Below are 55,675 nucleotides of genomic sequence, written 5' to 3'. Positions count from 1 at the left end.
GGATCATTTATCATTGATCATTGATGAGGCCCGGACATGATCATAACAGCTTCCCTGTTATTTGCCTGGTCCTGCTGCTACTTCCGTTGTTCACTACCGATGGCTGACCGATAGTGGCTGATACTGGCGGCTGAGGGATAATACCCGATGGTGAATTGATAAATGATCAATGATAAATGACCAAGTAGTGGGGCGGCTGGCGCCCACGCCCAGCGGCTATCTGCACCGGGGCAACGCGGTGAACTTCGTGCTGACCTGGCTGCTGGTGCGCCGGGCCGGGGGCTCGCTGCACCTGCGCATCGACGACCTCGACCGCGCCCGCCTGCGCCCGGCCTACCTCGAGAGCATCTTCCGCACCATCGACTGGCTGGGCCTCGACTACGACCACGGTCCCAATGGTCCCGACGACTTTCTGCGCCACCACTCCCAGCTGCTGCACCTGCCCCGGTACAACCAGCTGCTGCGCCGCCTGCGCCTCGTGCCCGGTTTGCTGCACGCCAGTTTGCGCAGCCGCAGCCAGAACCAGGAAATTCCGGCCGACCTCGACCAGCCCGGCGCGGCCTGGCGGGCCCGGGTGCCGGCCGAAACCACCGTGGCGTTTGCCGATGCCTGGCAGGGCGCTACTGCGGTGGCGCTGGGCCGGGAAATGCCCGATTTCGTGCTGCGCAAAAAAGACGGCGTGGTGGCCTACCAGCTGGCTTCGGTGGCCGATGACCTACGGCTGGGCACCACGCTGGTGGTGCGCGGGCTGGACTTGCGAGCCAGTACGGCCGCGCAGCTGTGGCTGGCCCGGCAGCTGCCCGAAACCGCCGCGTTCAACGCCCGGCGCATCCGGTTTCTGCACCATCCGCTGCTCACCGATGCCCGCGGGCAGAAGCTGTCGAAGTCGCAGCAGGCGCCGCTGGAGAGGGGGGTGCTGGGCAGCGAAGCCGGGCCGCGGGCGGTGTACGCGGCCGTAGCGCAGCTGCTGAGCCTGCCGGGCGAAGCCGCCGATTCGCTGGGGGCGCTGCAACAGGCGGCCGGACCGGCGCTGGAGGCGCTGCTGACGCAACCGCACTCAGCCGGCGGCAGCTAGGCACTGCAGGGAATGCGCAGGTCGACCAGCACCAGGCGCCAGCCCTGCGCGGTGCGCGCCCAGTGAAAGCGGAAGCCGGAGCGGGTTTGCAGCACGGTGTGGCTGATGCGGGCCAGCGCGGCCTGGCCCTGCGCCACGGTGCCGCCGCGCAGGGTGGCGTGGGGCCAGATGCCGTTGAGGCCCGCGTCGCGGTGGGGGGCCAGCAGGCAGCCCAGACGGGCGAAGCCGGCTTCGTTGCCGGGGCGGCCGTCGCAGGTGGCGCGGGGCAGGGTATCCACCGGCTCGGGGCGCAGGCAGGGCATCAGCTCGGCGGCGAGGCTGAAAAACGGGCGCTGCTGGTTTTCGCGGCGAAACCCACGGATGTCGCCGACGCGGGTGAGCAGGGGTAGGGCGCCGGGCTGCTCGAGTATCCACAGGCCGTGCGCGGGCTCGATGAGGCCGTTTAGGGCGGTGGTATCGGCCTGGCGCAGGGCGTCGGTGAAGCGGGTGAAAGCGGCAGGAAGGGACGTGTCGGGCTGGCTGGTGGCGGGCAGCGGCTGCTCCTTGATGACTTCGCCCGGGGCTCGCAGATCGGCTGGCGAGCGGCTGCCGGGGGCGTCATTGGACTGGCAGCTGCTGAGGCTGGCTAAGCCGGCCAGCAGCACTTGGGCGAGGGGCAGGCGCCGGCTCATCGGACTTCGGCTTTAAAGTTGGCGGCCCACTTATCGGCCAGGCGCGTGGGCTCGGGCAGCTTATAGCCGCGGGTGCAGGCCCAGGCCAGGGCGGTGGCCGTGGGCTGATCCATGCGGTGGCCGGGACTCACGAACACCGGCAGCACGCGGTCTTTGGTGCGCAGCACTTCGCCAATCAGCTCGCCGGTTTTCTTGTCGGTGAGCGGGGCGGTGCTGCCGGCTTCGGGGACGGGCTCGGGGTGCTGGCCGGTGAGCACCTGCTTGGCCACGCCCAGGCTAGGCATGTCGAGCAGCACGCCGATGTGGGCGGCAATGCCCATGCGGCGGGGGTGGGCGTAGCCGTGGCCGTCGACCATGAGCACGTCGGGGCGGTGCTGCAGCTTTTGGTAGGCCAGCAGCAGGTTGGGCGCCTCGCGGAAGCTCAGAAAGCCCGGTACGTAGGGCATGTCGACGGGGCCGTGGTGGTAGACCTTCTCTACCAGCTCCAACTCGGGGTATTTCAGCACCACGATAACCGAGAGGATGGTGTCTTCGGTGGGAAACGAGGAATCGAGGCCGGCAATGAGGCGGGGCGGCTGGGCCAGGGGCTCGAGGCGCTGCTGCTGGCGCATGTCGGTTTGCTGCTGGCTGAGGCGGCGCACCAGCTCGGGGTCGGCGGGCGGGTGGTAGGGGCGGTAGTAGGCCATGCTGACGAGGGGTTGGGGAGGAAGTAGCTCCCTGATACGATACGGCCGGGCCGGGCAGCCGACTTACCGGTATACGTACCGGTGCGTGGTCAGGGGCTGGCCCTGCCCGTTGCGGGCCACCGCCCGGATCAGCCGCTGCTGCGAATCGTACGCGTAGGTGATGACGCTCTTGGTTTGCCCTTGCTCGTTGGTGCAAATCTGCCGCACCGGGCGGTTGGGGTGGCCGGCCACGGCAAAAGTGTATTGGGGCCAGTAGTCTGCTGAGGTGGCAGCCCGGTGCTGGGGCCGGCCGGCTGCATCGAACCAGGTGCGGGTGTAGGAATAGCCGTCGGGCGTATAGATATACTGCTCGGTCCAGCTGAGCTGTTGGGCGCTGTAGAAGCTCTGGCGGGTTACCCGATTGCCGGCGTCGTACGCCCAGGTGGTACGATCCGGCGGGGCGGACGGCGGCTGAAACTCCTGCTCGACCTTGTTGCCGCGTTCATCGTAGGCAAAGGTGGAAACGCCCCGGCGGGCCCAGGTGCGGTGGGGCTCGTAATCCTCCGGAGCAACAATGCAGCCCCCGGAGCGGCCCATACCCTTGTCGACGCCTGCTTTGAGGCGCCGCTCAAAGGTCAGGTGCTCCTGCCGGATAAGCTGGCCCTGCGGGCTGTAAGTGTGGATGACCTTGCTGCGGTCCTGGTTGGGGTAAACAGCTACCTGTTGCCGAAGTAAGGTGTCCTCATAAAAGGAGTAAGTGGAGCCATCAACCCAGGTATCCTCAAAGGTGGGTGAGAATCCGCGGTACGTTTCGCTGATCAAGCGGTGCCGGGCGTCATACAAGCGTCGGCAGGCTACCGTCGACCGGACGCTGTCGGAACCGCTGTACTGCCAGATCGTGCATTCCGAACGCTGCTGCCGTAGCAGCCGCGCAATGGCCTCGTCCTCGGAAGCGACCTGCGCGGCCGCCGGCAAATCCGGCGTAGCCTGGTCGCGGCAGGCCGGCGCTGCCAGCAACAGAACGAACAGCAACGACTTGTGCATGAGCAGGGCAGTTGGGCGCTGAAATATAAAAAGCCCGGCGCCGAATGCTGATTCGGCGCCGGGCTTCCGCAGTGGCTGGTTGTGCAGGCGGGGCTAGCCCTTGCTGAACACGTAAGGGTCCTGCTCGATACCGTCGTTGACGCGCAGCTCAAGGGTTTTGACCTGGCCGTTTTCCAGGGTGAAGATGGCTGGGTAGATGCCGTAAGTGAGGTTGGAGTACACGGTGCGGAACTCCTGGCCGTCCATGTAGTCGAGGGTGGCGGTCAGCTCGGGGTGGCGGCCGAAGCGCACCAGCAGCTGCTTGCCCTTGCGCTCGACCTGGATGGGGCCGTAGAGCGGGTGGGTGTACTGGCCGGCGTAGGCGTCGAGCTGCTGGGCGGGCTTGTTTTTCTTGGCCACGCGGGCCGCGAGGGCGGCCACGTCCTTGAGGGTGCCCTCGCGGCCGGGGCGGCTGCGGGCCAGCAGCTGCTGGCTGCGGTCGAGGTAGGGCATGCCCAAGTAGGCGTCGAGCAGCTGGTAGCGCAGGGCCTCGAAGAAGCTCTGGTTGTCCTGGTTGGTGAGGATGGCAATGCCCAGGCGCTCTTCGGGCACGAAGCAGGTGTTGCTCACGTAGCCGGTGGCCCCGCCGGTGTGCCAGTACACTTGGCGGCCGTTGTAGTCGGCGGCAAACACGCCCAGGCCGTAGGTGCGGAAGTGCTCGGGCAGCAGCGCCGACTTACGCGCCGACACGGCCGTGACCACGTCGCGGGTGCGGCGCACAACGGGCCAGCTCAGCACGCGCCGGCCCTGGTACTTACCGCTGTCGATCTGGCACTGCAGCCACTTGCCCAGGTCGTTGACGTTGGATACCATGCTGGCTGCCGGCCCCAGGTTATCGACGTGGTCGAAGGGCAGCTGGGCCAGCGGGCCGTAGGCGTTGGAGTAGGGCAGGGCAATGTTGGGGCGCTGGCCAAAGCCAGCGGTGCTCATGCTGGTGCTGCTCATGCCCAGGGGTCGGAGCATGGTTTGCTGCACGTAGTCTTCCCACTGGGTGCCGCCGGTGACCACCGGGATAATCTGGCCCGCGGCCAGGAAGCCGGCGTTGCAGTAGCCGTATTCCTGGCGGAACTGGAAGGGCGGCTGGAGCAGGCGCATGGAGCGCACAATATCCGCGCGGCTGAGGTTAGACGACCAGAAGGTGAAGTCGCCCTGGAAGGTTTTGGTGCCCAGGTGGTGGCCCAGCAGGTCGCGCACGGTGGTGAGCTGCGTCGATGTGGGGTCGTAGAGCTGGAAGTCGGGCAGGTACTTGGTGACCTTGTCGTTGAGGGAGAGTTTCTTTTCCTCGTCGAGCTTGGCCAGGGCCGTGCCGGTGAACAGCTTGGTGTTGGAGGCAATCAGAAACAGGGTGTTGGCGTCGACCGGCTCGGGTTTGCCCACGGCGCGCACGCCGTAGCCCTTGCTGGCCACCACCTGCCCGTCTTTGACCACCACCACGGCCAGGCCGGGAATGTTCCACTGGCGCAGGCCGCGCTGCACGTAGGCGTCGAGCGAGTCGGCCACGAAGCGGTTGCCGGCGGCGGTACTGGGAGCCGGCGCCTGGGCGGCGGCGGGAACGGTGGCGAGCAGCAGCAGGCCAGCCAGGGGAGAAAGAAGGCGGGAAAGCATAGGAGGCGAGAGTTCGGAGTCAGCAAAGATGCGGCCGGGGCCGGGGAGTTGCCTCACCCCCGGCCCCCTCTCCGGCGGAGAGGGGGAGCCACGGCGGCGCGGGGCGTTTTTGGTTGTTCGTTGTTGGTTTTTGGCTTTTCGTTGGGGCGAATAGCCTCAGGCGGGTTGGGCAGTGGGCTCGGCGGGCAACCCGGCGTCGGCGTCGGCCCGGGCGAGGCGGCTGCGCCAGCGGGGGTAGAAGAGCAGCTGGGCCATGATGACCGCCCAGGCCAGCAGCATGGGCACGGCCTTGATCTTGTAGGGCACGAACAGCTCGTTGCGCACGGCGCGCGGAAACAAATCGGAGGGCGAGAGGGAGGTGAATACCAGCGTCAGGACCAGCAGCACCAGGGCCAGGCGGGGCAGGCTGCGGCCGTAGCCCAGAAACCAGAGCGCGAAGCCCGCCACGGCAATGACGAAGGTGGGCGACTCGGCCATTTGGTTGAAGATGACCACGAAAATGAGGATGGCCGCCACGTAGAGCCGGCGGTAGGCCGCCTCGGCCCGGAAGCGCAGGTGCAGCAGGGGCACGAGCAGCAGCCCCAGCCCCGCGCCCTGAATCCAGCCCTTGGGCGGGGCCCAGCCCAGCCAGGTTTGCAGCACGCCCATCACCGAGAGCTGCACGTCGGTGGTCGACACGCGCACAATGTCGTACCAGCCCCGGTACAGGCGCTCGAACTCGGCCGGCGAGGCCACCAGCAGCGGGGCCAGCGCCAGCAGCACGCCAAACAGCACGGCCCAGGCCGCGGCCCGCCACCAGCCGGGGTAAAACAGGAAAATCAGCCCGATGCCGATGCCGTAGATCTTGATGAAAAACGCCAGCGCGATGCACAGCCCGGCCCACAGATGCCGCCGGTTTTCCAGGTGCAGGTAGGTCCACAGCATCAAACCCAGCAGCAGGCCGTTGCTCTGGCTGTTTTGCAGGGAGGTAAGCGTATCGATGGCCAGGATGAGCAAGAGCAGCAGGCTGCGGCGCTGGTCGGGAAACAGCCGCCGGGCGGCCGTGTACATCACCACCGTGTTGAGCACGTTCCAGAGCAGCAGCCCCAGCCAGTCGGGCAGCACGGCCGCCCCGCCCATGAACAGGGCGAAGGTGGGGCTGTACTTGTAGGGCACGCTGTAGAGCTCGGGGTAGGCCGCGTACAAGTCGCGCCCCGCCAGCAGGTGCCAGAAGGGCAGGGTGAAGATCTTGTAGTTGTCGATGGTGTGCTTGAGGTACTGCTGCAGGGTGGCAAACAGCGTGAGGGCGGCGTAGAGGCCCAGCAGCACCCGCGGCTGCCCCAGGGCAGCCTGAACTCGGGAACGAAACACGGCAGAAGGAAATAAAGAAACTCCGCAAAGGTACCTGCCGCGGCCGCTCCGCAACCAGGGCCGTAACCGGGTAAACCGCGCCGGATGCTACCTTTTGCCCGGGGCTGCGTAACATAGACTTGCCGCTTCCCCCAATCCACTTCGTTCGATGGAACCTGTTACCGCTCCCAAGCCCATCCGGCTGGAGCTGCCCCATGCCACGCTGGCCGCCGATTTCACGCTGCCGCTGCACGCACCGGGCATCGTGATTTTCGCCCACGGCAGCGGCAGCAGCCGGCTTAGTCCCCGCAACCAGTACGTGGCCCAGCGCCTGCAGCAGGCCGGCTTCGGCACCCTGCTGTTCGACTTTCTGACTCCCGCCGAAGACCAGCTCGTGGAGTCGCGGTTCGACCAGGAGCTGCTCACCCGCCGTCTGATCGGGGCCACCAGCTGGGTGTGCCGCGAGCTGCGCCTGTTCGATTTGAACCTGGGCTTTTTCGGGGCCAGCACCGGCTCGGCCATTGCCCTGCGCGCCGCCGCCGAACTGGGCGACCGGGTGAAGGCCATGGTGCTGCGCGGCGGCCGCCCCGACCTGGCCGCGGATACGCTGGACCAGGTGAAGGCCGCCACCCTACTCATCGTGGGCGGGCAGGACTGGCCCACCCTCGACCCCAACGAGCAGGCCCTGCAGCGGCTTTCGGGCCCCAAGCGCCTGCACGTGGTGCCCGGCGCGGGGCATTTGTTCGAGGAGTCGGGCAGCCTGGAAGAAGTGGGCGACCTGACCGCCGAGTGGTGCCGCACCCACCTGCGCTGAAGCGGGCCGCCAACCCGCCGCCGCCCGGCTGCGTTTGCCAAGCCATAAACCCGCCGCTTTCCCCGCCGGGCTTCCTTCCCCATGGCCGACCACAAAACTCCCCAGCCCGCCGACACCGGCGCCGGTCCGCTCTTCGAGCGCCGCTACTACATCGACGTAGAAGGCGCCCAGAAGCTACCGGCCGAGCTCATGCACCACATTCAGTGCAACGTCGAGCAGTTCTCCCCCGATCTGCTGGCCAACTTCGAGAAAAAGCAGGGTGAGCCGCACCGGCTGCAAACCGGCGACGAGTTCCACATCAAGATTCTGGGGCCCTGGAACGGCTCGGTGCGCGTAACCGAGGTGGCCGACCAGCACTTCGAGCTCCTGACCCTCGACGGGCACCCCGAGGCGGGTCGCATCCGGTTTGCGGTGCGCCAGCTGCCGGGCGAGGAAAAGCTGCTGCGCTTCGAAATTCACTCCTGGGCCCGCTCGCGCGACGGGCTGGTGGCCTTTGCCTACAGCACCATTGGAGTGGGCAAGCAGGTGCAGGAGCAAACCTGGGTGACGTTCTGCCAGCGCGTGGCCGAGGCCAGCGGCGGCCGGGCCCGCGGGCCGGTGCAGGTGGAGACGGTAGAGCAGGACGGGGCCGACAAAACCACCGAACGCCATGAGCACTAGCCAAGCCGGCGGGCCGCCCCTGTGGGAGCAGTACCGCGCCCGCCTCGACGCCTACGCCAAAGCCAAAGTCAACTACGACCTTGACCGCGTGCACGAGTACACGGCCCAGTCGGGCTGGCGCCTCGACGACTACGGCACCGAGCTGCCCGCCGAACCGCCCGGTCCGCCCCAGCCCGACGGCAGCTGGGCTGCCGCCCGGCAGGTGCTGCTCAACTACTCGTTTCCGCCGCCCGACCTCATCACCGGTATCTTCGTGCCCGACCAGCCCCTGGCCGAGCGCGTAATGCTGCTGCGTGGCCGCTTTCTGGGCTTCACCTTCTGGTTTGGCGTGCGCATCGGCGGCGTCACCGACGAGCAGCGCGCCACGCCCGATGGGCCCGAGCAGGTGTGGGGCTACAACTACCGCACGCTCGAGGGGCACTTCGAAAAGGGCGAAATCACCTTCACGGTGCACAAAAACCTGCGCACGGGCAAGGTCAGCTTCAAGGTGAAAGCCTATTCCCAGCCCGACCGCATCCAGAACATTTTCTACCGGGTGGGCTTCAAGCTGTTCGGCCGCAGCCTGCAGCGCAAGTTTGCCCGCGAGTCGCTCAAGCGCCTGCGCACCCTGGTGGTGGAGCAGCTGCGCCAGGGCGCCACCCTGCCCGCTGCCGACGCCGCCGGCATGCCGCCCCGGCATTTACCGGCCGATGCCGGCATAGGGCAGTCGTCGGCAACTGCTCGGTAAGCCGCCGGGGCTTAGGCCTCGCGGAACAGCTTTTTGTCGGCCCAGAACGTGCCGAAGGGTACCAGGGAAGCCAAGAACGCCAGGGCTGCCTTGCGCAGCGACCAGCTGAACTCGATGGTGACCATGATGACCAGCAGCACGTAGAGCACGAACAGCAGGCCGTGGGCCATGCCCACGGCGCGCACGGCCTCGGGCATGCCCAGCACGTACTTCAGCGGCATGGCAATGCCCAGCAGCACCAGAAACGAGAGGCCTTCGAGGAAGCCGACCACGCGCAGGCGGCCGAGAGAGGAAGAGAGCAGGGGAGCAGGCATAGGTGGGTGGACCGCAATGAGTAGCGGAAAACAAAGGTACCGCCGCCGGGCCACAGTTCCCGTATGCCAACCTTTGCCGGCCGCGCCGGTTTCATCGGTCCTACTCTTCCCTTTTTTACCTGCTCATCATGCTACCAACCCAAGCCTACGCCGCCCCGGCTGCCAACGTCCCCCTTGCCCCGTTCCAGTTCGAGCGCCGCGACGTGGGCCCCCACGACGTGCTCATCGACATTCAGTTCTGCGGCGTGTGCCACTCCGACCTGCACCAGGTGCGCGACGAGTGGGGCGGCTCGATTTTCCCGATGGTACCCGGCCACGAAATCGTGGGTCGCATCACGCAAGTGGGTGCCCACGTCAAGAATTTCCAAGTAGGCGATTTGGCCGGCGTGGGCTGCATGGTCGACTCGTGCCGCACCTGTCCCAGCTGCCAGGAGGGCCTCGAGCAGTACTGCGAGGTGGGCATGGTGGGCACCTACAACAGCCGCGAGCTGAGCAACGGCGCGCCCACCTACGGCGGCTACTCCAAGCAGATTGTGGTCGACGAGCAGTACACGCTGAAAGTGTCCGACAAGCTCGATCTGGCCCGCGTGGCTCCGCTACTGTGCGCCGGCATCACCACCTACTCGCCGCTGCGCCAGTGGAAGGTGGGCCCCGGCCACCGCGTGGGCGTGATGGGCCTGGGCGGCCTGGGCCACATGGCCGTGAAGCTGGCCGCCGCCATGGGCGCCGAAGTCACGGTGCTAAGCACCTCGCCCAATAAAGCCGCCGATGCCCAGGAGCTGGGCGCCCACAAGTTCGTGGTGACCAAGGACGCGGCCCAGCTCAAGAGCGTGAGCAACTACTTCGACTTCATCATCAACACCGTGTCGGCCCCGCTCGATTTGGGCCAGTACGTGAGCTTGCTGCGCCGCGACGGCACCATGATTCTGCTGGGCGTGCCGCCCGAAGCCCCGCAGCTGCACGCTTTCCAGCTCATTGGCAAGCGCCGCCGCATTGCCGGCTCACTCATCGGCGGCATTGCCGAAACCCAGGAAATGCTGGATTTCTGTGCCGAGCACAACATCATGTCCGACATCGAGCTGATTGACATCAAGGACATCAACGAGGCCTACGAGCGCATGCTCAAGGGCGACGTAAAGTACCGCTTCGTCATCGACCTGGCCACGCTGTAGCGCCAGATTGGTTGCCACAAGCAAGAAAGGCAGCTCCCGCCGGGGGCTGCCTTTCTTGCTTATAAGCGGGGCTGCCCTGGCTCAGCGCAGCTCGTAGGGGTACTGGAAGCTGCCCTCGAACACCAGCCGCTGCCCGCGGGGTGCGCCGCTGGTGGCGCAGAGCACCACCCGAAACGTGCCCGTGAGCTGGCGGCGGGCGGCATCGACGGCCGTTACGCGCACCTCGCCCTCGCTGCTGCCGCAGGCCAGCGACTCGGCGGCACGCTCCTGGGCGCGGTAGCTGGCCTGGCGCACGTGGCCGCTGAGCACGTCCTTGAAGCGGTATACCGCCGGCACGGGCTTGAACTCGTCGAGCAAGATGGTGAGGCCGGGCTCGTCGGGGGCGTCGCGGCGCACGAGGGCCAGGGTGAGCACGCGCCCGGTGCCGGCCACCTCGAAGCGCGACTCCACGGTGTCGGCCGCCACGGGCGTATCGTTCAGGCGCAACGTCAGCCGCCGGGCCGGAACCGGGGCCGGCCCGGCGGCCAGCAGCGTCAGGGCCGAGCCCAGCAGCAGCGTGGCGGCCAGCATGACCGGAATGCGGGAGTGGTTCATTCCCGAAGATACGCCGCGGCGGGCGGCCCCACCAAGCACTAGCGGAACGGAGCCTAGCGGCCGAGCACCAGCGGGCGGGTCAGGCTCTGGCCGTCGGTGCTGAGGCGGTACTGGTAGAGGCCGCCCGGCAGCCCGGCGGGGGCGAAGGGCACCGCGTAGCGGCCCGCGGCGCGGTAGCCCTCGGCCAGCACGGCCACCTGGCGGCCGGTGAGGTCGTACACGGCCAAATGCACCGGGCCGGCCTTCTGCAGCTGGAAGCCAATGCTGGCTTGGGTGCGCACGGGGTTGGGATAGACCGCGTCGAGGGTGAAGCTGGCCGCCACCTGCCCCGTGCGGGCCGACTGCACCAGCTCCTGCTGCCACACCGGGTCGGTTACTTCCGCGGCCGTGGTGGCACCCAGCACGCCGTCGGGGGCTCCCACCACCAGGTTGTCGACGGTCTGGCCGCCGTTTTCATTGAAGGGGAAATAAGCCACCATGCCCGCCTGGGCCGTGGCGTAGCCCGCCATGTCGGTCGCCAGTTGGGCGGGCGTGCGGGCCCCGTTCCAGATCATCACCTCGTCGATGTGGCCCATCCAGCCGTAGCTGTCGGCCTGCTCGGCCCCGATGGCCAGCCCCACGCCGCCCAGGCCAGGCTGGTCAGTGTTGGCCGCTACCTGGGTAGCGTTGACGTAGAGGCGCGCGGTGGTGCCGTCCCAGGTGAAGGCCACGTGGGTCCACACGTTGCGCGGCACCGTGCCACCCGAAATCGTGGGGTAGACCTCGAGCTGGCCGTTGCCGTCGATGCCGAACCAGGGTTTGTCGTCGCCCATTTCCAGGATGGTGGCGAAGGTATTGGCGCTGGAGCCGGTGCTTTTCACCCAGGCCTCCACGGTGTAGGGGCCGATGGGCGCAGTCAGCGGCGCGGTCACCTTGTCGGGCTGGTTGTCGTCGAAGCGCAGGAAGGTGCGCAGCTGAGCCTGGGTGGGATTGGCGGCCGCCACGCCCAGGGTCAGGGCCAGGCCGGTAAGCAGGGAGCGGTAGAAACGTTTCATAGCAGGAGAGGGGAAAGGAGTAGAAGCAGGGGCCGATGAAGCGGAATGCAGGCCCGAAAAGCCCGTTTACCACGTCTGACGCTACAAAACTACCCCGCCCCGAAGCCGGCAGACAATCACACGTAGATGTGAGAAGCCAGCGGGCAACCCGGCGGCGCGTCTAACCGAGTTAGGGCCGCCCGGCCGAAAACGGGGGGCAGTGGCGGCCGGTCCGTAAAGCAGCAAAGCCCTTCGTTGAAGGGCTTTGGCCGGTGTGGCAAAAGGCTGCCGGCAGCTTACGCGCCGGCGGCTGCGGTGCGGCCGGGATACTGCCGGAGACCCTCGGCCAGGCAGATCATGGCCGCGTCGATGGCGGGCTGGTTGATGACGTAGGCCAGGCGCACCTCGTTGTGGCCGGCGCCGGGGGTGGCGTAGAAGCCGGCGGCGGGCGAAATCATCACGGTGTGGCCCTGGTGCTGAAACTCCTCGAGCAGCCACTGGGCAAACCGCTCGGCGTTGTCGACGGGCAGGCGGGCCATGATGTAGAAGGCGCCGCCGGGTACGGGGCACTGCACGCCCGGCATGGCCTGCAAGCGGGCCACCATCCGGTCGCGGCGGGCCTGGTACTCGGCTTTGGCGTGGTCGAAGTAGGAATCGGGCAGCTCGGCGGCGGCTTCGGCCAGCAGCTGGGCCAGGCCGGGCGGGCTCACCCGCATCTGGGCAAACCGAAACGCGGCCGCCTGCAGGGCCGGGTTCTGGGTGACCAGCGCGCCGATGCGGGCGCCGCAGGCGCTGTAGCGCTTGGAGATGGTGTCGAGCAGCACCACGTGCTCGGCCGCCCCCGGCAGGTGCAGGGCGCTGACGTACTCGCCGGCGTAGCAGAATTCGCGGTAGGCCTCGTCGGACAGCAGGTAGAGGTGGTGGTGGCGGCAGAGGTCGAGCAGGGCCTGCAGCTCGGCGCGGGTGTACACGTAACCGGTGGGGTTGTTGGGGTTGCACACCAGCAGGGCGCGGGTGCGCGGGCCGATCTTTTCCTCGAAAGCCGCGATGGGCGGCAGGGCGTAGCCGTTGTCGATGGTGGCGGCCACGGGCACGATGCGCACGCCGGTGGCCACGGCAAAGGCGGTGTAGGCGCCGTAGAACGGCTCGGGCACAATCAGCTCGTCGCCGGGATTCAGGCAGCACAGCAGGGCAAACAGAATGGCCTCGGATCCGCCGGCGGTGACCAGGATGTCGTCGGGCTGCACGGCAATGCCGGCGCGCTGGTAGTAGGCGGCCAGCTTGCGACGGTAGCTGGGGCGGCCGGCGGTGGGGCTGTACTCGAGCACGCCGATGTGGGCCTGCTGCACCGCCGCCACCGCCGCGGGCGGCGTTTCGATGTCGGGCTGGCCGATGTTGAGGTGATACACCTGCACGCCGCGCTGCTTGGCCGCGTCGGCGTAGGGCGTGAGCTTGCGGTAGGGCGACAGGGGCATGGCCCGGCCGCGCTCGGAGACTTGCAGCATGGGAAAAATGTGGCGGCGCCACGAAAAAAGAACCAGGGGCCGGCAAGGTAGGGCGGCGGGTGAATTGGGCCGCGGAAAAAAGGACCAAGCCGGCGGATGGCAGGACGAGCGGGCCGCTGGCCCGGGAGAACCAGGCCGCGGGGCCGCGCAAAAGGAGCGGCCAAACAAGGTCGGAGCCGGGCGGTTGTGGGGGCATGACTGCTACTGCCAACCACCTGTCGCCCGACTCAACTGCTCCGCAACCGGCCGCCCAGGCGGCGAAATTGCCCGAAGTATGGCTACGCGGACCCCTGCCCGATCTGAACCCGCTGGTGCAGCCGGTTGCCCACGCGCTGCTGCAGGCCCGCGAGGAGCTGGCCGAGGCCCTGCGCGACTTTCCCCGGGAGCTGCTGTGGGCGCGGCCGGCGGGGGTGGCGTCGGTGGGCTTTCACTTGCTGCACCTCACGGGCGTGCTGAACCGGCTGCTGACTTACGCCCGCGGCGAAGCGCTCAGTGCCGAACAGCTGGCCTACCTGGCCGCCGAAGGGCAAAGCGGAGCCGCTGGGCCCGATGTAGCCGGGCTACTGCAGGCGTTCGATGCGCAGGTGGAGCGGGCGCTGGCGCAGCTGCGGGCCACCGATGAGCCGACGCTGCGCGAGACCCGGGCCGTGGGCCGGGCCGGCTTGCCCTCCACCATGCTGGGCTTGCTGGTGCACGCTGCCGAGCACACCATGCGCCACCTGGGCCAGCTGCTGGTAACGGCGCGGGTGCTGCGCGGCTGAAAGCGAAGGCGGGCGAAAACAGTAGCGGGCCGAGGCCGCCTGGTAGTTGATGCTCCACCCAGGGCACCCTGCCCGTCAGCCGCTGACGGAAAACGACCGGCCCCGGTGAGCGGCAGCCAGCGGCTGACGGGCGGCGGAGCTAGGGCGTGGGTGAGGGGGCGGGCAGCACGTAGTGGCCGCGGTTCAGGGAGCCATCCTGAGGTTTGTAAACGCGGATGTACTCGATTTCGAACTGCGAGGGTGGCTCCTGCTCGGGTGGCGTGGGCGAAAGCGCGGGGCTGTAGCCAAGCATGGCCTGGTTGGCAATGATGTCGACCGGAGCGGGCAGGGTGGGCAGACGGCGGGCGGGAATACTGCGCAGGCGGCGGCCATCGAAGTAGAAGGTCACGGCGGTGGGCGTCCACACCACACTGTAGGTGTGGAACTCCTGGTCGAGGCTGGGGCCGAAGGCTTTGCGGTGCGAGGCCTGGGCGGTGCGGCTGCGGGCCGGGGGCGCGGGGTTGTGGTGCACGTTGGTGGAGAACAGCCGCGGCCGGCCCAGGGCGTTGCTGCCGCCCTCAAACACGTCGATTTCGGTGGTGCCGTTGAACAGCCAGAACGCGGGCCAGGCGCGCGAAGACGAGCCGAACCGGCAGCGGATTTCAAAGAGGCCGTACTCGAAGCCGCGGTTGAGCGGCCAGCGGGGCGCGTCGCCCAGGCCCAGGCCGGTATAAAAGTCGGGGCGGGTGCTGATCCAACCCGACTGGTAGTGGAGCAGCTTGCTGGTATCGGTGCCCGCGGCCGTGCGGAAGGGGTACACAATGGGCTCGGGCAGGCGGGTGGCGGTGAGCACCAGGCGGCCGTCTTGCAGGCTGAGGGCCGCCGGCTCGTAGTACTGATCTTCGACAGCGTTGTTGGTGAGGGTGCGGGCGCCGCCGTCGGGGTGGAACTGCCAGGGGGAGCGGGCCTGAAAGTCAGCCAGGGAGGAGTAGGTGTCGAACTCGTCGGCAAAGGCCAGGCCCCAGCCCTGGTAGCTGAGGCGGCGGGGAGCAGGCTCGGTAGCCGGCGGCTGGGCGGCCCCGGGGCTTGCAACGAGCAGCAAAATCAACAGCAGCAGGCGGAAAAACATAGGCAGCAGAAAGGAATCAGCGAAGCCGGCCGGGCGCAGAGTGGGCCGTCCGGGGCAGCAAACGCAAATCGGCCCCGCAATCATACGCCGGCCCGGGCCGAGAAGCTGCCGCTGCTGGGGGCTGCCGGAGTAGGCGGGCGGGCTGGTGGATGCGGCTTTCGGTATAAACCGAAAAATGAGTTGACTTATTTCCATAGGGCATGACTAGGCTTCTATATTTGCCGCTGCTCTTTTTTCTGCTGATTATGCAAAAAGCTTTACAGCTCGGAAGTCTGGCCCTGGTGGGCTTGCTGACTACCACCCAGGTAGTTGCTCAAATTTCGGATCCTACGCTGCCGCGCCGCGGGGCGGTGGCCGGGCCGCTGCTGGCCCCGCACCTGGGGCAGGACGTAGCCGCCCGCTCCACCGGGCCCTGGCTGAGCCTGTCCTCCATGACCACGGCCCGCGCCCAGCAGGGTGCGGTAGCCCACCCCAACGGCAACATCTACGTGTTTGGGGGCTACAACGGCGTAGCAACCTTTAGCTCGACGGAGGCCTACAACATTGCTACCGGCACCTGGTCGAGCCGGGCGTCCATGCCGGTGGCCATGCAGGGGCCGGCTACGGCGCTGGGGCTCGATGGCAAGATCTACTCGTTTGCGGGCCGGGATATGTCGATCTACCGCACCGAGTGCTTCGCCTACGACCCCGCTACCGATACCTGGGCGGCTATTGCGCCCATGCCGGCGGCGCGCTGGCAGGCCCGGGCCCTGACGGCGCCCAGCGGCCTGATTTACGTGTTTGGGGGCTGGAACTTCGACCTGGGCGTGACGCCGGGCAACGAGGTGCAGATCTACAACCCCGCCACCAACTCCTGGACGCTGGGAGCACCGATTCCGGTGGCCCTGATGGGCATGGGCGCGGCCATCGACGCGGCCGGGCTGATGCACCTGTACGGGGGCATCGGCGAGAATCCTTACGCGCCGCGAACCAGCCACTACATCTACAACCCCGCTACCAACAGCTGGACCACCGGCGCCTCCCTGCCGGCCCCGGCGCGGGGCTATACCTCGGGGGTAGCTGGCTCCGATGGCAACCTGTACGTGGCCGGCGGCGACTCGGACATTGGCATGAACGCGGGCACGCTTTACAACGACGTGGACTACTACAACCCGGCCACCAACAGCTGGAGCGCGGCTACTTCGCTGCCGCTGGCCCTGACGGAGCTGGGCCTGGTAGCAATGGGTAACTCCCTGTACGTACTGGGTGGACTGCTTGGCCCCAATACGCCCAGCTCGACCATGTACCGGATGGATCTGACCCCGGTGGCGCCCGTGACGAGCACCACCTGGACCGGGGCAGTTTCCTCGGCCTGGAACACAGCCGGCAACTGGACCGCGGGCGTGCCCACCACCACGGTGGATGCCAACATTCCCGACAGCGTGGCCACCATGCCGGTAATTAGCAGCGGCACGGCCGAAGCCAAGGCGCTGCGCATTGCCGGCAGCGCGAGCCTGGCGCTGAGCGGGGGCGAGCTGGAGCTGACGGGCGACCTGGACAACGCCGGCAGCCTGATGGCCAGCGGCGGCAAAGTGCGCCTCACGGGCAACGCCGCCCAAACGCTGGCCGGCACGGGCAGCAGCACGTTCTACGACCTCGAAGTGGGGGGCGCCGGTGCTTCGCTGGGCGGGCCGGTGCAGGTGCGGCGGGTGCTGCAGCTCAACGGCAACCTGGCTTCGGCCGGGCGCCTGACGCTGCTCTCGACGCCGGCCCTCAGCGGCATGGTGGTGCACAACGGCGGGGTGGTGCAGGGGCAGCTGGCGGTGCAGCGGGCCGTAACTGGCGCCGCGGCGGGCTACCGCCACTTCGGCTCGCCGGTGCAGGGGGCCACGGTGGCCCAGTTGGGCAGCGGCGGCTCGCCCATGACGGTGAACCCGGCCTACAACACCGCTCCCAACCCCGGTTTGGTGACGCCCTTCCCCACGGTGTTTGGCTACGACCAGACGCGCCTGAGCGCGGCCTCGGCCACCACCAGCAGCTTCGACTACGGCTGGAAGTCGCCGGGCAGTATGGCGGAGATGCTGTCGCCGGGCCTGGGCTGGACGGCCCAGCTGGGCGGCAGCCAGGTGGTCACGTTTACCGGGGTGACCGGCAGCCCGGTGGTGGGGGTAACGACCCTGCGCAACTCGGGCACGGCCAACTCGGGCTGGCACCTGCTGGCCAACCCCTTCCTGGCGCCGCTCAACCTGAGCACCCTGCGCCCGGCCCTGCAAAGCGGGGGCCTGGCCGACGCGGTGTATGTGTTCCGCCCCAGCGGCCCCTACACCGGCAGCTACGACCAGTACGTGAACGGCGTGGGCACCGGCGACTTGAGCACGGGGCAGCTGGCCGTGGCCCAGGGCTTCTTCGCGCGCAACCTGGCGCCCGGCAGCACGGCCTCGGTGAACTTCAACCTGGGCATGTGCGCTACCACGTACGCCAACCCGGTGTTTGAGCGCCAGGCCCGGCGCGACCTGCGCCCGCGCCTCGACCTGCGCCTGCGCCAGGGCGCGGCCGACGACGTGGTGGTGTTCTACGCCGAAAACGGGGCCACCACGGGCAGCGACGCACGCTTCGACGCCTGGAAGGTGCCCACGGCGCAGCTGCTGAGCGTGGCCACGGTGGCGGGCACCGAGCGCCTGAGCATTCAGGGGCTGCCCGAGCTGAGCGGCGAGCTGGTGCTGCCGCTGGAAGTGCTGGCCACGCAGGCCGGCCCGGCCACCTTCGAGGCGGCGCGGCTCGACTACTTCCCCGCCGCGGTGCGGGTGCTGCTGGAAGACCGCGCCACGGGCCGCCTGCACGACTTGCGCGGCGGCGCCTACACGGCCCCGCTGACGGCGGGCCGCCACAACGGCCGCTTCTTCGTGCGCCTGGATGCCGGGCGGGTGCTGGCCACGGGCAGCGAGCGGCTGGCGAAGGAATTGCAGCTGTACCCCAACCCGGCCGCCGAGCGGGCTTACCTGAGCCTGCCGGCCACGGGCACGGCGCGCATCGAGGTGCTGAACGCGGTGGGCCAGCGGGTGCTGGCGCAGGAGGCCCGCGCCAGCCACGGCCTGGCCACGGCCGAGCTGAACACGGCCGATCTGGCCCGCGGGGTGTACTCGGTGCGGGTAACCACGGCCGAGGGCACGGCCACCCGCAAGCTGGTGCTGCGCTAAGGCGCGGCTGGCACTGGCCGGGCAGCGGTAGCAGCTGCTGCGGCGCTGAAATGGAAACAGGGCACCCGTGGCGGGTGCCCTGTTTTGTTGTGGGGCGGGCGGGGCTGGGAAATGGGCAAGGCGGAAGGGTTGTCGGGGTGGGTAGAAACGATATCGGGGTGGGGTGGAGCCGTATCGGGGTGGGGTGGAACGATATCGGGGTGGGGTGGAACGATATCGGAGTGGGTCGGAAGCTTGTCGGGGTGGGTCGGAATGATATCGGAGTGGGTCGGAATGATATCGGGGTGGGTCGGGAGTTTGTCGGGGTGGGTGCTCAGCTCCCGACTTCTGGGAACCTCACCCCCGGAACCGGTAACCTTACCCCCCGGCCCTGGGGACCTTTCCAGCGGTGGCTTCTGAGTGAGCGTTGTGCTGGGACTTCGGCCCGGGGTCTTCTCCAAAAGCGTGGGGGAGGTGCTGATTGGGCTTTATGGAGCCTCTTGGGGGGGAAGGGGGTGGACGATTGAACGTGCTCTGTGGCTTGTGCTTGCGTGGGGCACGGCGGGGCGAGAGAGGTAGGATGGGGGCGGAAGAAGAAGCGGAAAAGGATTTGGAAGGACGGGGGAATTTGGATATCGTTAGGAGAATTTTCCAACCAAAACATTTTTTTCTTATGTCACGATTGGTGCCTAGTTATTACGGCTGCCGCACGGAGGAAGTGCTGCCGCTGGCCCGCCTGGTGCGGAAGCAGGTGGAGGAGGATTTGGGGGAGTTTGCGGAGCTGCTGCCGGAGGAGTACGGGGCGGATTTTTTGCCGGATTTTGATGCGCGGCTGGCGGCGGCGAAGGGCGCGACGAGCAACCGCACGGCGCAGGGCGAGAGCACGGCGCTGGGCGATAAGCTGGCGACGACCATGAAGGAGCTGCCGCGGCTGCTGAACCGGCTGGAGGCGCGCCTGCGCCGGGCGCAGGGGCTGACGGTGGCGGCGCGGGCCTTCGGGCTGAAGGAGGTGCGGGCGGCGCGGGAGGCGGAGGACGTGGAGGAACTGGAGGAGGCGCTGGGTACGCTGCTGCAGAACGTGGACGCGAATGCGGCGGCGCTGGCGGCGAAGGGGCACGCGGCGGCGGATACGGCGGCGCTGCGGGGCATGGCCACGGCGCTGGCGACGGACCTGACGGAGCAGGACCTGACGCAAATGCGGCAACAGCGGCTGACGCAGGAGGGGGTGCGGCTGTACAACCACCTGTGGGCGCTGGTGCGGGAGGTGCTGGCCGACGGCAAGAGCCAGTACCGCGGGGTGGACCGGGCCAAGGAGCGCAGCTACACGCTGACGCAGCTGCTGAAGCGGGTGCGGCAGGAGCAATCGGAAACCGGGGGGACGAAGCCGTAGGGGCTGCTTTCGAGCTGAAAAAGAAACAGGGCACCCGGGGTGGGTGCCCTGTTTTGGTTTTTTGGGGGGGCTGGTTTGCGCTTAAAAAGGGGCCACTTTCAGCAGCTCGGGCTGCAACCGTAGGCTGCTTTCCAACCACCGCAGGGTGGAGCGCACAAGCGTCAGCGGATGGTTGGGGAGCAGGCCGTCGTACTCGGGCTGCTCGGCGCGGTTCATCAGGGTGCCGAGGGTATAGTGCGGGTCGTAGGGGTCGGCAAACCAGTCGGTGTAGCCCTCGTCGGTGAGTTGGAGCTGGCCGGCTTGCATCAGCATGTCAGCGACGAGGGATTCGCGCAGGCCGGTGTAGCCGTCTTCGCGGGCCTGTACTTTCACTACGTAGCTGTAGTCGCGGAAGGGCAGGATGAGCGAGCCAATGTAAAGCATGCCGGAAGGCTGCAGGGGTACCTTAAACAGCGTGCGGACCATCGGCTGGGCGCCTATTTGGCCGCGCGTTAACTCGACGAGGCCGCCTTCCTGCTGGCGGATGCTGCTGCGGTAGAGCTGGCGCAGGGCGGTGGGGGAGAGGCCCGGAGGCAGGTCGGGTGGGATATCGAAGAAGTTGACGGATAGCACGGCTGGGGCGGCGGGATGGTCCCAGGTACGCTGGTGGGAGGCCTGCTCGCGCAGAACCCAGCCTTGGGAATCGAATGCCAGGGAATCGAGGCTGGGCTTTGGAGGGCCGAATAGCTTGCGGAGAAAATTCACTGGAGTTGGGACGCGGATGGTAGGGCCGGAAGATAGTCGGCAAAGGCTTCAGCCCTGCCCGAGCCGTCGAGCAGGCAGCAGGTGGCGTAGGAAATGCTAGCGACCCAGGTGTCGAGCTGCTGTATCTGGCTGGGGCTGATGAGGTCGTTGCGGCGCAGCATGCCGTCGGGGTCGAGGCCCCAGGCGCGGGCGAAGTGGCAGATACCCCAGAGGGCCGCTATGATTTCGCGGTCGAGCGTAGGGTGTTCGAGGTCGTTGGCTAAGACGTGCAGAGCGGCCATGACGGCGTGGTAGTTGGCTTCGTTCAGGGTGCCGTCGAAGGGCCGAAGCATGCCCAGGAAGCCGTGCTGGGAGGTGGGGTGCTCGTGGTCGGAGTGACTGAAGGCATGGTGCAGCAGCAGGTTTTTGGCTTCGGCTGAGGTCATGGATGAAGAGCGGCGATGCGGGGCCGGATTGATTCCGCATCTGGATGAGTTGGCCTTGTTGAGCAGAGCGGCATTGCCGCTGGGGCGGCAGCGGAGGTGCAACCTACCTTGCCAATGCAGTACTTTGTACAACCCAAAAACAAATAAGTATGGTCACTCTGCTCTGCACAATATTGCTTCTCCTCAATCCTCCACAAGGAAGGGCTATGATTTACGAGCAGGCACTCAGCGAATTGATGCGGAAAGAGAACATTGCCAACGGGGCTATATATCTTGAGAATAATTACTTCTTATCTGCTACATTGCCCAGTGAGATAAATAAGGTGACAATTAATTATGTGTCCGGCTTTGCCCTTAGCAAGCTTAAAGGGACACTTACTATGTATCGGGTAATTCCAGCGTATATAGAGCAAGGGCAATTGAAAGTGACCATTGTTAGACTTCGGGTAAAGCGAAAGGGAAGGCAGATCGATTTCGTCACTTCTGGCGGCGTTGATCTGTTCTATGCTTACGATTGTAATACAAATAATTACCGATTATCAAAAGTTGATTAATAAAAAAATGCTCTCTTCCCAGGCAAAGTATTATACCTGTGTGCTTTGCGCGTAAAGGGTATGTTTGTGACTTTATCTAGGTTCATATTAGTCGTTGAATGAAATTGTGAGCTTAATTTTCTCAAAAGAGAACAAGCCTTAATGTATGCCCTTGGGTTAAAGTGTTAATGTATTCTTTGTTGGTAGATACATTCAGCAATTCTGCTGCATTGTCGATTACCGATATGCAGAAGGAGTAGTCTCCTGATAAGTTAAATTTAATATGAGTGTCGTATTTAATGCATTCTTCTCCCCAGATGTCTTCAACGGAAAAGACCTCAATGCTTTCTATTCTCGGTCGTCTGCCTTTGTCTATCCTTATTCTTGAGCTGGGCCGTTCTGGGTAGAGTGCCTGCTCAGAAAGCTCTACAACTAATTTGTGGTAATTTAGGTCTAGAGGAGTTTCAAGCCAATGGGAGTAGATATTCATCCACTGCCGATTGAATGGAATGGAAACAACGGGGGTTTCCATATGCTCATCCAATACTGTTAGCGACCAGGAATGTAGTTCGTAAATACTATGACCAATCAGCATTCTTAGCACACTGATTTGTTCGTCGGATAAGAATTCGGTGTAAGTTTTCATGTATTCCTGGTACAGTTTAGCTTGTCGAAGCAGTGTTGTAAACTATTGCGTTTGGTAGATCGGTAAAGATGCTTCGGCAAGCTCAGCATGACGTTCTGTATAGGGAGTAGCAGACGGGTTTGATCAGGGCGATATTTCTCACCGCTGCTTATAAAACAAAACCCCGCGTCGGCTTTCACCAACGCGGGGTTTTGTTTTTGGCCTAAGCCAAACCTACTACATGTTCTTGATGATTTCGTCGCCGAACTCCGAGCATTTCAGCAGGGTGGCGCCGTCCATCAGGCGTTCGAAGTCGTAGGTGACGCGCTTGGCGCCGATAGAGGCTTCGAGGCCCTTGTAGATGAGGTCGGCGGCTTCCTGCCAGCCCATGTGCTCGAGCATGAGGGCGCCGGAGAGGATAACCGAGCCGGGGTTCACCTTGTCGAGGCCGGCGTACTTGGGCGCGGTGCCGTGGGTGGCCTCAAAAATGGCGTGGCCGGTGAGGTAGTTGATGTTGGCGCCCGGCGCGATGCCGATACCGCCCACGATGGCGGCCAGCGCGTCGGAGATGTAGTCGCCGTTCAGGTTCAGGGTGGCTACCACGTCGTAGTCGGCGGGGCGGAGCAGGATCTGCTGCAGGAAGGCGTCGGCGATGCTGTCCTTGATGAGGATTTTGCCCGAGGCCAGCTCGTTCTTCATGTGCAGGTTGGCGGCATCCTGGCCGTGCTTGGCGGCAAGCTTATCGAACTGGGCCCAAGTGAACACCTTGTCGCCGAATTCCTTCTCGGCCAGCTCGTAGCCCCAGGTTTTGAAGGCGCCCTCGGTGAACTTCATGATGTTGCCCTTGTGCACGATGGTCACCGACTCGCGCTTGTTTTCCAGGGCGTAGTTGATGGCGGCGCGCACCAGGCGCTCGGTACCTTCCTTCGACACGGGCTTGATGCCGAACGAGGACGACTCGGGGAAGCGGATTTTCTTCACGCCCATCTCGTCCTGCAGGAATTCCAGCATTTTCTGGGCCTGCGGGGTGCCGTTCATGTACTCGATGCCGGCGTAGATGTCCTCGGTGTTTTCGCGGAAGATGACCATGTCGGTCAGCTCGGGCTGCTTCACGGGGGAGGGCACGCCCTCGAACCAGCGCACGGGGCGCACGCAGGCGTAGAGGTCGAGCTCCTGGCGCAGGGCCACGTTGAGCGAGCGGATGCCGCCGCCCACCGGGGTGGTCAGCGGGCCTTTGATGCCCACGAGGTATTCGCGGAAGGCATCGAGGGTTTCGTTGGGCAGCCAGTTGTTGAGTTGCTTGAACGACTTTTCACCAGCCAGCACTTCTTTCCACTCAATCTTACGGGCACCGCCGTAGGCTTTTTCGACGGCCGCGTCGAAGACGCGCACGGAAGCGGCCCAGATATCGGGACCGGTGCCGTCGCCTTCGATGAACGGAATGGTGGGGCGGTCGGGAACGTTGAGCTTGCCGTTCTTAATGGTAATCTTCTGGTCTGCCATATGAAAGCGTGGTCGGTTAAGACGGAGGGTTTAAGGGGTGTTTGGGGTAGTGAATGGAGGACACGGGTGGGCCGGGCACTCGAAACAGAGTGCAAAGCACCGACTAAAATTGGGGGGAAACAAGCGTTTGGAAAAAATGTCGTATGGGGCCTCACCTCCGGCATCCTCGCCGGTAAAGAGGGGGAGCCAAGAAGGAGCTGGTGGGCGGCTTTGCGAAGGATGACGGCCAAACAGGCCGCACCAGTAGCAAGACTGCCTGCTTTGAAAGCGCCACAGCCGCCGACCCTGGGGCCGGCGGCTGTGGCGTGGTTGTTTCTTCAGGAAACGGAACGGGCCGTTAGTAGCCGAACAGCTCTTTGAGGGTGAGCTGCTTGACGGGGCCGTATTTGCCCAGCTCCTTGAAGTTGAGGCGGTCTTTGGAGCCGATGACCAGGATGGTCTGGGGCTGACCTTTGACTTTGGCTTCCTGGAACTTGCGCAAATCGTCGAGGCTCATGTTGGCGGTTTGCTCGTACACGTCGCGGCGCAGGTCGTAGTCGAGGCCCAGGCGCTTGGCGCGCTCGTAGGCGAAGAGGATGTCGCTCTTGGTGATGCGCTCGGTGGCAATGCTGTTGCGGATGCTCTGGCGGGCCACCTGCAGGTTGGCTTCGGCGGCGGGCATGTCGTTGAGCAGGGCATCCATGCCGGCCATGGCCTCGGGCAGCTTGTCGGCCTGGGTGCCGATGTAGCTGAGCTGGTAGTTGGAGCGGCCGGCCTTGTCGGCGTTGGCGTAGCGCGAAGTGGCCGAGTAAGCCAGGGCCTTGGACTCGCGCAGCTCCTGGAACACGATAGAGCCCATGTTGCCGCCGAAGTACTCGTTGTAGAGGCTCACGGTGGGCACGATGTCCTTGTTGTAGATCTCGCCCTTGGTCAGGAACAGGATTTCGGCCTGCACCATGTTGTAGTCGGCCCAGTACACGCGGCGGTCCTGCAGGGGCAGCTCGTCGAACTCCTTGGCCGCCGGAGTGGGGGTGAGCTTGGCGGGCGTCTTGTGGGTGTTTTGCAGGGTAGTAACCAGCTCCTCGGTGGCACGCGGGCCGTAGTAGAGCACGCGGTGCTGGTAGCTGGGAATCTGCTTGATGAGGGCCGTCAGGTCCTGGGGCTTGAGGGCCTTGAGCTGTTTCTCGCTGAGGCGGTGGGTGAAGGGGTTTTTGGGGCCGTACTTGACGTAGTTGACCATGGCCTGCTGCAGAATCACGCTCTTGTTGAGCTTGGCGTCCTGGCGGTTTTTCAGCTCGCCGGCCACCATGTCTTTCAGGGCCTGGGCGTCGGGGGTGGGGTTGCGCAGCAGCTGCTCAAACAATTGCAGGGCGGGCTCCAGGTTTTTGTCGAGGCCCGAGAGGCTCACGAAGATGCGGTCGGTGCCGCTGTTGACGCTGAACGAGCAGCCGAGCTTGTAGAACTCCTGCTGCAGCTGGGCGGCCGAGTACTTGCCGGTGCCCAGGTACTGCAGGTAGCTGGCGGCAAGGCCCAGGCGCGGGTCGTTGTTGGTGCCCATGTCGAGCACGTAGTAGAGGTCGAAGAGGCCGTTTTCCTTGTTCTGGGTGTAGAGCAGGGGCAGGCCGGGCTTGACTTCGGTCTGGCGGATGTCGCTCTGAAAGTCGAGGAAGGCAGGCTGCAGCTCGGGCGCCGCCATGGTCACCACCTGCTGGTAGTAGCTGGAGGCCGCGTCGCGGTTGACGGGCACCGGGGTAATGGCGGGCTTGATGACCTTGGGCGTGCTGGTGTCTTTGCCGGTGCGCTTGTAAATGAGGGCGTAGCCGGGGCCGTAGTACTCCTGGGCCACGCGCATTACCTCCTGCTTGGTGAGCTTGCCGAAGTCGTCGAACTGCTGGAGGTAGTTTTTCCAGTCCTGACGCGCCACAAAGGCGGCCACGAAGGCACCCGCGCGGGCCTCGTTGCTTTCGTAGCTCTTGGTGCGCTGCAGCTGCTCGTTGTTGATGATGGCCGGAATCAGCCAGTCGGGGAAGTCGCCCTTCTTCACCTTGTCGAGCTGGGCCAGCAGCAGGTCGCGCACCTGCTCGAGCTTCTGGCCCTGGCGCGGCGTGCCGTAGAGCACGTGGGTGGAGTAGTCGTTGTTGAGGTCGGTGAAGGAGGCAGCCTCGAGCACGGCCTGCTTTTGGTTTAGGTTCAGGTCGATGAGGCCGGCCTGGCCGTTGGTCAGAATCTTGTCGATGAGGCGCAGCACCAGCGCGTCTTTGGTGGCGTTGCCGGGAAAGCGAAAGCCCAGCATCACGTTCTCGGCGTTGGGGCCCTTCACCTCGGTCACCACGGGCGCGGTCAGGGGCGCTTCCTGGGCGGGGGTGTAACCGGGTACCTCGCGGGCTTTCAGCTGCCCGAAGTACTGGTCGATGATGCGGATGGTCTGGTCGTAGTCCAGGTCGCCGCTCATGGCCACGGCCATGTTGTTGGGTACGTAGTACTGCTCGAAATACCGCTTGATGGCCGTGATGGACGGGTTCTGCAGGTGCTCGATGGTGCCGATGGTGGTTTGGGTGCCGTACTCGTGCTTCGGGAACAGGGTGCGGTTCAGGGCCTCAAACTCCTTGTTGAAGTCGTTATCGAGGCCGCGGTTTTTCTCCTCGTACACGGCTTCCAGCTCGGTGTGAAACAGGCGCGGCACCAGCTCGCCGAAGCGCTCGGCCTGCACCGAAGCCCACTGCTCCACGCGGTTGGAGGGAATGTCTTCCTGGTACACGGTCTGCTCTACCGAGGTGTAGGCGTTGGAACCCTTGGCCCCGATGGCGCCCATCAGCTTGTCGTACTCGTTGGCCACGGCGTATTTGGCAGCCACGCCCGATACCGAGTCGATCTGGTGGTAGAGCTTCTTGCGCAGGGCCGCGTCGCGGGTGCCGCGGTACTGCTCGTAGAGGGCCTCAATCTTATTCAACTCGGCCCGCTCGGCGGCAACGTCCTGGGCGCCGAGCTTGGAGGTGCCCTTGAACACCATGTGCTCGAGGTAGTGGGCCAGGCCGGTGGCGTCGTGCGGGTCGTTTTTGGAGCCGGCGCGCACGGCCACGTAGGTCTGGATGCGCGGGGCGTCGTCGTAGTCGGAGAGGTACACCGTCAGGCCGTTGTCGAGGGTGTAGATGCGCGTTTTCAGCGGGTCGCCTTCGACGGTGGTGTAGCGGTAGTCCTTGGGCTTGGGCGCTTCGGGCGCCGCCGTAGCAGCGGGCGCGGTAGCGGTGGCAGCGGGTTTGCTCGACTGGCACTGCGTGAAGCCCAGGGCAACGACGGCAGGCAGCAAAAGCAGCAGGGGCTTTTTCACGGCGGGAGTTAGTTGGAAAGCGGAACGGGAACCGTTCAAAGATACCGGCCCGGCTGAAAGGATGCGCGCCAGGTAGGGCGGGCCGCCGGGGCGGTATGGGTTTCGTGCTAAAACGCGCCGGCCCGCTCCTGAGGCCGGGGGATATACCAGGAATATAGGCAGGATATACACTGGATATACCCACGATATAGGCGGATTATGGACAAAGTGCAAACGGGAGCCGGCGCGGCCGCGCGGGGATAAGGGGCGGGAGCAACCCCGGGGCCGGACTGCGCTGCTCAGCCCCGGCAACGCCGGGCGGGCTGATTGTGCGGGCGGCTGGCCGCGCTTGCGTAGCTTTGGCCGGTAAAGGAGCAGCCGCATGCTCCGCCTCTTTAGCGTATGAAAACTCCCCGGCGTACTTCCCTGACCGATTTGGCCAAGGCCCTGGGGCTGTCGGCATCCACGGTTTCACGCGCCCTGGCCGACCACCCCGAGGTGAGCGAGGCCACCAAGCAGCGGGTGCGGCAAATGGCCGCCGAGCTGCACTACCAGCCCAACCAGCTGGCCGCGGCGCTGCGCAAGGGCCGCAGCAACACCCTGGGCGTGCTGGTGCCCCACATCACCGGCCACTTCTTTCCCGAGGTCGTCAACGGCATTGCCATCGAGGCCAGCAAGGCCGGCTACAACGTGATGATCTGCCAGTCGAATGAGGACGCGCTGCAGGAGCGCCGCAACATCGAGCTGCTGATGAACGCCCAGGTCGAGGGCATCCTGGTGTCGCTGGCCAGCACCACCCAGGACTTCGGCCACTTCGACGCCGTGAGCCAGCTCGACGTGCCGCTGGTGTTCTTCGACCGCATCGTGGAGGGCATGGAAGGCCACCACATCAGCGCCGTGGTGCTCGACGACCACGCCGGCGCCTACGCGGCCGTGTCGCACCTCATCGAGCAGGGCTGCCGGCGCATTGCCCACTTCACCGGGCCGCTGCACCTGAACATTCACAAAAACCGCCACCAGGGCTACATGGACGCGCTGCGCGACCACGGCCTGGAGTTCGTGGAGGAGCTGGTGTACATCGACGATTTGCAGCTGGCCACCGGGGCCCGCGGCATGGAGCACCTGCTGGGTTTAGCGCAGCCGCCCGACGCCGTGTTTTCGTCGAACGACCTGGCCGCGGTGGGCGCCATGCAGACGCTCAAGGCCCACGGGCTGCGCATTCCGCAGGACATGGCCCTGGTGGGCTTCAGCAACGAGGCCTTTACCGCCCTCACCGAGCCCACCATCAGCTCGGTGGACCAGGGCAGCCACGACATGGGCCGCACGGCCGTGCAGCAGCTGGTGAAAATGCTGGCCGCCGACAGCGCGGACGGCGCGCCGCGCCCCGTAGTGCTCAAGCCCCGCCTGCTCATTCGCGACTCGTCGCGGCGCAAGTAAAGAGGCCAGCCGTGCGGATGCGCGGGTGCTTTCACCGGCAGGATTTTGCTAAAACAAAAAACCCTCTCCGCGGACTGCGAAGAGGGTTTGGAGTGGAGCTGCAGGGAGTCGAACCCTGGTCCAGACAAGGAAGACGACGAGCTTTCTACGTGTGTAGCTATGCTTGCTTTGTTCGAAGTAACCGAGGCGCACATCAGGCCTATAGGTTACCCTTATCTGCTTAAGTTTCGCCTGGGAGTCGCAGCGCCCCCCAGACTATCCTAATGCTTTCGACACCCCGAACTCACCCGTGAAAAGGAAGACGGATGCGGGATGATGGCTAGTGCTTAGTACCTAGACTAGGCAGCCATGGCGTACGAGTAGTCGCCAGTTATTGGTCGAATGATTTGTTGGCGAGAGATTCATTCAACTCTCGACACGCTTACTCGCGGCTTGCACGAGCTGTCAATTCCGGTCAGCCCCAAATGGTAAAGAACGAGTCGCCCCGAAAGGCGGAGTGCGAAGGTACGCACATCGGGGACATAACGCGAACCGCCGGGCGAATNGCTTGCACGAGCTGTCAATTCCGGTCAGCCCCAAATGGTAAAGAACGAGTCGCCCCGAAAGGCGGAGTGCGAAGGTACGCACATCGGGGACATAACGCGAACCGCCGGGCGAATGTTCCGCCTGAGCCGTCCCGAAACCGTTCTGCGACCTGGGGGCGGAAACTGCAGCTACAAACATAAAGAATGGTCGCGCAGTGGCCGGGCCACTGCGCGACCATTCCAGGCCATGCCCCGAAATGCCGCCCGGCTGCTTATTTCAGCGCGGTGACCTTGGGCTGAAACGTGGGCACCCCGGTGTGCCACAGGCCGAAAGCCAGCAGATCGGCCATCGTTTCAAACTGCTTCAGCTTGGAGTCGCCGATGCCGTGACCGGCTTCGTAATCGGTGAAGAAAAGCACCGGCTTGTCGGAGGCGGTGCTGGCCTGCAGCCGGGCGGCAAACTTGGCGGGCTGCCAGGCAATGACGCGCGGGTCGTTGAAACCGGCCGTAACGAGCGTAGCGGGGTACTTAGCGCCTTTTTGCAGATGGTGGTAGGCGTCCATTTCCAGCAGTGCCTTGCACTCGTCCTCCTTCTGCACAGTGCCGAACTCGGGCACGTTGACGGGGCCGTTAGGCGAATTTTCCATGCGCACGGCGTTCATGATGCCTACTTCCGGAATGGCCACGGCAAACAGGTCGGGGCGCTCCGTCATGGCGCGGCCCACGAGAATGCCGCCGGCACTACCGCCGTTGATGGCAATCTTGCCCGGGCTGGTATACTGGTTCTGCACCAGGTACTGGGCCGCGGCAATGAGGTCTTTCCAGGTGTTGGGCTTGGTGGTTTTTTGCCCGGCTTTGTGCCATTCTTCGCCCAGCTCGCCGCCGCCGCGCACGTGGGGCACCGCCAGCACTCCGCCCTGCTGCGTCCAGAGCAGGTAAGGCGGGTAGAAGAACGGCCCGGTAGACTTGGAATAGGCGCCGTAGCCCACCATCAGCGTCGGCGCGGTGCCGTTGCGGGGCGTGCCTTTCCGGTACACGAGGGAGAGCGGCACCGGCACGCCATCGTGCGATGGTACCGTGATTTCCTCCACCACCAGATTCGCAAATTCCGGGTACTGCACCTCCGATGACAGCGGCTCGGAGGTGAACCTGCCCGTGGCGGCCGTGTAGCGGTACCGCTGCCGGTCGGTGGTCCAGCCGCCCAGCGTGGCCCACAAATCCGGCGACTGCGCGTTTTTGGTAACCAGTTCGATGAGGCCGGCGGGCTGCGGCAGCTTCAGCTCCTGCACCGATCTGGAGTTGCGGGGCAGGAAGTAGAGCTTGGCCTGCACGCCGTTCCTGACGCGCACAAAGTATAGCCCGTCTTTGGTGGTCTTGAGCTGCTCGTCTTTGATGGCCTCGTCGGGGCTTTCGGGTACCAGTACCTCCGCCGCGGCCACGTTGGGTTGGGCGGCGGGCATGCGCATCAGCTTCTGGCGCGGGGTGTTCTTGGCCGTCACGAAGTAGATGTACTGCTCGTCGGTCACGAAGTTGGTGACTTCGTCGGCGGGCCGGAACAGGGGCTGCCAGGGCACGTTGGGCTTGGTCAGGGCCGCGGCCGGGGCGTAGTAGCCGTGCAGGTAACGGTCGACCGAGTACAAGAAGCCGTAGGCCAGCTTGGTGTCGCGGTCGATACCGACGTAGGGGTAATCGGAAGAGCGAATGCCGAGCTTGGGGTAGAGCTGGCTGGAAAATACCGGCTGGTCCTGGGCTACGGGCGTGCCCACGCGGTGCAGGCGGCACTGGGTGTTTTGCCGGGCGGCCATGTCTTTCAGGTCGCCGTTGTTGTAGGGCAGGTAGGCCAGCGTCTGGTTGTCGGGCAGCCACTCGCCGCCGCCGCGCGTGAGCAGCAGCTGCTCGGGGTAGAGCTTACGGGTGTTCACGTCCAAGATGAGCGTGCGGCCCAGCTCGGCCCCTTTCTCGGTCAGCCCAAACGACACCTTGGAGCCGTCGTTGGTGGGCGAAAAGCCGGTGATGTTGAAAACTTTGCCCGTTTCGTGGTTTTCGGGGTCGAACAGCAGTACTTCCCGGCCTTGGTAGCCGTCGCGGCAGTACAGCTTGGGCTGCTGGTCCTGGGGGCGCGACTTGAAGTAGAAGTACAGGTCGTTGTCGGTCACGCGCAGCTCGCTCACGCGGGCGGCTTTGCGCGAGTCGAAGTCCTTCATCCGCTCAATCAGCGCCGAGCGGCCCGGAATGGCATCGAGCGTACGGCGGGCGTACTCGCTCTGGGCCTTCATCCAGCTTTGCACGGCCGCATCGTCGAGGTTTTCGAGGTTGCGGTAGGGGTCGGTTACCGGCACCCCGAAGTAGGTATCGGTGGCGGCTACTGCGGGGGCCGCGGGCGGCCCTGGCTGGGCCAGGCAGGGAGCGGCGGCCAGCAGGGCGGCCAGGAGTAGGGTTGGCTTCATGCGAATCGAAAGGTGTTTGGTTGGCAGGAGTGGGAGCGGACAGCGAAAACGAAAGCCAATGACACCAATGCCGGGTTGTGGTACAATCGCACAATGATGTGATAATCAGTAGGCCTGGGCGCTGGAGCTATGCCCGGATTATTGGCAGGGGCGGATGTTATGCTCGGCCGATTCCGCCGTCGTTGCCGGGCCGCTGGGACCGGAGCAAAGCCGTACGGGCCGGCCCTGGGGGAGCTAAACCGCCCCGAATCAGGTTTCAAAAGCCCGCCTTTTCGGGGTATCTTTGCCGGGAGTGAGCATGGAAAATTTCGTCGTTTCGGCCCGTAAGTATCGTCCCGCCACGTTCCGCAGTGTGGTAGGGCAGCAGCACGTCACCACCACGCTGCAAAACGCCATCGTGACCGGCCACCTGGCCCAGGCGTTTCTGTTCTGCGGGCCGCGCGGAGTAGGCAAAACCACCTGCGCCCGCATCCTGGCCAAGACCATTAACTGCACCAACCTCACGCCCGAGGCCGAGGCCTGCGACCAGTGCGACTCCTGCCGCGCCTTCAACCAGAGCGCCTCGTTCAACGTGCACGAGCTCGATGCGGCCTCCAACAACTCGGTGGAGGACATCCGCAGCCTGGTGGAGCAGGTGCGCTACGCCCCGCAGGCCGGCCGCTACAAGGTGTACATCATCGACGAGGTGCACATGCTCTCCAACGCGGCCTTCAATGCCTTTCTGAAGACGCTGGAAGAGCCGCCGGGCTACGCCATCTTCATCCTGGCCACCACCGAGCGCCACAAGATCATTCCCACGATTCTGTCGCGCTGCCAGATCTTCGACTTCAACCGCATCAAGCTCGACGACATCGTGGGGCACCTGGGCTACATTGCCGGCAAGGAGCAGGTGACGGCCGAGGAAGATGCCCTGCACCTGATTGCCCAGAAAGCCGACGGCGGCCTGCGCGACGCGCTGAGCATCTTCGACCAGATGGTGACCTTCTCGGGCCAGCAGCTGAGCTACCGCGCGGTGGTGCAAAACCTGCATGTGCTCGACTACGAGTACTACTTCCGCCTCACCGAAGCCTGCCTGACCCAGAACCTGTCGGCCACGCTGCTGCTGCTCGACGAGGTGGTGCAGAACGGCTTCGACCTGCACCAGTTCGTGGTGGGCGCCGCCGAACACCTGCGCGGCCTGCTGGTGAGCAAGGACCCGCAAACCGTGCAGCTGCTGGAAGTGTCGGAAAACCTGCGCCAGCGCTACGCCGACCAGGCCCGGCGGGCACCGCTGAGCTTTCTGGTAACCGGCCTGAACCTGCTGAGCCAGTGCGACCGGGACTTTAAGGCGGCCAAAAACCAGCGCCTGCACGTGGAGCTGGTGCTCATGAAGCTGGCCTACCTGCGCCAGGCCGTGCAGCTGACGCAGGACCTGGTAGCCTCGGCCGACAACGGCGAGGCTAAAAAAAAAACTAGTGCCGTAACGGCCGAGGCTCCCGCGCCCACCGCCGCTCCAACTGCCCGGCCGCTCAACGGCGGCGCGGCGGCGTCCGGCAACAGCGTCAACGGTCAGCCCCTGGCCCACGCGCCGGCCGCGCCCGAGCCCATCGTGCCGGTGCAGAGCGGGGTGGCCGAGCTGCACCCCACGCCCAGCATCGAAACCGAAGCGGAGGAGCGCCCTTCGACCCGCGCCCAGCTGGTGGATACGCTGCCGCACGTGGCGTCCGGCCGGCCCAGCGTGGCCGGTCACGAGCCCGGCGCCCCCGCCTTGGTGGCTGATGCCTCCATTCCGGGTGCCGCGCGCCCGGCGCCCAAGCCCATTGCCATTCCGAAGATGAACCTGCAGGCCATGAAGGCGCAGGCGGCGGTGCGCCAGGAGGTGAGCACAGCCGTGGTCGAGGAAGAAGTAACCGGCCCGGTGGGCGGCCCCATCGACGAGGCCACGCTGCAGCGGGTGTGGCGCGAAATTGCCGAGGAGCGCAAGGCGCACAGCATGAGCGAGTACCTGGTGCTCGACCGCCCCGTGCGCGCCGACGAGCAGCACATCATCCTGCTGCAGCTCGACAACGGCGTGCAGATGGATCAGTTCAACAACTTCCGGCCCGAGCTGCTGCTGGAGCTGCGCCGCCGCACCGGCTACCGCAGCCTGCGCATTCAGGCCGAGGTGGTGGAGTCGGCGCCCACGGTCAAGCGCCTCTACACCTCCACCGACAAGTTTGCCTTCCTGGCCAATAAGTACCCGGTGCTGAACGAGATGAAGCAGCGCCTGGGCCTCGACACCGATTTCTAGGCCCACCCGACGCTACAAGCTGCAACCGCAAGCCCGCTGGCCACGCCGCCAGCGGGCTTTTTCGTGCCCGCCCTGGGGCAAAATCCTACCTTCGTCGCTCCACCCTCCCCATTTCCCCCCATGAAACAACTGCGCGAACAGGCCGAGCTCAACGGCCGAACCCTGCGGCCGGAAAGCCTGATGATGAGCTACGGCTTCCGCCCCGAGTGGAGCGAAGGCGCCATCAAGTGCCCGATTTTCCAGACCTCGACCTTCGTTTTTAAGAACGCCGAAGAGGGCAAGGCCTTTTTCGAGCTGGCCTACGGCCTGCGCCAGCCCGCCCCCGAGGAGGAAATGGGCCTGATCTACAGCCGCCTCAACAACCCTTCGCTGGAAATCCTGGAAGACCGCCTCACGCTCTGGGACGGGGCCGAGGATGCGGCTTCGTTTGCCAGCGGCATGGCCGCCATCAGCACCTCGCTGCTGGCGTTGCTCAAGCCCGGCGACGTGGTGCTGCACTCCGAGCCCGTGTACGGCGGCTCCGACTTTTTCCTCAAGCAGGTGCTGCCGCGCTTCGGCATCACGGCCGAGGGCTTCGACCTGCACACCACGCCCGAGCAGCTGCAGGAGCGCGCCGCCGCCCTGGGCGAAAAGCTGGCCGTGCTCTTCGTGGAAACGCCCGCCAACCCCACCAACCGTTTGTTCGACCTGCAAGCCTGCGCCGCCGCCGCCCGCCGCGGGGGCAGCACCGAGCGGCCCTGCCGCGTGGTGGTCGACAACACCTTCCTGGGGCCCGTGTTTCAGCACCCGCTGCGCCACGGCGCCGACCTAGTGATTTACTCGGCTACCAAGTTTCTGGGCGGCCACTCCGACCTGATTGCTGGGGCCGTGCTGGGCAGCAAGGCCATCATGAAGGAAGTGCGGGCCATGCGCACCTTCATGGGCACCATGTGCGACCCCAACACCGGCTGGATGCTCATGCGCAGCCTCGAAACCCTGAAGCTGCGCATGGAGCGCGCCGCCCAGAGCGCCCGCGTCATTGCCGACTGGCTGCGCGCGCACCCGCAGGTGACGCGCACCTACTACCTGGGCCACCTCGAAAACGACCCCGCCCAGCAGGCCATCTTCGAGCAGCAGTGCCTCTCGGCCGGCTCCATGATTTCCTTCGACATCGAGGGTGGCGAGGCCGAGGCTTTCCGCTTCCTCAACAGCCTGCAGCTCATCAAGCTGGCCGTGAGTTTGGGCGGCACCGAAAGCCTGGCCGAGCACCCCGCCACCATGACGCACTCCGACATCGAGCCGGCCACCCAGCGCGAGATGGGCATCACCGAGAGCATGGTGCGCCTGAGCATCGGCGTGGAAGACCCCCAGGACCTCATTGCCGACCTGGAGCAGGCCTTCGAATGCGCCCTGGCAGCAGCCACCCGGCCCGCCGCCACGCAGCTGGCTTAAGCCCCGCGGCTACGCACCTACAACTACGCGGCCCCGCCTGGTATTCAGGCGGGGCCGCGTTTTGTTTGAGGATCGGGCAGGAAGCTAGCGGCCGTTGTTATCGGCTTCCAGCTCGCCGCCGAGGCGTAGCAGCAGGGTGCTGAGCTGGTTGAGGCCCAGCTTACGCTCCTCAGGGGCGGTTTTCATCAGCTCACTGGTCTGGGCGCCCAGCATGCTCAGCGAGCGGCCAATGATGGGACCGTCGAGCACGCCGCTGGTGAGCAGGGACTGGAGGTTGCCAATTTCGCGGGCAATGTTCTGCAGCTCGGGCTGGCCGCTGAGCAGAAACTGCTGCTGCCAGGCTTCGGTGGTGTCCATGGCCGCGCTCAGGGGCAGCGAGGTCAGCCCGTTCTGCAGGGCGTGAATGGTGTTGGCCAGCAGGTCGATGTTGGCCTGATCGGCGGGGGAGGATGGTTGCATAGAATCGGGAGGTGGGAAAAAATATCAGGAAACGGCCGGGCTGCCCAGCGAAGCAGATTGGGCGGCCGCTACCAGCATGCCCACTTCCTGCATGATGAGGCAGGCGCGGTGGGCGCTGGCCTCCTTGTCTTTGATTTCGAGCATGATGTCGGCGTCGAGGCCGCGCAGATCCTCCAGAAAGCGGCGAAACAAGGCTTCCTCCATGCTGGCCACGTGCTTGCCGCGCCGCTCGCCCGGGGCCTGCGAGCTGTAGTCAATCATCAGCGGACCGTCGCGCTCGGGGTGCCAGGTGGCGGCGGCCGTGCGCAGGGCCAGGGGCATGGGCTCCCCGTTGTTCAGGCATTCGTGGTGGAAGTTGTCGAACAGCACCGGTACGCCCACGGCCTCGTGCAGGCGCAGGCAGTCCTGCAGCGAGTACAGCCGGTCGTCGTTTTCGACCACCAGCCGTGCCTTCACGGCTTCGGGCAGGGTGTGGTAGGTGGCAATCCAGCGCTTCAGGGCCCCTTCCCGGTCGCCGTAGAGGCCGCCGGCGTGAATCTGCAGCTTGGCCGTGGAGTCGAGGCCCATCAAATCGAGCATGGAGCCCTGGTACACCAGCTCCTGAATGCTGCGCTGCACGATGCCCGCGTCGGGCGAGTTGAGCACCACGAACTGGTCGGGGTGAAACGACACGCGCAGGTTTTCGGCCCGGATGTAGTCGCCCAGGGCCCGGAACTCGGCGGCGAAGTGGGTTTGCCAGGGAAAGGTGTTGACGGGGTGCGAGCCGAAGGGCACGATGCCCGAGCCAATGCGGAAAAAGCGCAGGTTGTGCTGCACGTTGTACTCCAGAATGCGGCGCAGGCAGGCCAGGTTGCCGGCCACGGCTTTTTCCACGCGCTCATCCGAATACGACGCCAGGCGAAAGGTGCTGGCCGTGGTGCAGTCGAGCGACTCGTTTACGCAGGGATACCCAATTCTCATATCAGGGGGCTTACGCCGCGCAGGGCGCGCGGGTTAGCCCTCAACCGGCGCGCCCGGCTATGGTTTGGGCGCCAGCGTGCCCGCCGGCGGCTGCACGGGCGTCCTGGGCACGGCCGGTTTGGGTAGTTGCTGGGGCACGGTGATGGGCAGGGTCAGGTCGCCCTCCACCTCGTAGCCGCGGTTGACGCGGAAAAACTGGTTGTAGGCCCGGCGCTTGGCCCGCTCGGTCTCGAGGCGCTTGAGCGCCTCAATTTCCTCCAGCTTGCGCCGTTGCTGCCCCTCGCGCGAAAACTGGTCGTAGATCAGGCTGATGGGGTTGGAAATGGTGGGCACCGGGGCCTTGGGGGCGGTGGAGTCGACCGGGAACAGCGGCTTGGGCTTGGGCGGGCGCTTCACGGCGTTGGCGGGCGGGGCGGGGCGCTTCACGTTGCGCAGGGCCCGGCTGATGGTGGCGTCGTCGGGGCGGCCTTCGCGCACCTGCACCTCGCCCAGCTGAATGGTGGCCCGCTCGAGCTTGATTTGCACGATGAGCTGCGAGAGGCCGGTGCTGCCCAGCACCAGGCGGTAGCTGCGGTAGCCCACGGCCCGAAACTCCAGGGTGTCGGTGGCGCGCACGGTCACGGCAAAGTCGCCCTGCTCGTTGGCCACGGTGCCGCGGCGGGTGTTGATGTTCCAGATGGTGGCGCCGGGAATGTCCTGGCGGGTGGCCTTGTCGGTTACCGAGCCCGACACGCGCACCTGGGCCTGGGCGGGGCGGGCGGCCAGCAGCGTCAGCAAGCCGCTCAGCAGCAGCCAAAACCAGGGGCGACGTAGGGCGGGCAGGTCAGTCAAGCGGGTAAGCATCAGCGGCAGGCACAACACGGCCCGGCGCTGCAAAGTAGCCAAGCATCGGGGGAATGAGCCAAAAAAAGCCCGCACCGTGGCACGGGCGGGCTTTTTTCCAGAAAGATGCGGGCAGGATGCTATTGCACCTTGGTTTTGCCGCCGTCGGCGGGCTTGTCCTTCATGGTGCCGTCGTCGGCGTCGAGCTTGGACTTGTTGCCGGCGGCGTCCTTGGTTTTCACGTCGCCGTCGCCTTTCACCTTGATCTTGTTGCCTTCGCCGTCCTTGGCCTTCATCTTCGACACGTCCATGGCGCTGCCCGAGGCCGAAGTGCTCATGTCGCCCGACTCGCTCATGCTGGCATCGGCCGATACGGTGGACGAGCCGTCCGACATGCTCGCGTCGGTGGCCATGTAGCGGTCTTCCAGGTAGGTGTCGCGGCTCGACTCGTAGGCCGAGTACTGGGCCGGGTCGGTGAAGATGGATTTCATCTCCGTATCGGTTTCGCTGTACACCTCGCGCATGGCGGCGGCCATGCCGGTGGTGTCGGTGGTGTACTGGCTGTGCAGCTCACCCAGGCGCTTGGAGCGGTTGTAGTACACGTCGCGCACCTTGGTGCGGGTGGCCTCGTCGAGCTTCATGTTGGCGGCCACGTCGGCGGCAATGCGGTCGGCGCGGCGGTTGTAGTCGGCGTCGGAGTACCCACCCATGGCGGCCGAGCCGCTGGCATCGGCCGAGGTTTCGGTAGTGGTAGCGGTGGTGTCGGCGGTTTTATCCTGCGAGCAGGAAGCCATGGTCATGGCCGCAGCGCACGACAACAGCAGAAACATCTTTTTCATGGAAGTAGGGGAGGTGTGGAAGTCGGAATGAGACAAAACCCGAAAGCTTTGCATTTCGCCTTATACGCCCCGGCCGCGCGTTCGTTTTCCGCCGCGCAAAAAGCCCCGGATGACGCGCAGCCGGGGCTTTCCAAAAGATGAGAGCAAGCCGAAAATTACGCGCGTTTCAGCTCAAACACGGTGATTTCGGGCAGGAAGCCCACCCGGCCGGGGTAGCCGATGAAGCCCAGGCCGGTATTCACGTACAGGTACTGCTTGCCCTGCTCGTAGAGGCCGGCCCACTGCTTGTAGACGTACTGCACCGGGCTCCACTTAAAGAAGTCGAGGTTCACGCCGAACTGCATGCCGTGGGTGTGGCCGCTGAGGGTGAGGTCGATGTCGGGGTACTCCAGCACCTGGCCTTCCCAGTGCGAGGGGTCGTGGGAGAGCAGTACCTTGAAGGGCGCGTCGCCGGCAGCGGCGTGGGCCTTGGCCAGGTTGCCGTACTTGGGAAAGCGGCCGTTGTTGCTCCAGTTCTGCACGCCCAGCACGGCAATCTTCTCGCCGCCGCGCTCAATGGTGTGGCTGTCGTCCATGAGCAGCTGCCAGCCGATTTTGGCGTGGTTCTGAATCATGCGCTGCAGGTTGGCCTGCTTGGCCTCGCGACTTTCCCAGCTCACGTAGTCGGCGTAGTCGTGGTTGCCCAGCACCGAGAACTTGGGCAGCACCGATTTGATCTGGGCCAGCGTGTCGATGTGCTCCTCCACCTCGTGGGCGTAGTTGTTGACCAGGTCGCCGGTCATGAAAATCAGGTCGGCCTGCTGCTCGTTGATCAGGCGCACGGCGCGCTGCAGGGGCTCCTTCGAGGGAAACGAGCCGGTGTGCAGGTCGGAAATCTGCAGCAGCTTGAAGCCGTCGAACGAGGCGGGCAGGTTGGGAAAGCGCAGCGTCACGCGCCGGACGCGGTAGTCGGTGGCCCCGCGCACCATGCCGTAAATCAAGGCCACCAGCGGAATGCCGGCTACCACCAGCGCCAGCTTGCTCAGAAACTCGCTGCGCGTGAGCGGGGCGCCGGCAGTGGCCGAGGTGCCCGCCGAGCCCGTGAACAGGCGGCCCACCCAGCGCGCCGAGCGCACCAGGTCTTCGGGAAACAGAAACAGCAGCACCACCAGCTTGGCCACCACCAGCGCCAGCAGCAGCCCGCCGATGTAGCCCTTGGAAGGCGTGGTACCCATATGGCGGGTGCTCATGGCCCAGATACCGGCTCCCCACAGGGCCACCGTAACTACCCAATAGAGCACTGCGCTGATGCGGCGGGTGAGGGGCGAATAATGCTGGACGAGGGTGCGAATGGCCTGGAAACCATACCACTCGGCCACCAGCAGCAGGCCGAGAAAAAAGAACGAAGAAAACAGTCGGGACATATCGGGAGGCAAACCAAGCGCCGCGGCTCAGAGTTTCGCCGCGGGGCTCTGAGAAGCTGACGCAGCAACAAAGGTTTTACTTTATCGGGACTTGGCATTGGCGACGAACACGACAATAGTTTCACGGAGTTGTGACATATTGAGACTGACTAGCGAAATAAAGCAGCAGTGGGGCCGATAGCCCATGCTCCGCCCGATTTTGCCTGCCGGCGGCCCCTTGCTCAATACCTGTTACCCAATACCACCCCATGAATCCGTTGGCTATTCTTTCCGAAGACGACCCCCAGGCCGGGACTTACCAGGCGCCGGCCTCATTCAGCATCAAGAGCTGGGCCGAGGAAGACCGCCCGCGCGAAAAGCTGCTGGCGCGGGGCCGCGCCGCCCTCACCGACGCCGAGCTGCTGGCCATCCTGCTCGGCTCGGGCACGGCCCGCCTTTCCGCCGTCGACGTGGCCAAGCTCATTCTGGCCGCCACCGGCCACGACCTCAACGAGCTGGCCCGGCTGTCGGTGAAGGAGCTGATGCGCCACAAGGGCATTGGTGAGGCCAAGGCCATAACCATTGTGGCGGCGCTGGAGCTGGGCCGCCGCCGCCGGGAAACCGCCGCCGCCGCGCGCGCCACCATCACCTGCTCCACCGACATCTACCAGCTGGTGCGCCCGCATTTGCAGGATTTGCCCCACGAGGAGTTCTGGGTGATTCTGCTTAACCGCGCCAACGTGGTGATGCGCAAGCAAAGCATCAGCAGCGGCGGCGTGGCCGGCACCGTGGCCGACCCCAAGCTGATTTTCAAGCTGGCCCTCGAGCAGCTGGCCTCGTCGGTGATTCTGGTGCACAACCACCCCAGCGGCAACCGCCAGCCCTCGGCCGCCGACATTGCCCTCACCCGCAAGCTCCGGGAAGCCGGCCAGTTTCTGGACCTGCCGGTGCTCGACCACCTCATCTACACCGACCAGGGCTACTACAGCTTCGCCGACGAGGGTATTTTATGATAGAGGATAGGCCCCACGAGCCTGTCATTGCGAGCGAAGCGTGGCAACCGCAGGAAGGCGTAGCCAATCTTTCCCCTCGCGGCACGACCGAAAGAGCCTGACCAGTCAATAACTATTTCGGCTGGTCAGGCTCTTTTGGCTTCTACCACGGACAAGATCCGATTGCTTCGCGTTGCTCGCAATGACAGTTAGTTTGCGGTTCGTCAGGCCCTTTCGGCTTCTACCTCCGACAAGGACCGACTGCTGCGTCGTGCCTCCTCGCAATAACAGCGGATTTTCGCCTGGTCAGGCTCGTGAGGCTTCTGCCTCCAAGAACCGATTGGCTACGCCTTCCTGCGGTTGCTTCGCTTTGCTGGCAATGACAAGCTCGCCGGGCCGCTACCTTTGCCGGCGCATGAAAGTTTCCCTTCCCAAACTACTGCTCGGCCTGGGCCTGCTCGTGGTGCTCGGCTATATCTTCTCCGACTTGGTGCTCAGCGACGACCAGTACGTGTTCAAGCTCCGGCAGGAGCGCAAGCAGAAAAACGAGAAGTTCCGCAGCCACTCCGACTCGCCCCTCTCCGAGGAGCTGCACGAGAAGTTCGACAGCCTGCGCTACTTCGCCCCCGACCGCGCCTGGCGCCTTACGGCCCAGCTCGAGCGCCTGCCCGCGGGCGACACCATCAGCCTGCCGCTCACCGATGGCAAGGCCGACCAGTACACCCGCTTTGCCCGTGCCCGGTTCGAGTACCAGGGGCAGGCCCAGCAGCTCACGTTGCTGCGGCGCGTGAGCAAGACCGACTCGACCCTGTTCGTGCCCTTCACCGACAAAACCAACGGCTTTGCTTCCTACGGCGGCGGCCGCTACCTCGACGTGGAAATGCCCGGCGCCAAGGACCGCGAAGTCGTGCTCGACTTCAACCGCGCCTACAACCCCTACTGCGCCTACGAAGACGCCTTTGCCTGCCCCATGCCCCCGGCCGAAAACCGCCTGAGCATTGACGTAACGGCCGGCGAGAAAACCTGGAAGGAGCACTAGCCCCGGCCGCCGCCCGGCCCCGGCCAGCGCCGGAACCGGGAGGCAGCCTGCGGCCTAGAGGTTCCAGTCGCCGGCCGCTTCGGGCTGGTACACGATGGCCTCGACCTGGTAGGTAACCGTGCCTTTGGGCACCGCCCAGGCAATCTGGTCGCCCACGCGGCAGCCCAGCACGGCCGTGGCCACCGGCGCCAGCACCGAGATTTTGCGCTGGGCCACGTTGGCGTCGCGGGGATACACCACGGTTATTTCCAGCGGCGCGGCGCCGTTCACGTCCCGCAGCCGCACCACCGAGTTCATGGTTACTACGTCGGGCGGCACGGCCGCGGGCTCCACCACCAGGGCGCGCTTCATTTCCTGGCCCAGCGCCTCCAGGTCATGGGGGCCGTTGGTGCGGCGCTCGGTTTCAATCAGCGTCCGCAGCCGCTCGTAATCGGTTTTGGTGAGGTAGATGGGGTTGTTCATGACGGCAGCTGGAGAGAAGACTGGGAGAGGGGAAGGGAGTGGGCTGGCAGCAGCCGGTAAATCTGGCGGAAGCTCAGGGTGCTGCCCGAGTCCATGCGGCGGAATACCTGGTCGGGGGTGATATCCTGCAGGGTGCGGAACCCGCAGGCCTCCATCAGCTCGCGCGTGGCCAGCAGGGTGTTGCGGTGGAAATTGGCTACCCGAGCGCGCTTGTCAGTCACGTCGAGGCCCTGGTAGAGGCGCTTTTCCTGGGTGGCAATGCCCACCGGGCAGTGGCCCGAGTCGCACTGCAGGGCCTGAATGCAGCCGAGGGCGAACATCATGCCCCGGGCGCTGTAACACGCATCGGCCCCCAGGGCCAGGGCCTTCACGATGTCGATGCCGGTGATGATCTTGCCGGCGGCCAGCACTTTCAGCTCCTGGCGCAGGCCATACTGCCGTAGCAGGTTCTGGGTTAGGGCCAGCGCGTCGTAGAGGGGCATGCCCAGGCTGTCGGAAAACTCCAGCGGGGCGGCACCGGTGCCACCCTCGGCCCCGTCGATGGTGATGAAGTCAGGGAAAATCTGGCTGCTTTGCATGGCCTGGCACAGCTGCTCCATTTCCTGGGCGCTGCCCACGCAGAGCTTGAAGCCCACGGGCTTGCCGCCCGACAGCTCGCGCAGCCGCTCCACAAACCGCAGCAGGCCGGGCGCGTCGTGAAAGGCCGTGTGGGCCGCCGGCGAGGCCACGGTGGTGTGCGCCGGCACTTTACGAATGGCCGCAATTTCGGGCGTGTTCTTGGCCGCCGGCAGGATGCCGCCGTGGCCGGGCTTGGCGCCCTGGGAGAGTTTTATCTCCACCATCTTGATGTTGGGATGCACCACCTGCTCGGCAAACAGCGTCTCACTGAAGCGGCCCTGCTCGTCGCGGCAGCCGAAGTAGCCGGTGCCGATCTGCCAGATCAGGTCACCGCCGCCCTCGAGGTGGAAGGGGCTCACCCCGCCCTCGCCGGTGTTGTGGGCAAAGCCGCCCAGCCGGGCCCCGCCGCTGAGAGCCGCAATGGCCGTCTTGCTCAACGAGCCGTAGCTCATGGCCGAGATGTTGAAGATGCTGGCGCGGTAGGGCTGGCGGCAGCGCCCGGCGCCGATGGTCACGCGCAGGTCGGCTTCGAGCAGGGGCTGCGGAAACATGGCGTGGGCAATCCACTCGTAGCCCACGGCCTGGCTGTTGCCAAGCATGCCGAAGGGAACGGTCTGGCGCACGTTTTTGGCCCGCTGGTACACAATGGAGCGCTGCCGGCGGTTGAAGGGCTGCCCGTCGAGGTCGGACTCGAAGAAGTACTGCCGCAACTCGGGCCGGATGCTTTCAAACAAATAGCGCAGGCTGCCCAGCAGCGGGTAGTTGCGCAGAATGGAGTGCTGCTTCTGGCGGGTGTTGTGCCAGTAGGCCAGGTGCAGGGGCAGCACCAGCAGCAGCGCCCACAGGGCCGGCGGATAAACAAAGGCACCGGCCGCCACCAGCAGGTAGGCAAAGGCCAGCAGCCCGGCAACGCTTTGCCGGGCACTCAGGGTAATAGCCATAAGAGGAAAGGGAAAAGGGAACCGAAAACGGCACGCGTACACCGGCTCATTGCACGCGTTGGGCGGTGCAATGGCCGGGGCGCCGGGTAGGGCGGGGGGGCGAGGCCAGGGCTGCGGTGCTAAACCGACAACTCCCGGCCTAGGTATTAAAGACCTTGCGCGCCGTGTAGAAATTCAGGCAATAGCCGTTCAGCACGTCGTCGAGCGCGACGTGGTGCGAAGCCGCCGCCAGGCCGGTCGTGGGCTGGGGTAAGGAAGAAGATATCCTGTTGAGGGGCTGCACGGGCTGAAGTTCCGGGTTTGGGCAAAGGTAGCCATATCCTGCGGCAACCTTCCCGGCGCCATATCCGGGCCAGCTGGTGCGGCCGGGCAGGGGCGCAACCAATTCCGGTCCGGTGCTGGCGGGGCTGCCCGGGCGCCAGCCGCGCCTGATAGTCGGCAACGGGCCTATCTTTGCCGCTCCGCCCGTTGCTGACTGGCAACTGACAACCGGCAACCGCCTCCTGACTATGCACATCTCCCTCGACTGGCTCCGCACGCTGTTTCCCACCGATAAAACCCCGGCCGAAATTTCGGCTCTGCTCACCAGCGCCGGCCTCGAAGTAGAAGGGCTGGCGGAGCTGGAAAGCGTGCCCGGCGGCCTGAAAGGCGTGGTGCTGGGCACGGTGCTCACCTGCGAGCGGCACCCCGACGCCGACAAGCTCAGCCTGACTACCGTGGACGTGGGCGACGGTACCCCGCGCAGCATCGTGTGCGGCGCGCCCAACGTGGCGGCCGGCCAGCGCGTGGTGGTGGCTCTGGAGGGTGCCGTGCTGCACCCCAGCAGCGGGGAGCCGTTCAAAATCAAGAAATCCAAAATCCGGGGCGCGGCCTCGGAGGGCATGATCTGCGCCGAGGACGAAATCGGCCTGGGGGCCTCGCACGCCGGCATCATGGTGCTCGATACCGACCTGCCCAACGGCACCCCGGCCGCCGAGTACTTCGGCCTGGGCACCGACCACGTGCTGGAAATTGGCCTGACGCCCAACCGCGCCGACGCCGCCTCGCACTTCGGCGTGGCCCGCGACCTGCGCGCCCTGCTGCGCCAGCCCGTGCAGCTGCCCGACGTGAGCCAGTTTCACGCTCCGGCTTCGGCTGAGCAGAACATCAGCGTGGAGATTGAGGACGCCGAAGGCTGCCCGCGCTACGCCGGCCTGCTGCTGGAAGGGGTGCAGGTAGGCCCCTCGCCGGAGTGGCTGCAGCGCCGCCTGCGCAGCATCGGCCTGGCGCCCATCAACAACGTGGTGGACGTGACCAACTACGTACTGCACGAGCTGGGCCAACCCCTGCACGCCTTCGACGCCAACCAGCTCGGCGGCCAGGGTATTCGGGTGCGCCGCGCCGCGGCAGGGGAGAAGCTGACTACGCTGGACGGCACCGAACGGAGCCTGAAAGCCGAAGACCTCGTCATTGCCGACGCCACCGGCACCGCGCTGGCCCTGGCCGGCGTGTTCGGCGGCAAAACTTCGGGCGTGAGCGAAGGCAGCACCCGCGTGTTCCTGGAAAGCGCCTACTTCGCGCCCGCCGTGGCCCGCAAAACGGCCCAGAACCACCAGCTTAAAACCGACGCCTCGTTCCGCTTCGAGCGCGGCACCGACCCGCACATGGTGCCGCTGGCCCTCAAGCGCGCCGCCCTGCTGCTGCAGGAAGTAGCCGGTGCCCGCGTGGCCGCCCCCATCGTCGACGTGTACCCCGCGCCCATCGAGCACACGCCCGTGCGCCTGCTGCTGCCGCGCGTGGAGCAGCTCATTGGCCACTACATCGCGCCCGAGCGCATCCGCCAGATTCTGACCGATCTGGACATCCTCATCGTGTCGGAATCAGAAGGAGAACGAGCCAACAACCAACAACCAACAACCAGCAACCAACCAGAGTGGCTGCTGTCGGTGCCGCCGTACCGGGTCGACGTGACCCGCGAGGCCGACGTGGTGGAGGAAATTCTGCGCATCTACGGCTACGACCACGTGCCGCTGCGCCCCTTCAACGCGGCTGCCTTTCTGGCCAAGTTTCCCAACCCCGACCCCGAGCTGCTGCGCCAGGACGTGGCGCGCCTGCTCAGCGGCCAGGGCTACTCCGAAATTATCACCAACTCGCTCACCAACTCGCGCTACTACGAGGCCTCGCCCGAGCAGCCCGACGCGGCGCTGGTGCGGGTGCTCAACTACAACTCGGCCGACCTGGACGTGATGCGCCCCTCGCTGCTGCACACCGGCCTGGAAATCATCCGCCACAACGCCAACCGCCGCCAGCGCGACCTGAAGCTCTACGAGTTCGGCCGCAGCTACCACCGCCAGCCCGACGGCAGCTACAAGGAGCGCCCCACGCTGGCCATCTACCTGACCGGCAACGTGCAGGCCGAAAGCTGGCAGCAGAAAGACGAGAAAACTGCCTACCACCACCTGGCGGGCACCGTGCTGCAGGTGCTGCGCAGCCTGGGCCACGCTCAGCCCGGCTCCCAGCCCGTGCAGCACCCGTACCTCAGCGGCGGCCTTACCCTGCTGCTGCACAACCAGCCCGTAGTGCAGCTGGGCAGCGTGTCGCCTAAGGTGCTCAAGCAGATGGACGTGAACCAGCCCGTGTTCTACGCCGAGCTGGACTGGCAGTGGCTGACGCGCAAATACCGCACGGCCCTGTCGGTAACCGAGCTGGCCAAGTTCCCCGAGGTGCGCCGCGACCTGTCGCTGGTGGTCGACGCGGGCGTGACCTTCGAGCAGCTGCGCCAGATTGCGGTGAAGGCCGAGAAGAAGCTGCTGCGCGAGGTGAACGTGTTCGACGTGTACCAGGGCGACAACCTGGGCGCGGGCAAGAAGTCGTACTCGCTCAGCTTTCAGCTGCAGGACCCCGAGCGCACCCTCACCGACCAGGCCATCGACCAGGTGATGCAGAAGCTCATGACCCAGTTTGAGCAGCAGGCCGGCGCCGTGATTCGGAAGTAAACTGGTTTTTGGTTGGTGGTTTTTGGTTATTGGGTGCCGATTGCCGGGTAGCTGGGCACTGGTATCGACCAAAAACCACCAACCAAAAACAAAAAACCCATTCCATGGCTTCCTCCCAGCAGCTTGCCCAGCTCGACCGCCTCGAACGGCAGGTAACTACTTTAGTGGCTGCCTATCAACACGTGCGCGAGGAGCTGGCCGATGCCCAGACCACCATTGCCCAGCTGCAGGCCGACATCCGCGACCGGGACCGGCAGCTGCGGGAGCACCAGAACCAGGAAAATATTGTTAAACTTGCTAATACCATAGCCGGCGAGCCGGCTGCCGCAACCGAGCTGAAACAACGTCTCAACGAATACATCCGCGAGCTAGATAAGTGCCTTGCCTATTTGAGGGAGTAGCCCCACCGCCCACCGCATGACCCCCTAACCCCCGTGTCCGAACTCTCCGTCAAAATCCGCATCGCCGACCGCGACTATCCCCTGCGGGTGTCGCCCCAGGAGGAGGAGCGCCTGCGCTACGCGGGGCGGCTGCTCAACGAGCGGCTGAAGGAGTTTCGGGAGCAGTACGGCATTCAGGACAAGCAGGACCTGCTGGCCATGATTGCCCTCACGACCCTGGCCGACCGCGTGAAGGCCACCAAGGAAAAGGACGGTACCGATGCCGCACTCACCGAGCGCCTCGCGCGCCTCGACGAGCTGCTCTCGTCGGTGGTACTCGCCTGATAATAGATGCTGGTACTGGGTATGAGGTAGTAAGATAGTTGGACGATACGTGAGCTGACCGTCGGGGCCAGCCGTCCAACTACCGGATACCAACTACCCGCTACCCGAAAGGACCCTTGGGCAGACGGCCCGGTCCGGAAACCTGCCGTTGCGGCAGCCGCTTACTCCACGGCTGTGGTGCTTGTTCCATTTCCCAACAAACACCCCCATGGATATACTATACATCGTCCTAGCTGCCGTCGTGGCCCTCGTGGTGGGCTTCGTGGCGGGTAGGCAACTGGCCGGCAAAGCCCGGCAGGACGTGGAAGCGCAGGCCCAGGCCCGCGCCCAGGAACTGCTGCAGGAAGCCGAAGCCAAGGCCAACCGTATGCGCGAGGAGCGCATTCAGCAGGCCAAAGACAAAGCCCGCCAGATTCGCAACGAATCGGAGCAGGAAATCCGTCGCCTCCGCCAGGAAGCCGACCAGGATCTGGCGCAGCGCCGCGAAGTGGTGCTGCAGCAGGAAGCCAGCGTAAAGCAGCTCACCCAGGCCTCGCAGCGCCAGCTCGAGCAGGTGCAGCGCAAGGAAAAGGAGCTCGATACCCTGCGCGAAAAAGTGCAGAACGACACCCAGCGCCAGCTCGAAAAGCTCGAGGCCCAGGAAGAAAAGCGCCGCGTGGCCCACGAGCAGCTGGTAGAAGAACTGCACCAGGAGCGCAGCGAAGTAGAAGAGCAGCGCCTGCAGATTCAGGCCCAGCTCGAAACCATTTCGGGCCTGACGGCCGCCGAGGCCCGCGAGCAGCTGGTGGAAGGGCTCAAGAACGAAGCCCAGATCCAGGCCAGCAGCTACATCAAGGACGTGGTGGCCCAGGCCAAGCTCTCGGCTACCAAGGACGCCAAGAAAGTGGTGCTGGAAACCATCCAGCGCACCGCTGCCGAGCACGCCATCGAAAACTGCGTTTCGGTGTTCAACATCGAGTCGGACGACGTGAAGGGTAAGATTATCGGCCGCGAGGGGCGCAACATCCGCGCCCTGGAAGCCGCTACCGGCGTCGAAATCATCGTGGACGATACGCCCGAGGCCATCATCATCTCGGGCTTCGACCCGGTGCGCCGCGAGGTGGCCCGCCTCTCGCTGCACCTGCTGGTGAAGGACGGCCGCATTCACCCGGCCCGCATCGAGGAAATCGTGGCCAAGACGCGCAAGAACATCGACGAGGAAATCGTGGAAATCGGCGAGCGGACCATCGTGGACCTGGGCATTCACGGCCTGCACCCCGAGCTGATCAAGATGGTGGGCCGCATGCGCTTCCGCTCCTCGTACGGCCAGAACCTGCTGCAGCACTCGCGCGAAGTGTCCAACCTCTGCGCCACCATGGCCGCCGAGCTGGGCCTGAACGTGAAGCACGCCCGCCGCGCCGGCCTCTTGCACGACATCGGCAAGGTGAGCACCGAGGAGCCCGAGCTGCCCCACGCCATTCTGGGCATGGAGCTGGCCAAGAAGTACAAGGAGCACCCCGACGTGGTCAACGCCATCGGCGCCCACCACGACGAAATCGAGATGACGGCCCTGATTTCGCCCATCGTGCAGGCCTGCGACGCCATCAGCGGCTCGCGCCCGGGGGCCCGCCGCGAGATGATGGAGAGCTACATCAAGCGCCTCAAGCAGCTGGAGGAAACCGCCAACGGCTTCAAGGGCGTGAACCAGTGCTACGCCATCCAGGCCGGCCGCGAGCTGCGCGTGATTGTGGACGCCGACAACGTAACCGACGACCGCGCCCAGGAGCTTTCCAGCGAGATTTCGCAGAAAATCGAGAAGGAAATGCAGTACCCCGGCCAGATCAAGGTGACGGTGATTCGCGAGATGCGCGCCGTGGCCTACGCCAAGTAGGAGGAACTGATAGCAGTACCCAAAACGCCCGTCGTAACACCTGTTGCGGCGGGCGTTTGTGCGTTAGTCAGTGGCCTTGTTACCTTCAAAATCCCCAGCCCACCGCCAGGTGCCCCGAGGGGTAAAACCGCACCGAGAAGTCCCAGGGGTCGTAGGAGGGCGGGTCGAGGCGCCAAAGCGGGGTAGCGCCCACGGCCAGCAGCAGGCCGCCCAAGGGGCGCTGGTAGCGGTAGCCCAGCCCGGGCGCCAGGTACAGGAGCTTGTCGGAGTAATCTTCGCGGGCGCCCAGCGTGCGGTAGTGCTGCACGGCCGGCGTCACGCTCAGGCCCAGCGCCGCGTGGTGCGCCCCCTGCGGGTGGGTCAGCGCGGTGAGGCCCAGCGGCAGGGCCACCTCGTCGGGCAGCACGGCCGCGCCCACGCTCAGGGCCCATTGCAGCCGCGCGCCGGGCCGCAGCCGCCGTTCGTAGTTCAGTGAGTAGTACGGGCCCCGGCCGCCGGCTTCGAGGTACAGCGCGTGGCGCGCCGGCGGCTGCGCCGCGGCCGGGGCCGCAGCGGCCAGGGCCAGCAGCAGGCCCAGGCCGGGCAGGAGGGAGGCAAGTCGATTCATGGGGCAGAAGCGTTAAGGACCGGGTGGGAGTTGTCGCATTGGGTCATACCTAGGCTAGGCGAACCAAAGGCCTTTTCGCTTTCGGGGCAGCATCGTGCGCGGACTGCGGCTAAACTACCGTTCCGAAGCGCCTTACGCTACTCCATTCACGGCCAGATCATACACCACGCCCCGGGTCAGGTTCACCTTCACGTTCCAATACTGACTGCCCCCGTCCAGCACCGTCACGAGTGCGGAGCCGAGCGAGGCGGTGGCGTAGGCATCCCGGCCCCACACGCAGTTGATGTAGATGACTTTCTCCCCGCTCGCGTTGATCAGGCCGAAGTACTGGCGCCGGTACCGGCCCAGGCTGCGGTGAATCACGGGCTGGCCGCCGCCCTGGCTGCTCAATCCGCTGTTGAGGGCTTTGAGCTGCTGACGCAGCAGGCGTTCGGCCACTGCCACTTCCTGCGCCGTGGGCCGGTAGCGCGCATCCCTCAGGCCGGTAGCCCGGGCAATGCTGTACTCCGTGCCGAAAATCACCCCGCGGTACTGCCGCCCCCGCACCCACTCGGGCGGCCCCACCTGGGCCTGACTTAGGGTGCTGTTCAGCACCAGCAGAAACAAGAAAAGCAGCTTCATGGGGCGGTGGACTGTAGCAGGCGAAGAAGCATCCGGCGCTTTTACGAGCGACTGAAATGGTTGATTGAACCGGCTAATAAAAGTGTCTGAGAGCGGTAAATAAGTAATCCAGGTTATTTAACAACGAGGTTGATTTCAGGCACGCCATCATAAATAAGACGGCAATAGCTATCCAGGAAGATGTTGATATGGGTAGGCGTTTTCTAAATATGACATGCAGAAGCACGAATAGCCAAGCCAAAATAGTCAAGCAAGAGTACGTGGCTATTTCTTTAAGTAACGTTGCCATTGCTTTCCGTTCGCTTTGAGTAACTTCTTCTTTAAGATGGCATTTATCGGATGATAAAGCACCCGATTTAGCCGCTTTATCACTGGCATAAAGGCAAAAATATCGTACAGTTCTACCTTGAACTCGTAGCTGGGTTTCCAAGCCAGCAGGGAGACGATGCAGCAATAGCCAGGTTGAGGACTGTCGAAAATACTTTGTGGCTATTGTGTCATTCTGCGGAATTCCGAAAAGAATAATGTCTTCACTGGTATTATTATGTATGACTATATAAGTGTCTTCAGAAGAAGGTAAGGGAGTATATAGGATAAAATTTTTAACAATAACGGCGCATTGCAAGGTCACAATCAGCCATAAGAGTCTGGCGTACCACTTTTCGTTGCCCAAAGCCATAGTGCCGGCATGATTCCCGCAAACACCCGTTTGCGAGGAACACAATGATAAGTGGTGGCAGGCCAACAAAACGGAAGCTCCGTTTTCCTCCCGCTCGGGTACCCGCCGCCGCGCCCGTGCAACTTCTGCTAACCCGCCCGGCCTCCTATCTTCGGTTCCCAAACCTCTTATCCGTCGTGTCTATGTCCCAAATCTACTTCCTGGCCGCTTTGGCGGCTAGCGCCCTGCTCAGCGGCTGCGCCGTGTACACGCCTTCCCTGCCCACCGTGCCCCTGGTGCAGCAGGGCGGCCAGGCCGAAGTGCAGGCCAGCCTGGCCACCTTCACCAAGCCCGGCCTGAGCGTGGCCTATTCGCCCCTGCGCCACGTGGTGCTCACCGCCGACGGCTCCTTCGGCATCCGCAGCCGCTCCGACAATCCTTACCGCACCCGCCGCCAGGCCAGCGTCGGCGGCGGGTTCTACGCCGTAGTGGGCCAATACCTGCACCTCGCGGCCCTGGGCAGCTACGGCACCGCCTACAGCGCCCTGCGCGACCAGGGCAGCCACGACACCATCACCTACCAGGCCCGCTACCGCCCCGTCAGCGCCCAGCTCAGCATCAGCTTCCTGGGCGAAGGCGCCAGCGGCGGCCTGGTGCTGCGCCACACCTGGCTCGACGTGCGCGAGCTGCGCCGCAACGGCCAGCCCGTTACCGGTTTGGCCACCGCCTATTTCGAGCCCACCGCTTTCGTGCGCACCGGCCGCGGCCCCTGGCAGGGCCAGTTCAGCCTGGGCCTGCCCATGGTCGACTCCAACGCCCGCCTCGACCTGCCCCGCCGCACGCAGCGCTACCTGGCTACCAACGCCGTGGTAGTGGGTTTGGGCGTGGTGCTGCGCCCGCACCTGCTCGGCCAGGGGCATTAAGCCGCCAGTCTTGCCGCGGGCCCGCGGCCGTCTGGCGGCCCCTCTCTTGCTTTTCCCCGTTTCTGCTCCTATGCTCCACCGCTACCTGCGCCTGCTGCTGCCGGCGCTGCCCGTTTTGCTCAGCGCCTGCTCGGTCTATGCCCCCATGCAGCCTGCCGCGCCCCTGCTCACCGACCGCGGCCAGGCCGAGGTAGCCGCCCACGTGCACCTGAATGGGCAGGTGGTGGGCTCGGCCGCCTACTCGCCCGTCAAGCACGTGCTGGTGCTGGCCGGCGGCGCGTTCAAAGCCGATGGGCGCGACACCACCTACGCCCGTAACCAGCAGCTCGAAGGCGGCCTGGGCTTCTACCTCACGCCCACGCCCCACCTGGTGCTCAGCGGCCTGGGCGGCTACGGCCAGGCCCGCAGCGCCCGCGGCTTCGCTGATGCCCCGCTGTTCGGCACTTCCGAGCTGATGCACTACACCAGCCGCTACCACAAGGTATTCGGGCAGGCCAGCGCCGTGTGGGAGTGGGACTACGTGGCCCTGGGCGCCGTCTACCGCCTCACCCAAGCTCGTTTCGACGAGCTGCTGGTGAACGGCCAACCCGTGCCCCTGCGCCACCTCACCCGCCACGAGCCCACCCTGCTGATGCGCTTTGGCTTTATGCCGACTCGCGAACAGTCCTGGCTGCAGTTTCAAACCGCTTTCGGGGCCTCCTGGGGCGCCGGCTACACCGACGAGCAGCTGCTGCGCCAGCCCTCCACGGTGCGCTACGTGCGCCAGAGCGCCCTGCTCGCTACGGTGGGCGTGGTGTTTTATCCCCACCGCCTGCCCAAGCGCGCCGCCCCCACGCCGCAGCCGTAGCGGACGCAGGGAGTAGCGGGGCTGGCGCAGCCGTTACTTCAGCCGCCCAAACAGGTTGTTGACGGCCTCCGACCACGTAGGATGGGCCAGTACCATGTCGCGCAGCTGCTGGTACTTCAGCCCCCCGGCCATGGCTACCTGCAGCAGACTCATCAGCTCGCCGCCCTCGGCGCAGAGCACCGCCGCGCCCAGCAGCCGGTCGTCGGCGCCCACCAGCACTTTGATGAAGCCGGCAGTCTGCCCCGTTTCGCGCGCCCGGCCAATGTGCTCCACCGGCAGCTTGCCCACCCGGTAGGCCACGCCCCGGGCCTGCGCCTCCTTTTCCGACAAGCCCACCCGGCCCAGCTGCGGCTCGGTAAACACCACGTAAGGCAGCGGGCGGCCGCCGGTGCCGCGCACGTGGCCGTGCAGCACCTGGTCGCGTACCAGCCGGTAGTCGTCGTAGCTGATGTGGGTAAACTGCGGCCCGCCCTTCACGTCGCCCAGCGCATACACCCCGCGCACGCCGGTGCGCAGGTGCTCATCCACCTGAATGTAGCCCCGCTCATCGGTTTTGATGCCGGCCGCTTTCAGGTTCAGCGAGTCGGTGTTGGGCTGCCGGCCCGCGGCCACCAGCAGGTGGGAGCCGCGCAGCCGCCGCCCGGTGCCGCCGCGGGTGCGCACCGTCAGGGTCAGGTGGCGGTCGGCGGCGCGCGAGGCGTGCTGCACCTCGGCCCCCAACACGCACTCCACGCCCTCGTCCTTGAGCACCTTCAGCAGGCCCTGCTGCACGTCGGCGTCCTCGCGGCTCATCAGGGCGGCCTCGGTTTCCACAATGGTTACCCGGCTGCCGAAGCGCCGGTACATCTGCCCGAACTCCACCCCGATGTAGCTGCCGCCGATGATGAGCAAGTGTTCGGGCAGCTCCGCCAAATCCAGCAGGGTCTCGTTGTCGAGCACCCCCACTTCGGCCAGGCCCGGCACCGCCGGCAGCCGGGCCCGCGTGCCCGTGTTGATGAACACCAGCGGGGCCGTAATGAGCGCGGCCTGCGCGCCCTGGGTAGGCGTAACCAGCAGCGTGTGCGGCCCCGTGAAAGCCGCGTGCCCGTGCAGGACGCGGATGCCAGCGTGCTCCTGGGTGAGGTTTTTGCGGATGGCCTCGCGGTGGCGCTGCACCAGCGCGTCCTTGCGGGCCATTACGGCGGCCATGTCCACCACCGGCTCGGCCACGCGCAAACCCAGCTCGCCGGCCGTGCGAATGGCGTGGGTGCGGTGGGCGGCCGTGAGCAGGGCCTTGGTGGGCGAGCAGCCGTAGTTGATGCACGAGCCGCCCAGGTAGTGCTGCTCCACCAGGGCCACCTGCCGGCCGGCGTCGGCCAGGGCGTAGGCCAGGGGCGTGCCGGCCTGCCCCGAGCCGATGATGATGGCGTCGAAACGCGTGGAATGCGACATAAAAACCGATCTTGGGCCCGCGGGCCGGTGGCGAGAGTGAGTGCCTGATACAACGAAATGGGCCGCCGGTCGTTGTCAGGCCCAACATCCGCTTCGTTGCCATGCCCCTGAAACGCCTGTTTGCCCTGCCGCTGCTGCCCCTGCTGGGCGGCTGCGCCTCGGTGTACTTTCCGCCGCCCGCGGCCGCGCCCATGCTCACCCAGAAGGGTGAGTTCAGCGGCGGGCTGCACGCCAACTTCAAGGAAAACTTCACCGTGCAGGGGGCCTACGCGCCCGGCGAGCATATCGGCCTCATCGCCACCGCTTCGTCGCTGCACAACAATGGCAAAAAGCGCTTCCTGGAGCAGGATTTGGGCGAGGTGGGCGCCGGTTACCACACCCGCTTCGGGGCCGATCAGAGCCGCATTCTGGAGGTGTACGCCGGGGGCGGGTTTGGCCGGGCCAAGCGCCTGGAGTACGCCCGCGGCGACCAACCCCGCGAGGAGCAGGACGCCCGGCTGGAGAAGTATTTCGCGCAGGTGAACTACACCAAGAAGGAAAAGGAGTCCTACCACGTGCTGGGCCGCGACTGGCCGGTGCGCTACGGAGCGGCTTTGCGCCTGAGCTACCTCAACATGACCGATTTCCGTCTGAATGGTCAGCGGGCGCCCGGCGAGAGCAACATCTTTTTCGAGCCGGTGAGCTACACCCGCATCGGGCTGGTGGGGCCGTTGAAGTTTCAGTTTATGAGTGGCTGGACCTTCGGCCTGAAGCGCCGCAAGTACCTGACGGCAGCCAACTCGGTGTTCAGCTTCGGCTTTATCCTGAACCTGGGCGGCGACGGCCGCGGCGAAGACTAAACCCGCGGCTACTGCCGTCCGGGTTCCGCCCTGGCCTCTGGCCCTTCCTCGCGCTGTTCTTCCTCCCGGGTTTCTTCGGCTATTTCGGCCGCAATGGGGCGGCCGTGGCGGCGGTCCAGCCAGTCCATCACCGGCGTGGCCAGGATGCCGTGCACCACCATCGACACCACGATGGTAAAGCCCAGAATGGCCCACAGCCGCCGCGGGTCGTCAAAGTCGCCTTTTTCGAGGGCGAAGGCCAGGTAGAACAGCGAACCGATGCCGCGAATGCCGAAAAACGACACCACGGCGCGCTCGGCCCAGGTCATGCCCGGCACGCCGGCCAGGGTGAGCAACCCGCCCAGGGGGCGCAGCAGGAAAATCAGGCCCAGACCCAGGGCCGCATCAGACCAAGTGAGCGGGGCCAGCAGCCCGTGCACGATGGCCCCGCCCAGCAGAATGAGGATGATGACGATGAGCAGGCGCTCCAGCTGGTCGGTGAAGGCGTGCATCTGCTTGTGGTACTCGTGCTTCCGCTCGTAGCTGCGCAGCGTGAGCGAGGCAATGAACACGGCCAGAAAGCCGTAGCCGTGCACCAGCTCGGTGACTCCGTACGAGAGCAGCGTGACGGCCAGGGCCACGAAGCCGTAGGCGCTGGATTTGATGCTTACGCGCTTGGGCAGGTGAAAAATGAGCAAAGCCAGCAGCTTGCCCGAGAGCCAGCCCAGGCCCAGGCCGGCGGCCGTGCGGTACAGCACGTCGTGCCAGGCCCATTCCTGCAGGCGCTCGGCCAGGGGCGTAGCGGCCGGCAGCAGCGCCAG

At 65.3% G+C, this 55,675-nt stretch carries 50 protein-coding genes and 1 other RNA gene (1 of these 51 running past the window's edge); 21 read left to right on the top strand and 30 right to left on the bottom strand.

Annotated features, from left to right (window positions below):
- Window positions 1-169: 169 nt before the first annotated feature.
- Window positions 170-1,075, top strand: a complete 906-nt coding sequence (locus tag ACE191_RS10875; RefSeq protein WP_400192228.1) for a glutamate--tRNA ligase family protein — start codon at window positions 170-172, stop codon at window positions 1,073-1,075.
- Here the strand turns inward: ACE191_RS10875 and ACE191_RS10870 are convergent.
- From ACE191_RS10870 to ACE191_RS10850, 5 genes are all read right to left on the bottom strand, one after another.
- Window positions 1,072-1,746 (bottom strand): hypothetical protein, encoded by a 675-nt coding sequence (locus ACE191_RS10870; RefSeq protein WP_400192227.1) that lies wholly within the window; start codon window positions 1,744-1,746, stop codon window positions 1,072-1,074. The genes ACE191_RS10875 and ACE191_RS10870 overlap by 4 nt on opposite strands.
- Window positions 1,743-2,432 carry a deoxyribonuclease V gene (nfi, locus tag ACE191_RS10865; RefSeq protein WP_400192226.1) on the bottom strand — a complete coding sequence of 230 codons (690 nt, stop codon included), beginning with the start codon at window positions 2,430-2,432 and terminating at the stop codon, window positions 1,743-1,745. The genes ACE191_RS10870 and nfi overlap by 4 nt, the downstream gene beginning before the upstream one ends.
- A gap of 63 nt (window positions 2,433-2,495) precedes the next feature.
- Window positions 2,496-3,455, bottom strand: a complete 960-nt coding sequence (locus ACE191_RS10860; RefSeq protein ID WP_400192225.1) for a hypothetical protein — start codon at window positions 3,453-3,455, stop codon at window positions 2,496-2,498.
- A 93-nt stretch (window positions 3,456-3,548) separates the two neighbouring features.
- The gene (locus ACE191_RS10855; RefSeq protein ID WP_400192224.1) at window positions 3,549-5,099 is read right to left on the bottom strand and encodes a serine hydrolase; all 1,551 of its coding nucleotides are present in this window, start codon (window positions 5,097-5,099) and stop codon (window positions 3,549-3,551) included.
- Between the two features lie 156 nt (window positions 5,100-5,255).
- A complete protein-coding gene (locus ACE191_RS10850) occupies window positions 5,256-6,449 on the bottom strand; it encodes a glycosyltransferase family 87 protein (RefSeq protein WP_400192223.1) in 1,194 nt (397 codons plus the stop codon).
- A 148-nt stretch (window positions 6,450-6,597) separates the two neighbouring features.
- Between ACE191_RS10850 and ACE191_RS10845 the strand changes: the two genes are divergently transcribed.
- The 3 genes from ACE191_RS10845 to ACE191_RS10835 all read left to right on the top strand — a co-directional run bounded on the left by ACE191_RS10845 (window position 6,598) and on the right by ACE191_RS10835 (window position 8,629).
- Window positions 6,598-7,242 (top strand): dienelactone hydrolase family protein, encoded by a 645-nt coding sequence (locus ACE191_RS10845; protein WP_400192222.1) that lies wholly within the window; start codon window positions 6,598-6,600, stop codon window positions 7,240-7,242.
- 81 nt (window positions 7,243-7,323) lie between these two features.
- A complete protein-coding gene (locus ACE191_RS10840) occupies window positions 7,324-7,902 on the top strand; it encodes a DUF1990 family protein (protein WP_400192221.1) in 579 nt (192 codons plus the stop codon).
- The gene (locus tag ACE191_RS10835; protein WP_400192220.1) at window positions 7,892-8,629 is read left to right on the top strand and encodes a DUF1990 domain-containing protein; all 738 of its coding nucleotides are present in this window, start codon (window positions 7,892-7,894) and stop codon (window positions 8,627-8,629) included. The genes ACE191_RS10840 and ACE191_RS10835 overlap by 11 nt, the downstream gene beginning before the upstream one ends.
- Before the next feature lie 11 nt (window positions 8,630-8,640).
- Here ACE191_RS10835 and ACE191_RS10830 read toward each other — a convergent pair whose 3' ends face one another.
- The gene (locus tag ACE191_RS10830; protein WP_400192219.1) at window positions 8,641-8,943 is read right to left on the bottom strand and encodes a DUF3817 domain-containing protein; all 303 of its coding nucleotides are present in this window, start codon (window positions 8,941-8,943) and stop codon (window positions 8,641-8,643) included.
- A gap of 128 nt (window positions 8,944-9,071) precedes the next feature.
- On the opposite strand from ACE191_RS10830, the gene ACE191_RS10825 reads away from it, so the two are divergent.
- Window positions 9,072-10,115, top strand: coding sequence for an NAD(P)-dependent alcohol dehydrogenase (locus tag ACE191_RS10825; protein WP_400192218.1), 1,044 nt, complete (start codon window positions 9,072-9,074; stop codon window positions 10,113-10,115).
- Between the two features lie 81 nt (window positions 10,116-10,196).
- Here ACE191_RS10825 and ACE191_RS10820 read toward each other — a convergent pair whose 3' ends face one another.
- The 3 genes from ACE191_RS10820 to ACE191_RS10810 form a co-directional block, all read right to left on the bottom strand.
- Window positions 10,197-10,709, bottom strand: coding sequence for a hypothetical protein (locus ACE191_RS10820; protein ID WP_400192217.1), 513 nt, complete (start codon window positions 10,707-10,709; stop codon window positions 10,197-10,199).
- 53 nt (window positions 10,710-10,762) lie between these two features.
- Window positions 10,763-11,743 (bottom strand): LamG-like jellyroll fold domain-containing protein, encoded by a 981-nt coding sequence (locus ACE191_RS10815; RefSeq protein WP_400192216.1) that lies wholly within the window; start codon window positions 11,741-11,743, stop codon window positions 10,763-10,765.
- Between the two features lie 275 nt (window positions 11,744-12,018).
- On the bottom strand, window positions 12,019-13,227 hold the full coding sequence (locus tag ACE191_RS10810) for a pyridoxal phosphate-dependent aminotransferase (RefSeq protein ID WP_400192215.1): 1,209 nt from the start codon (window positions 13,225-13,227) through the stop codon (window positions 12,019-12,021).
- A gap of 194 nt (window positions 13,228-13,421) precedes the next feature.
- Here ACE191_RS10810 and ACE191_RS10805 point away from each other — a divergent pair, with 194 nt between their 5' ends.
- The gene (locus tag ACE191_RS10805) at window positions 13,422-13,988 is read left to right on the top strand and encodes a DinB family protein (RefSeq protein ID WP_400192214.1); all 567 of its coding nucleotides are present in this window, start codon (window positions 13,422-13,424) and stop codon (window positions 13,986-13,988) included.
- A gap of 139 nt (window positions 13,989-14,127) precedes the next feature.
- Here the strand turns inward: ACE191_RS10805 and ACE191_RS10800 are convergent, their stop codons facing one another.
- On the bottom strand, window positions 14,128-15,096 hold the full coding sequence (locus ACE191_RS10800) for a family 16 glycosylhydrolase (protein ID WP_400192213.1): 969 nt from the start codon (window positions 15,094-15,096) through the stop codon (window positions 14,128-14,130).
- A 245-nt stretch (window positions 15,097-15,341) separates the two neighbouring features.
- On the opposite strand from ACE191_RS10800, the gene ACE191_RS10795 reads away from it, so the two are divergent.
- Both ACE191_RS10795 and ACE191_RS10790 read left to right on the top strand, forming a co-directional pair.
- Complete coding sequence (locus tag ACE191_RS10795; protein WP_400192212.1) at window positions 15,342-18,272, top strand: kelch repeat-containing protein; 2,931 nt, start codon at window positions 15,342-15,344, stop codon at window positions 18,270-18,272.
- A 652-nt stretch (window positions 18,273-18,924) separates the two neighbouring features.
- The gene (locus tag ACE191_RS10790; protein WP_400192211.1) at window positions 18,925-19,641 is read left to right on the top strand and encodes a hypothetical protein; all 717 of its coding nucleotides are present in this window, start codon (window positions 18,925-18,927) and stop codon (window positions 19,639-19,641) included.
- A gap of 81 nt (window positions 19,642-19,722) precedes the next feature.
- Here the strand turns inward: ACE191_RS10790 and ACE191_RS10785 are convergent, their stop codons facing one another.
- Together ACE191_RS10785 and ACE191_RS10780 are read right to left on the bottom strand one after the other, a co-directional pair.
- Entirely contained in the window at window positions 19,723-20,385 is a 663-nt protein-coding gene (locus ACE191_RS10785) for a hypothetical protein (RefSeq protein WP_400192210.1), read from the bottom strand.
- Window positions 20,382-20,810 carry a hypothetical protein gene (locus tag ACE191_RS10780; RefSeq protein ID WP_400192209.1) on the bottom strand — a complete coding sequence of 143 codons (429 nt, stop codon included), beginning with the start codon at window positions 20,808-20,810 and terminating at the stop codon, window positions 20,382-20,384. Before ACE191_RS10780 ends, ACE191_RS10785 begins: the two co-directional genes overlap by 4 nt.
- Before the next feature lie 206 nt (window positions 20,811-21,016).
- On the opposite strand from ACE191_RS10780, the gene ACE191_RS10775 reads away from it, so the two are divergent.
- Window positions 21,017-21,364, top strand: coding sequence for a hypothetical protein (locus ACE191_RS10775; RefSeq protein ID WP_400192208.1), 348 nt, complete (start codon window positions 21,017-21,019; stop codon window positions 21,362-21,364).
- Between the two features lie 121 nt (window positions 21,365-21,485).
- Here ACE191_RS10775 and ACE191_RS10770 read toward each other — a convergent pair whose 3' ends face one another.
- The 3 genes from ACE191_RS10770 to ACE191_RS10760 form a co-directional block, all read right to left on the bottom strand.
- The gene (locus ACE191_RS10770; RefSeq protein ID WP_400192207.1) at window positions 21,486-21,989 is read right to left on the bottom strand and encodes a hypothetical protein; all 504 of its coding nucleotides are present in this window, start codon (window positions 21,987-21,989) and stop codon (window positions 21,486-21,488) included.
- A gap of 216 nt (window positions 21,990-22,205) precedes the next feature.
- The gene (gene icd, locus ACE191_RS10765) at window positions 22,206-23,471 is read right to left on the bottom strand and encodes an NADP-dependent isocitrate dehydrogenase (protein WP_400192206.1); all 1,266 of its coding nucleotides are present in this window, start codon (window positions 23,469-23,471) and stop codon (window positions 22,206-22,208) included.
- A gap of 337 nt (window positions 23,472-23,808) precedes the next feature.
- The gene (locus ACE191_RS10760) at window positions 23,809-26,778 is read right to left on the bottom strand and encodes a M16 family metallopeptidase (RefSeq protein WP_400192205.1); all 2,970 of its coding nucleotides are present in this window, start codon (window positions 26,776-26,778) and stop codon (window positions 23,809-23,811) included.
- Between the two features lie 381 nt (window positions 26,779-27,159).
- Between ACE191_RS10760 and ACE191_RS10755 the strand changes: the two genes are divergently transcribed.
- Window positions 27,160-28,194, top strand: coding sequence for a LacI family DNA-binding transcriptional regulator (locus ACE191_RS10755; protein WP_400192204.1), 1,035 nt, complete (start codon window positions 27,160-27,162; stop codon window positions 28,192-28,194).
- A gap of 90 nt (window positions 28,195-28,284) precedes the next feature.
- On the opposite strand, the gene ssrA is transcribed toward ACE191_RS10755, so the two are convergent.
- Window positions 28,285-28,656, bottom strand: a transfer-messenger RNA (tmRNA) gene (gene ssrA, locus ACE191_RS10750).
- A 334-nt stretch (window positions 28,657-28,990) separates the two neighbouring features.
- Window positions 28,991-31,165, bottom strand: a complete 2,175-nt coding sequence (locus ACE191_RS10745; protein WP_400192203.1) for a prolyl oligopeptidase family serine peptidase — start codon at window positions 31,163-31,165, stop codon at window positions 28,991-28,993.
- A 298-nt stretch (window positions 31,166-31,463) separates the two neighbouring features.
- Here ACE191_RS10745 and ACE191_RS10740 point away from each other — a divergent pair, with 298 nt between their 5' ends.
- Complete coding sequence (locus ACE191_RS10740; protein WP_400192202.1) at window positions 31,464-33,434, top strand: DNA polymerase III subunit gamma/tau; 1,971 nt, start codon at window positions 31,464-31,466, stop codon at window positions 33,432-33,434.
- A gap of 120 nt (window positions 33,435-33,554) precedes the next feature.
- On the top strand, window positions 33,555-34,865 hold the full coding sequence (locus ACE191_RS10735; protein ID WP_400192201.1) for a cystathionine gamma-synthase family protein: 1,311 nt from the start codon (window positions 33,555-33,557) through the stop codon (window positions 34,863-34,865).
- An 84-nt stretch (window positions 34,866-34,949) separates the two neighbouring features.
- Here ACE191_RS10735 and ACE191_RS10730 read toward each other — a convergent pair whose 3' ends face one another.
- The 5 genes from ACE191_RS10730 to ACE191_RS10710 form a co-directional block, all read right to left on the bottom strand.
- On the bottom strand, window positions 34,950-35,324 hold the full coding sequence (locus ACE191_RS10730) for a hypothetical protein (protein ID WP_400192200.1): 375 nt from the start codon (window positions 35,322-35,324) through the stop codon (window positions 34,950-34,952).
- A 24-nt stretch (window positions 35,325-35,348) separates the two neighbouring features.
- Window positions 35,349-36,284 carry a UV DNA damage repair endonuclease UvsE gene (uvsE, locus tag ACE191_RS10725; protein WP_400192199.1) on the bottom strand — a complete coding sequence of 312 codons (936 nt, stop codon included), beginning with the start codon at window positions 36,282-36,284 and terminating at the stop codon, window positions 35,349-35,351.
- A gap of 57 nt (window positions 36,285-36,341) precedes the next feature.
- The gene (locus ACE191_RS10720) at window positions 36,342-37,115 is read right to left on the bottom strand and encodes a carboxypeptidase-like regulatory domain-containing protein (protein WP_400192198.1); all 774 of its coding nucleotides are present in this window, start codon (window positions 37,113-37,115) and stop codon (window positions 36,342-36,344) included.
- A gap of 131 nt (window positions 37,116-37,246) precedes the next feature.
- Entirely contained in the window at window positions 37,247-37,945 is a 699-nt protein-coding gene (locus ACE191_RS10715) for a hypothetical protein (RefSeq protein ID WP_400192197.1), read from the bottom strand.
- Window positions 37,946-38,100: 155 nt separating this feature from the next.
- Window positions 38,101-39,348, bottom strand: a complete 1,248-nt coding sequence (locus tag ACE191_RS10710) for a metallophosphoesterase (RefSeq protein ID WP_400192196.1) — start codon at window positions 39,346-39,348, stop codon at window positions 38,101-38,103.
- 248 nt (window positions 39,349-39,596) lie between these two features.
- Here ACE191_RS10710 and radC point away from each other — a divergent pair, with 248 nt between their 5' ends.
- Window positions 39,597-40,340 carry a DNA repair protein RadC gene (gene radC / locus ACE191_RS10705; protein ID WP_400192195.1) on the top strand — a complete coding sequence of 248 codons (744 nt, stop codon included), beginning with the start codon at window positions 39,597-39,599 and terminating at the stop codon, window positions 40,338-40,340.
- A gap of 394 nt (window positions 40,341-40,734) precedes the next feature.
- Window positions 40,735-41,358: a DUF1684 domain-containing protein gene (locus tag ACE191_RS10700; protein WP_400192194.1), complete on the top strand. Its 624-nt coding sequence runs from the start codon at window positions 40,735-40,737 to the stop codon at window positions 41,356-41,358.
- A gap of 54 nt (window positions 41,359-41,412) precedes the next feature.
- Here the strand turns inward: ACE191_RS10700 and rnk are convergent, their stop codons facing one another.
- From rnk to ACE191_RS10685, 3 genes are all read right to left on the bottom strand, one after another.
- Entirely contained in the window at window positions 41,413-41,820 is a 408-nt protein-coding gene (gene rnk / locus ACE191_RS10695; protein ID WP_400192193.1) for a nucleoside diphosphate kinase regulator, read from the bottom strand.
- Complete coding sequence (locus tag ACE191_RS10690) at window positions 41,817-43,379, bottom strand: FMN-binding glutamate synthase family protein (RefSeq protein ID WP_400192192.1); 1,563 nt, start codon at window positions 43,377-43,379, stop codon at window positions 41,817-41,819. Before ACE191_RS10690 ends, rnk begins: the two co-directional genes overlap by 4 nt.
- Window positions 43,380-43,518: 139 nt before the next feature.
- Window positions 43,519-43,662 (bottom strand): hypothetical protein, encoded by a 144-nt coding sequence (locus ACE191_RS10685; RefSeq protein WP_400192191.1) that lies wholly within the window; start codon window positions 43,660-43,662, stop codon window positions 43,519-43,521.
- Between the two features lie 226 nt (window positions 43,663-43,888).
- On the opposite strand from ACE191_RS10685, the gene pheT reads away from it, so the two are divergent.
- From pheT to rny, 4 genes are all read left to right on the top strand, one after another.
- On the top strand, window positions 43,889-46,354 hold the full coding sequence (gene pheT, locus ACE191_RS10680) for a phenylalanine--tRNA ligase subunit beta (protein ID WP_400192190.1): 2,466 nt from the start codon (window positions 43,889-43,891) through the stop codon (window positions 46,352-46,354).
- Window positions 46,355-46,458: 104 nt separating this feature from the next.
- Window positions 46,459-46,755, top strand: a complete 297-nt coding sequence (locus ACE191_RS10675; RefSeq protein ID WP_151079038.1) for a hypothetical protein — start codon at window positions 46,459-46,461, stop codon at window positions 46,753-46,755.
- A gap of 33 nt (window positions 46,756-46,788) precedes the next feature.
- A complete protein-coding gene (locus ACE191_RS10670; protein WP_151079040.1) occupies window positions 46,789-47,079 on the top strand; it encodes a cell division protein ZapA in 291 nt (96 codons plus the stop codon).
- Between the two features lie 208 nt (window positions 47,080-47,287).
- On the top strand, window positions 47,288-48,949 hold the full coding sequence (gene rny, locus ACE191_RS10665; RefSeq protein WP_400192189.1) for a ribonuclease Y: 1,662 nt from the start codon (window positions 47,288-47,290) through the stop codon (window positions 48,947-48,949).
- Window positions 48,950-49,034: 85 nt separating this feature from the next.
- Here rny and ACE191_RS10660 read toward each other — a convergent pair whose 3' ends face one another.
- The 3 genes from ACE191_RS10660 to ACE191_RS10650 form a co-directional block, all read right to left on the bottom strand.
- Window positions 49,035-49,556: a hypothetical protein gene (locus ACE191_RS10660; RefSeq protein WP_400192188.1), complete on the bottom strand. Its 522-nt coding sequence runs from the start codon at window positions 49,554-49,556 to the stop codon at window positions 49,035-49,037.
- A 132-nt stretch (window positions 49,557-49,688) separates the two neighbouring features.
- On the bottom strand, window positions 49,689-50,177 hold the full coding sequence (locus ACE191_RS10655; RefSeq protein ID WP_400192187.1) for a hypothetical protein: 489 nt from the start codon (window positions 50,175-50,177) through the stop codon (window positions 49,689-49,691).
- Between the two features lie 73 nt (window positions 50,178-50,250).
- The gene (locus ACE191_RS10650; RefSeq protein WP_400192186.1) at window positions 50,251-50,856 is read right to left on the bottom strand and encodes a hypothetical protein; all 606 of its coding nucleotides are present in this window, start codon (window positions 50,854-50,856) and stop codon (window positions 50,251-50,253) included.
- Between the two features lie 182 nt (window positions 50,857-51,038).
- On the opposite strand from ACE191_RS10650, the gene ACE191_RS10645 reads away from it, so the two are divergent.
- Both ACE191_RS10645 and ACE191_RS10640 read left to right on the top strand, forming a co-directional pair.
- Window positions 51,039-51,758: a hypothetical protein gene (locus ACE191_RS10645; RefSeq protein WP_400192185.1), complete on the top strand. Its 720-nt coding sequence runs from the start codon at window positions 51,039-51,041 to the stop codon at window positions 51,756-51,758.
- A gap of 70 nt (window positions 51,759-51,828) precedes the next feature.
- The gene (locus ACE191_RS10640; protein WP_400192184.1) at window positions 51,829-52,605 is read left to right on the top strand and encodes a hypothetical protein; all 777 of its coding nucleotides are present in this window, start codon (window positions 51,829-51,831) and stop codon (window positions 52,603-52,605) included.
- A gap of 33 nt (window positions 52,606-52,638) precedes the next feature.
- Here ACE191_RS10640 and ACE191_RS10635 read toward each other — a convergent pair whose 3' ends face one another.
- Window positions 52,639-54,036, bottom strand: a complete 1,398-nt coding sequence (locus ACE191_RS10635) for a mercuric reductase (protein WP_400192183.1) — start codon at window positions 54,034-54,036, stop codon at window positions 52,639-52,641.
- A gap of 101 nt (window positions 54,037-54,137) precedes the next feature.
- Here ACE191_RS10635 and ACE191_RS10630 point away from each other — a divergent pair, with 101 nt between their 5' ends.
- Entirely contained in the window at window positions 54,138-54,875 is a 738-nt protein-coding gene (locus ACE191_RS10630; RefSeq protein ID WP_400192182.1) for a hypothetical protein, read from the top strand.
- An 8-nt stretch (window positions 54,876-54,883) separates the two neighbouring features.
- Here ACE191_RS10630 and ACE191_RS10625 read toward each other — a convergent pair whose 3' ends face one another.
- On the bottom strand, window positions 54,884-55,675 hold the 3' portion of the coding sequence (locus tag ACE191_RS10625) for a cation:proton antiporter (RefSeq protein WP_400192181.1). The gene runs 525 nt beyond the window's last position; the window shows 792 of its 1,317 coding nt (coding positions 526-1,317); its start codon lies off the right edge, out of view; it ends in the stop codon at window positions 54,884-54,886.

This window comes from Hymenobacter sp. B81, from assembly GCF_044628455.1.
In the GTDB taxonomy this organism is placed as follows: Bacteria; Bacteroidota; Bacteroidia; order Cytophagales; family Hymenobacteraceae; genus Solirubrum.
This window is presented reverse-complemented; position numbering and strand designations above follow the sequence as displayed.

Excerpts from the sequence above, each read along its gene's own strand:
- ACE191_RS10830 (WP_400192219.1), bottom strand. The coding sequence starts at position 8,943 with ATGCCTGCTCCCCTGCTCTCTTCCTCTCTCGGCCGCCTGCGCGTGGTC.
- rnk (WP_400192193.1), bottom strand. The coding sequence starts at position 41,820 with ATGAACAACCCCATCTACCTCACCAAAACCGATTACGAGCGGCTGCGG.
- ACE191_RS10645 (WP_400192185.1), top strand. The coding sequence starts at position 51,039 with ATGTCCCAAATCTACTTCCTGGCCGCTTTGGCGGCTAGCGCCCTGCTC.
- ACE191_RS10800 (WP_400192213.1), bottom strand. The coding sequence starts at position 15,096 with ATGTTTTTCCGCCTGCTGCTGTTGATTTTGCTGCTCGTTGCAAGCCCC.
- ACE191_RS10845 (WP_400192222.1), top strand. The coding sequence starts at position 6,598 with ATGGAACCTGTTACCGCTCCCAAGCCCATCCGGCTGGAGCTGCCCCAT.
- ACE191_RS10815 (WP_400192216.1), bottom strand. The coding sequence starts at position 11,743 with ATGAAACGTTTCTACCGCTCCCTGCTTACCGGCCTGGCCCTGACCCTG.
- ACE191_RS10710 (WP_400192196.1), bottom strand. The coding sequence starts at position 39,348 with ATGTCCCGACTGTTTTCTTCGTTCTTTTTTCTCGGCCTGCTGCTGGTG.
- ACE191_RS10730 (WP_400192200.1), bottom strand. The coding sequence starts at position 35,324 with ATGCAACCATCCTCCCCCGCCGATCAGGCCAACATCGACCTGCTGGCC.
- ACE191_RS10700 (WP_400192194.1), top strand. The coding sequence starts at position 40,735 with ATGAAAGTTTCCCTTCCCAAACTACTGCTCGGCCTGGGCCTGCTCGTG.
- ACE191_RS10805 (WP_400192214.1), top strand. The coding sequence starts at position 13,422 with ATGACTGCTACTGCCAACCACCTGTCGCCCGACTCAACTGCTCCGCAA.
- ACE191_RS10775 (WP_400192208.1), top strand. The coding sequence starts at position 21,017 with ATGATTTACGAGCAGGCACTCAGCGAATTGATGCGGAAAGAGAACATT.
- ACE191_RS10780 (WP_400192209.1), bottom strand. The coding sequence starts at position 20,810 with ATGACCTCAGCCGAAGCCAAAAACCTGCTGCTGCACCATGCCTTCAGT.
- uvsE (WP_400192199.1), bottom strand. The coding sequence starts at position 36,284 with ATGAGAATTGGGTATCCCTGCGTAAACGAGTCGCTCGACTGCACCACG.
- ACE191_RS10790 (WP_400192211.1), top strand. The coding sequence starts at position 18,925 with ATGTCACGATTGGTGCCTAGTTATTACGGCTGCCGCACGGAGGAAGTG.
- ACE191_RS10825 (WP_400192218.1), top strand. The coding sequence starts at position 9,072 with ATGCTACCAACCCAAGCCTACGCCGCCCCGGCTGCCAACGTCCCCCTT.
- ACE191_RS10870 (WP_400192227.1), bottom strand. The coding sequence starts at position 1,746 with ATGAGCCGGCGCCTGCCCCTCGCCCAAGTGCTGCTGGCCGGCTTAGCC.
- ACE191_RS10690 (WP_400192192.1), bottom strand. The coding sequence starts at position 43,379 with ATGGCTATTACCCTGAGTGCCCGGCAAAGCGTTGCCGGGCTGCTGGCC.
- ACE191_RS10820 (WP_400192217.1), bottom strand. The coding sequence starts at position 10,709 with ATGAACCACTCCCGCATTCCGGTCATGCTGGCCGCCACGCTGCTGCTG.
- ACE191_RS10675 (WP_151079038.1), top strand. The coding sequence starts at position 46,459 with ATGGCTTCCTCCCAGCAGCTTGCCCAGCTCGACCGCCTCGAACGGCAG.
- ACE191_RS10855 (WP_400192224.1), bottom strand. The coding sequence starts at position 5,099 with ATGCTTTCCCGCCTTCTTTCTCCCCTGGCTGGCCTGCTGCTGCTCGCC.
- ACE191_RS10770 (WP_400192207.1), bottom strand. The coding sequence starts at position 21,989 with ATGAAAACTTACACCGAATTCTTATCCGACGAACAAATCAGTGTGCTA.
- ACE191_RS10650 (WP_400192186.1), bottom strand. The coding sequence starts at position 50,856 with ATGGCTTTGGGCAACGAAAAGTGGTACGCCAGACTCTTATGGCTGATT.
- ACE191_RS10735 (WP_400192201.1), top strand. The coding sequence starts at position 33,555 with ATGAAACAACTGCGCGAACAGGCCGAGCTCAACGGCCGAACCCTGCGG.
- ACE191_RS10660 (WP_400192188.1), bottom strand. The coding sequence starts at position 49,556 with ATGAATCGACTTGCCTCCCTCCTGCCCGGCCTGGGCCTGCTGCTGGCC.
- pheT (WP_400192190.1), top strand. The coding sequence starts at position 43,889 with ATGCACATCTCCCTCGACTGGCTCCGCACGCTGTTTCCCACCGATAAA.
- rny (WP_400192189.1), top strand. The coding sequence starts at position 47,288 with ATGGATATACTATACATCGTCCTAGCTGCCGTCGTGGCCCTCGTGGTG.
- ACE191_RS10640 (WP_400192184.1), top strand. The coding sequence starts at position 51,829 with ATGCTCCACCGCTACCTGCGCCTGCTGCTGCCGGCGCTGCCCGTTTTG.
- ACE191_RS10795 (WP_400192212.1), top strand. The coding sequence starts at position 15,342 with ATGCAAAAAGCTTTACAGCTCGGAAGTCTGGCCCTGGTGGGCTTGCTG.
- ACE191_RS10655 (WP_400192187.1), bottom strand. The coding sequence starts at position 50,177 with ATGAAGCTGCTTTTCTTGTTTCTGCTGGTGCTGAACAGCACCCTAAGT.
- radC (WP_400192195.1), top strand. The coding sequence starts at position 39,597 with ATGAATCCGTTGGCTATTCTTTCCGAAGACGACCCCCAGGCCGGGACT.
- ACE191_RS10715 (WP_400192197.1), bottom strand. The coding sequence starts at position 37,945 with ATGAAAAAGATGTTTCTGCTGTTGTCGTGCGCTGCGGCCATGACCATG.
- ACE191_RS10840 (WP_400192221.1), top strand. The coding sequence starts at position 7,324 with ATGGCCGACCACAAAACTCCCCAGCCCGCCGACACCGGCGCCGGTCCG.
- ACE191_RS10860 (WP_400192225.1), bottom strand. The coding sequence starts at position 3,455 with ATGCACAAGTCGTTGCTGTTCGTTCTGTTGCTGGCAGCGCCGGCCTGC.
- ACE191_RS10810 (WP_400192215.1), bottom strand. The coding sequence starts at position 13,227 with ATGCTGCAAGTCTCCGAGCGCGGCCGGGCCATGCCCCTGTCGCCCTAC.
- ACE191_RS10635 (WP_400192183.1), bottom strand. The coding sequence starts at position 54,036 with ATGTCGCATTCCACGCGTTTCGACGCCATCATCATCGGCTCGGGGCAG.
- icd (WP_400192206.1), bottom strand. The coding sequence starts at position 23,471 with ATGGCAGACCAGAAGATTACCATTAAGAACGGCAAGCTCAACGTTCCC.
- ACE191_RS10875 (WP_400192228.1), top strand. The coding sequence starts at position 170 with ATGATAAATGACCAAGTAGTGGGGCGGCTGGCGCCCACGCCCAGCGGC.
- ACE191_RS10755 (WP_400192204.1), top strand. The coding sequence starts at position 27,160 with ATGAAAACTCCCCGGCGTACTTCCCTGACCGATTTGGCCAAGGCCCTG.
- nfi (WP_400192226.1), bottom strand. The coding sequence starts at position 2,432 with ATGGCCTACTACCGCCCCTACCACCCGCCCGCCGACCCCGAGCTGGTG.
- ACE191_RS10745 (WP_400192203.1), bottom strand. The coding sequence starts at position 31,165 with ATGAAGCCAACCCTACTCCTGGCCGCCCTGCTGGCCGCCGCTCCCTGC.
- ACE191_RS10740 (WP_400192202.1), top strand. The coding sequence starts at position 31,464 with ATGGAAAATTTCGTCGTTTCGGCCCGTAAGTATCGTCCCGCCACGTTC.
- ACE191_RS10630 (WP_400192182.1), top strand. The coding sequence starts at position 54,138 with ATGCCCCTGAAACGCCTGTTTGCCCTGCCGCTGCTGCCCCTGCTGGGC.
- ACE191_RS10835 (WP_400192220.1), top strand. The coding sequence starts at position 7,892 with ATGAGCACTAGCCAAGCCGGCGGGCCGCCCCTGTGGGAGCAGTACCGC.